This window comes from Parageobacillus caldoxylosilyticus (assembly GCF_019272935.1).
GTDB classification, from domain to species: domain Bacteria; phylum Bacillota; class Bacilli; order Bacillales; family Anoxybacillaceae; genus Saccharococcus; species Saccharococcus caldoxylosilyticus.
The window spans coordinates 1,714,044-1,771,714 of record NZ_CP040553.1; the positions used below are offsets into that span (position 1 = coordinate 1,714,044).

Consider the following 57,671-nt stretch of genomic DNA (forward strand, 5'->3'; position numbering starts at 1 on the left):
GACTTCGCCATCGCCAATACATAGATAGCTTCCATCATATTTGTTTTTCCTTGAGCATTTTCCCCCAAAATAATATTTACATTGTTCATAAATTCCAACGTTTGGCTTTCATAATTACGATAATTTTTTAATGATAAGTGCGTTAAAAACAACGGCTCTTCACCTACTCTGCTTTCGTTACAATAAACGTGCCCAATCCTTCCACTTCGACTTTATCGCCATTTTTTAGCTTTCGGCCGCGCCGGTCTTCCCTTTCTCCGTTGACCAACACTTCATTTGTTTGCAGGAACCATTTCACTGCACCGCCTGTACTGACGGCTTGAATAAGTTTGAGCAATTGTCCAAGTGTAATCGTTTCCGTTGTGATTGCTACTTTCTTCTCCATCTGTTCATCGCTCACTTTCTTAAAACTGCCCATTTTTTTATTTTAACGAAAAAATGACATACTAGCAAAGAAAGCTGCTATTACGGTAGCAGCTTTCTTTATTAATACGTTCTTACCGGCAAGATAAGCTGAAGCATCGAATCGTTATGCAAAGGGCGAAGCAAAAACGGCCGCATTGCGCCAGTAAAGCTGATTTTAATGTCGGTGCCATCGAGCGCTTTAAGCGCATCCATCATATATTTTGCGCTAAAGGAAATTTTTAATTCCTCTCCCTCAACGGATTCACTTTGAATTTCTTCCGTTACTTTCCCGATTTCCGGAGAAACGGAAGAAATTTCGATAATGCCGTCATTGAGTGTGGTTAGTTTTACCACGTTGTTTCTTCCCTCTCTCGCTAATAGAGAGGCGCGGTCGATCGCCTGCAGAAATTCTTTTGCGTTCACGATAATATCGGTTTTGCTATCCGTTGGAATAAGGCGGGCAGTTTCCGGATAATTTCCATCAAGCAGGCGGGAAAAGAATAGCAAATGTTTTGTTTTAAATAAAATTTGATTAGCCGTAACGACAATATCAACCGGATCATTGCTGTCATCTAAAATTTTACTTAATTCGTTTAGACTTTTTCCCGGAATAACAACATTATGCGACTGCGGATTCTCCGTTTCTATTTTTGCCTTTCTTAACGCCAGACGATGGCTGTCTGTCGCCGTGCAAGTAAGTTCTCCGTTTTCAAACTTCCAGTTGACACCTGTCAAGATTGGCCGCGTTTCCGATGTTGAAACGGCAAATACCGTTTGGCGAATGATCGTTTTTAATAGATCCGTTGGGATTTTAAATATATTTTCTTCTTCAATTTGCGGCAATCTTGGATATTCATCGGGATCAAGACCGTTTAAGTTGAATTCCGCTTTGCCGGAACGAATGACCGTTAAAAAGTTTGGTCCTACTTCTATCTCCACTGTCTGTTGCGGCAATTTTTTAACGATCTCGGCAAAAAAGCGCGCTTGCAATACAACGCTGCCAGTCTCTTTTACCTCAACAAGCAGTTTACCTTCTTCTTCCACAGGAATGAACGATTCGATAGAAATATCGGAATCGCTTCCCGTCAATGTTACTCCTTGTGAGGTCGCAGTAATTTTAATTCCTGTCAAAATTGGAATGGTTGTGCGTGGCGATACGGCTTTCATCACATCTTGAACGCTTTTGGCTAGCGATTCTCGATCAATGGCAATTTTCATCTTGCAATGCCTCCTAAAATGATTAGGGAAATAAATTATTTTTTTATAGTAAAAAATAAAAAACAAAATCGTAATACTAGTAATAATGCTTGTTGAAATGTGGATAAGTAAATGAAGTAAAGGAAGCACAGCCTGTCCACATGTGGATAGGCTGTGCATAAATCTGCGCCTATTATTCACAATTGTTTCAATTTCTCTTGAATTTCTTTTATATGCTTTTGCAGCTGTACATCCGATTGCAAAAGTTTTGAAATCTTTTCATGCGCATGGATGACGGTCGTATGGTCACGTCCTCCAAATTCATCTCCGATTTTTGGCAATGAACAGTCTGTGAGCTCGCGGGAAAGATACATGGCAATCTGGCGTGGAAAAGCGACAGATTTCGTTCTTTTTTTCGCTTTAAAGTCTTCTAGTTTGATATTAAAGTGCTGGCCGACGACGCGCTGAATATCTTGGATCGTGATGACCTTCGGCTTTGTGCTTGGGATAATGTCTTTCAAGGCTTCTGCAGCCAAGTCAGCGGTAATTTCCTTATTGATCAGCGACGAATAGGCGACAACGCGTATAAGGGCACCCTCTAGCTCACGGATGTTGGAATCAATTTGATTGGCAATGTACAGCATCACTTCATTCGGAATATCAAATCCTTCCGCTTTTGCTTTCTTTCTGAGGATAGCGATCCTCGTTTCCAAATCTGGAGGAGTGATATCGGTAATAAGCCCCCATTCAAACCGTGAGCGAAGACGGTCTTCTAGCGTTGGAATTTCTTTCGGCGGCCGGTCGCTGGAAATAACGATTTGTTTGCTTTCCTCGTGCAGTGTATTAAACGTATGGAAAAATTCCTCTTGCGTTTGTTCTTTTCCGGCCAAAAATTGAATATCATCAATTAATAGAACATCGACATTTCGATACTTGTTGCGAAAATCGTCAGGACGGTTGTCGCGAATCGCGTTAATAAACTCATTTGTAAATTTTTCCGAAGATAAATAAACAACTTTAGCCGACGGATTGTGTTCGATAACATAGTGACCGATCGCGTGCATTAAGTGAGTCTTCCCTAAGCCGACTCCACCGTAAATAAAAAGCGGATTATACGCTTTTGCCGGGGCTTCCGCCACTGCGAGAGAAGCCGCATGGGCAAAACGATTGCCAGAACCGATGACAAACGTGTCAAACGTATATTTTGGATTCAGCATACTTTGCGGAAAATCTGATGCATCTTCATATGGTTTCCGCTGTTTTTTCGAGGATCGCTGAAACTCAAAATCATCTTCTGATTGATTAGGAGGAATAATAAACTTAATTGACAGTTCTTCACCAGTAATATCGTAGATCGTTTCCGCAATTAAATGAGAGTAGCGGGAATCCAGCCAGTCTCTTGCAAATTCGTTTGGGGCTACGACGACAAGCGTGTCACCTCGTAAAGAGTGGGCTTTTGTTGATTTTAGCCAAGTTTCAAAGCTTGGCTTGCTAATTTTTCTTTCGATTTCCCCGAGCACGCGATTCCATAAATCATGGATATTCTCCAACCGTTGCCCCTCCCTTACTCAGAGGATAATAATCTGTTTAAAAAATAAATTTGTGGAAATAACATATAATAAGGAAAAAAGCGGCTTTTCGACAAAATTCACCACTTGTGGATAACATTATAAACAGGCTGTGAAAAAATATATCCACAACATATCCACAAAATGTGGATATTTTTCTTTATCCACACCATTATCCATAGTGAAAACACAATAATAATAGCAAATAAAATGGCATGTTGCAACGGATTTTTTAAATTATCCACAAAACAAAAGTGTTGTGAAAAACTTAATTATCCACATAGTGAAAAGTGTGAAAAAAATGTCGATAAATAATGTGGATATATCAGATTATGTCTAAAAAATTATCCACAATTTTTATAAAGTGAGAGAAACGTTTCAAGCGGTTGACATTTTATGAGATTGTTCAATATAATGAGAAAGACTGCCCGTAACAGTTATTCCCTAGGGAGGTGTCATAGATGAAACGAACATATCAACCAAATAACCGGAAGCGCAGCAAAGTCCATGGATTCCGCGCACGCATGAGCACAAGAAATGGTAGAAAAGTGCTCGCGCGCCGTCGTCGTAAAGGAAGAAAAGTATTATCTGCATAGGCCACTGAAATTTCAGTGGTCTTTTTTCGCAAGGATAGAGTGAATAGATACTGAAAAAGATGGAGTGTTTCCGGGACATGAAGAAAAAGTACCGCATAAAGAAAAACGAAGAGTTTCAAGAGGTATTTCAGCGCGGCACGTCGATGGCGAATCGGCAGTTTGTCATTTATATACTGGACAGGCCGGAACAACCGTACTTTCGGATCGGGTTATCGGTGAGTAAAAAGCTTGGAAAAGCGGTGGTAAGAAATCGAATCAAGCGCTACATCCGCCAATGTTTCCTGGAAATGAAAGAGGAGATTATGCCCGGCAAAGATTACGTCGTTATTGCTAGGCTGCCGGTTGCGGAAATGGATTTTTTTGAGGTAAAGAAAAGCTTGATTCATGTATTGCGAAAGGCAGGAGTCTTGAAAAAAAGGGAAAAATAAAACGGTTAAATTAGGTTGTTTTTTCCTGGCATGCAAATATTTTCGTAAAAAAGTACACCCATTATGTTTAGAATGATGTTAAAATACATATTTAGGATAGTACGAATTCGTAAATATAGGAGGAAAAAGAAGGTGAAAAGGCGAATTTGGTTCATCGTTGGGTTCGTTGCATTGATTGCAGTCCTATCAGGATGCTCGCAAATCAATGAACCAATCACGCCGGAAAGCAAGGGGTTTTGGAATGAGTATATCGTTTATCCGCTTTCTTGGCTAATTAAATATGTTGCCCACGTTTTAGGCGGAAGTTTTGGAATGTCGATTATTGTCGTAACTATCTTTATTCGTTTATTGATCCTGCCGTTAATGATCCAGCAAACGAGAAATGCGAAAGCGATGCAAGCGCTTCAACCGGAAATACAAAAACTTCGAGAAAAATATAGTTCTAAAGATATGCAAACCCAGCAAAAGCTCCAGCAGGAAATGATGCTGCTGTTTCAAAAACACGGTGTCAACCCGATGGCAGGCTGTTTCCCAATCCTTATCCAAATGCCGATTTTGATCGGATTTTATCATGCCATTATGCGTACAAGAGAAATTGCCGAACACAACTTTTTATGGTTCGATCTTGGTGAAAAAGATCCATATTACATTTTGCCGATTATCGCAGGGGTTACAACGTTTATCCAACAAAAAATAATGATGGCCAACGCCGGACAGCAAAATCCGCAAATGGCCATGATGCTTTGGATGATGCCAATTATGATCGTCATTTTTGCCATTAATTTTCCTGCTGCTTTGTCTCTCTACTGGGTTGTAGGGAATATTTTCTCGATTGTACAAACGTATTTGATTAAGGGGCCAACGATGGACGCCACCCATTCAGGAGGAACGAAAAAGTGAAAGAAGTAACTGTGACCGCCGCGACCGTAGATGAAGCTGTGCAGTCGGCGCTGCAACAGCTTGGTGTTTCGAAAAATCGTGTGGAAATTGTTGTGCTCGATGAAGGGAAAAAAGGGCTGTTTGGCATTTTCGGACACAAGCCGGCAGTGGTGAAAGCGATTTTGAAGAAAGATCCAATCGAAGAAGCGGAGCTGTTTTTAAAAAAAGTGATACAACAAATGGGAGTAAATGCGGCAACGATAGAGAAGCAGCAGCATGGCAAGCAAGTGACATTTATGATCACAGGCGAACAAGTAGGTTTATTGATTGGAAAACATGGACAAACGTTAAGTTCTTTGCAACTGCTTACGCAGCTTGTCGCTAACCGTTATGCAGAGGAGTACGTTTCTATTGTCGTTGATGCGGAAAACTACCGGGAACGAAGAGAAAAAACACTGATACAGCTGGCGCAAAAATTGGCGGAAAAAGCAGTAAAAACGGGAAAAGAAGTCAAACTGGAGCCGCTTCCGGCACATGAGCGGAAAATTATTCATAGCGCATTAGCGAACCATAAAAAAGTCGTTACTTATTCAGTTGGTGTAGAGCCGCATCGCTATATCGTCGTATCTCCTTCTGCACAATAAATTAATATTGGTGAAAAGGGGCTATCTCTAAAGGAAACGGAGACGGCCTCTTTTTTCTCTTTTTTTTTACAGGATTGGCATTGCCTGTTCTTACATTTTTTAGGTTGGGGAATGAGCACTTCATGTTGTTATTCACATGTGGATAAGTTAAAATTGAAATGATTATATAAAATTTGTGGATAGATCGTTATCGGCAACCACAGTTGTCTAATCTATAGATAGATTCGCTTTTTGCCAGCAAAAAGAGGTGAAAAAATGACGGAATTGGATACGATTGCTGCGATCTCTACGCCGATGGGAGAAGGAGCCATCGCGATTGTCCGATTGAGCGGGGATGAGGCGATTGCGATCGCCGACCGCATTTTTAAAAGTCCGAGCGGAAAACGGCTGAAAGATGTGCCATCTCATACAATTCATTACGGTCATATTGTGGATCCGGACAACGGGCAGACGGTCGAGGAAGTCATGGTGTCGGTGATGCGGGCGCCAAAGACGTTTACGAGGGAAGACGTCGTCGAGATTAACTGCCATGGCGGGCTGGTTTCCGTCAATCGCGTGTTGCAGCTTGTGTTAGCAAACGGAGCGCGGCTAGCCGAACCAGGGGAATTCACAAAACGGGCATTTTTAAACGGACGGATTGACTTATCACAGGCGGAAGCGGTGATTGACTTGATTCGGGCGAAAACGGATCGAGCGATGACCGTGGCGCTCCAGCAAATGGAGGGGCGTTTGTCGAAGTTAATTCGCAAATTACGACAGACGATTTTAGAAACGCTTGCCCATGTAGAAGTAAATATTGACTATCCGGAATATGATGACATCGAAGAAATGACGCCGCGGCTGCTGCTTGAAAAAGCGCAATATGTGCGGGAACAAATTGAAAAGCTGCTGCAAACCGCGCAGCAGGGCAAAATTTTGCGCGAAGGGTTGGCCACTGTCATCATCGGCAGACCGAATGTCGGAAAATCGTCTCTATTAAATGCGCTTGTTCACGAAAATAAGGCGATTGTCACGGATATTCCGGGAACGACGCGCGATGTTATTGAAGAGTATGTCAATGTCCGCGGTGTTCCGCTGCGGTTAATCGATACAGCGGGAATCCGTGAAACGGAAGATATTGTCGAGCGAATTGGGGTTGAACGCTCGCGGCAAATGTTAAAACAGGCGGATTTGATTTTGCTTGTGCTTAATTATCATGAGCCGTTGACAGAAGAAGATGAACGGCTGTTTGAAATGATCAAAGGAATGGACTTTATTGTGATTGTTAATAAAACGGATTTACCAAAAAATATCGATATGGATCGAGTCAAACAACTAGCAGATGGCCGCCCGATTATTACTACTTCATTGTTAAAGGAAAAAGGAATTGACGATTTGGAAAAAGCGATTTCGGAAATGTTTTTTAGCGGCTCAGTCGAAGCGGGCGACCTTACGTACGTTTCCAATTCGCGCCATATCGCTTTGCTTCAGCAAGCGAAAAAGGCGGTTGAGGATGCGATCTCTGGCATTGAAGCAGGAATGCCAGTCGATTTGGTACAAATCGATTTAAGAAGAGCGTGGGAACTGCTTGGAGAAATTATTGGCGATACGGTGCATGAAAGCTTGATTGATCAGTTGTTTTCTCAGTTTTGTTTAGGAAAATAATGAAGGAGGTATATATATGGACTATCATGGAGGTTCGTATGACGTCATTGTCGTCGGCGCCGGCCATGCAGGATGTGAAGCAGCGTTGGCGGCAGCGCGCATCGGTGCAAAAACGTTAGTCATTACGCTAAACCTAGATATGATCGCGTTTATGCCATGCAACCCGTCGATCGGCGGTCCGGCGAAAGGGATTGTCGTCCGCGAAATTGACGCGTTGGGCGGGGAAATGGCGAAAAATATTGATAAAACGTACATCCAAATGCGGATGTTAAATACAGGCAAGGGCCCGGCGGTACGTGCATTGCGGGCACAGGCCGATAAAGTGCTGTATCAGCGGGAAATGAAAAAAACGCTTGAAAATCAAGAAAATCTTACATTATTGCAAGGAAAAGTGGAACGCCTAATCGTGGAAGACGGCGTATGCAAAGGGGTTATTACCCAAACGGGAGCGCATTATTATGCAAAAACGGTTGTTATTACGACAGGGACATTTTTACGCGGCGAAATTATTATCGGCGACATTAAATATTCAAGCGGTCCAAACAACCAACAACCGTCCATTAAATTGTCCGAGCATTTAGAAGAACTTGGCTTTGAGCTTGTCCGCTTTAAAACAGGAACACCGCCGCGCGTCAACAGCCGTACGATTGACTATAGCAAAACGGAAATTCAGCCAGGGGACGATGTGCCGCGGGCGTTTTCCTATGAAACGACAGAATATATTACCGATCAATTGCCATGCTGGCTTACGTATACAACGGCAGAGACGCATCGCATTATTGACGAAAACTTGCATTTATCGCCAATGTATTCCGGAATGATCAAAGGGACAGGTCCGCGTTATTGTCCGTCCATTGAAGATAAAATTGTCCGTTTCCACGATAAGCCGCGCCATCAAATCTTTTTAGAGCCAGAAGGACGCGAGACGGAAGAAGTATATGTGCAAGGGTTGTCGACAAGCTTGCCGGAACATATTCAACGCCAGCTGTTAGCGACCATTCCTGGCCTTGAGAAAGCGCAGTTAATGCGGGCAGGCTATGCGATTGAGTATGATGCAATTGTTCCAACGCAACTATGGCCAACGTTGGAAACAAAACTGGTGAAAAACTTATATACGGCCGGACAAATTAACGGAACATCCGGATATGAAGAGGCAGCAGGGCAAGGAATTATGGCGGGGATTAACGCGGCGCACCGGGCGCTTGGAAAAGAAGAAATTATTTTAAGTCGTTCGGATGCGTATATCGGCGTGTTAATCGACGACCTTGTCACCAAAGGAACGAATGAGCCGTACCGATTGTTAACGTCCCGCGCTGAATACCGCTTGCTGCTTCGTCATGACAATGCAGATTTGCGTCTAACAGAACTTGGCTATAAAATCGGCCTCATTTCTGAAGAACGATATCAAAAGTTTTTGGCGAAAAAAGAGGCGATCGAAAGAGAGAAAAAACGGCTGCAAACATTTATTATCAAACCAACTCCGGAAGTGCAGAAAGTTATCCGCGAAGCCGGCAGCAGCGAGCTGAAAGACGGCATCCGTGCGGCGGACTTGCTGCGGCGTCCGGAAATGACCTATGAACATATTCAAAAACTCGCTCCGGCGGAAGAAGAAATTTCACCGGAAGTAGCGGAACAAGTTGAAATTCAAATCAAATATGAAGGATATATCCAAAAATCGCTGCAAGAAGTGGAACGCCTTAAAAAAATGGAAAACAAAAAGATTCCGGAAGATATCGATTACGACGCGATCCATGGTTTAGCAACAGAAGCGCGGCAAAAATTGAAACAGGTGCGGCCGCTGTCGATTGCGCAAGCTTCGCGCATTTCCGGTGTAAATCCTGCCGATATTTCGATATTATTAGTGTATTTAGAACAAGGAAGAATCGCACGCGTGTCGAATGAATAAAAATTAGGGAAAGGATTGGCGTATGGATACAGCACAGTTTCAGGCTATGCTTGAGGAGAAAGGAATTTTCCTTCCTCCTCAGGCGCTAGAAAAATTTGAGCGGTATTATGAACTGTTAATCGAATGGAATGAAAGGATGAATTTAACTGCCATTACGGACAAGCCCAGCGTGTATCTCAAACATTTTTTTGATTCTCTTTCTCCAGCTTTTTATTATGATTTTTCCCGATCTTTATCGCTTTGCGATGTAGGGGCGGGGGCGGGATTCCCGAGCGTTCCGTTAAAAATTTGTTTTCCCCATTTGAAATTGGCGATTGTCGATTCATTGCAAAAGCGCATTACTTTTCTACAGCATTTAGCAGATGAATTAGCTCTGACGGATGTCGCCTTTTATCACGACCGTGCTGAAACGTTTGGCAGAAAAAAAGAATTTCGCGAATCGTTTGATGTTGTGATGGCCAGGGCGGTGGCGCGAATGCCGGTGCTTAGCGAGCTATGCCTTCCACTCGTGAAAGTCAACGGCACGTTTATCGCGATGAAAGCCGCTTCGGCACAGGAGGAATTAAAAGAAGGGAAAAAAGCAATCGCTCTGCTTGGCGGTGAAATTTCCGCGGTCGAACAGTTTACGCTGCCGATGGAAGAAAGCGAACGGACCATTATTTTGATTAAAAAAGTAAAAAGTACGCCAAGCAAATATCCTCGCAAACCGGGATTGCCAAACAAACAACCGATTCAATAATCTAGGGGAGAGTTTTTAAAGGTGGTGTAGGGGAATGAAGCATCCTTTTTCTCGCTTTTTCAGCTTTGGAGAAAAGGAACAGGAAGAATTAAGCGAAAGACAGGAAAAAGAAGAGGTAAGAAAAATTCCAGTTGCAAAAATTATTCCAAACCGTTTCCAACCGCGGACCATTTTTGACGAAGAAAAAATTGAAGAACTAGCATTAACGATTCGTACGCACGGCATTATTCAGCCAATTGTCGTCCGCGAGTGCGAGGATGGAAAGTTTGAAATTATCGCTGGTGAACGAAGATGGCGGGCCGTCCAAAAACTCGGATGGGCGGAAATTCCGGCGATCGTGAAAAATTTAAACGACAAAGAAACCGCTTCAGTTGCATTAATTGAAAATTTGCAGCGGGAAGAGCTGACGCCGATTGAAGAAGCAATGGCGTATGCGAAGCTGCTCGAGTTGCACCATTTAACGCAGGAAGCGCTGGCGCAGCGGCTTGGAAAGGGTCAATCGACGATTGCCAACAAACTGCGTCTATTAAAACTGCCGCAAGAGGTGCAGGAAGCCCTGTTGCATCGCACCATTACCGAACGCCATGCCCGTGCTTTAATCGTCCTAAAAGATAAAGAAAAGCAATTAAAATTGCTGCAAGAAATTATTGATAAACAATTAAATGTCAAACAAACAGAAGATCGGGTGCTGAAAATGTTAGAATCGGCCAACCGCAAGCCGAAGCCGAAGCGAAAAGCATTCAGCAGGGACATGCGAATTGCTGTCAACACCATCCGACAATCGCTCACGATGGTAGCTAACAGCGGTGTGGCGGTTGATTCAGAGGAAGAAGAGTTTGACGATTATTATCAAATTACGATTCGCATCCCGAAAAAGTAATAGACACAAGGATGTCTTGCCTCATCAAGCTGCTTTTGATGGGGTTTTTTCTTTCGAGGGCAAACAGAAAACAAGTTCATTTTACTTGTTTCATGATAAAATAGACAATATGAGTACGAATTAGAGGTAGGTGGCATCGTGGGCAAAGTAATTGCAATTGCAAACCAGAAAGGCGGAGTCGGAAAAACGACAACAGCGGTTAATTTGGCCGCTTGTTTAGCGCATATTGGAAAAAAAGTATTATTAGTAGATGTAGACCCGCAGGGCAATGCAACAAGTGGGATCGGAATTGAAAAAGGGGATGTCGATGAATGCATTTATAATGTCATTATCGGCGATTTAAAAGCGAAAGATGTCATAAGACCAACCAATATTGAAAATTTACATATCATTCCGGCGACCATTCAACTGGCAGGAGCAGAAATTGAGCTTGTATCGGTCATTTCCCGAGAAATCCGCTTAAAAAATGCACTTGAACCTTTACGGGAAATATACGACTTTATTATTATCGATTGCCCTCCTTCGTTGGGATTATTAACGCTAAATGCGTTAACAGCGGCGAATTCCGTTCTTATTCCTGTACAATGCGAATATTATGCGCTTGAGGGGCTGAGCCAGCTATTGAATACCATCCGGCTTGTCCAAAAACATTTAAATCATGATTTGCGTCTTGAAGGCGTTTTGTTAACGATGCTGGACGCCCGTACGAATTTAGGCATTCAAGTCATTCAGGAGGTAAAAAAATACTTCCGCGAAAAAGTATATAACACGATTATTCCGAGAAATGTCCGGCTAAGCGAAGCGCCAAGCCATGGAAAACCAATTATTTTGTACGACGTAAAGTCGCGGGGAGCACAAGTGTATTTAGAATTGGCGAAGGAGGTGCTAGAGCGTGGCTAAAGGTCTTGGCAAAGGCATTGATGCGCTATTTTCTCATTTGGCTTTAGCAGGAAAAGAGGAAATCATTCAAGAAGTGAGCATTCACGATCTATATCCGAATCCTTACCAGCCAAGAAAAACATTCCAGCCGGAAGCGATTGAAGAATTAAAACAGTCGATTTTGCAGCACGGAATACTGCAGCCGCTGATCGTCCGCAAGACGATAAAAGGGTTTGAAATCGTTGTAGGGGAACGGCGGTATCGCGCTGCCAAAGAAGCAAATTTACAAACTGTTCCGGTGGTCGTGCGCGAACTGACCGACCAGCAAATGATGGAATTTGCTTTGTTGGAAAATTTGCAGCGGGAAGATTTAAATCCGATTGAAGAGGCAACAGCCTATAAAATGCTGATGGAAAAGCTGCAGCTTACCCAAGAAGAGATTGCCAGCCGCTTGGGAAAAAGCAGACCTCATATCGCTAACCATCTGCGCTTATTGTCATTGCCGAAGGATATACAAAAGCTGATTATGAATGGAACGCTGTCGATGGGGCACGGACGGGCTCTGTTAGGATTAAAGCAGAAAAATAAGATGAAATCGGTTGTTGAGTGCGTGATTCGTGAACAGCTGAATGTCCGTCAATTGGAGAAACTCATTCAGCAAATCAATCAAAATGTTCCACGTGAAACATTAAAACGGAAACCAGTGGAAAAAAGCGTTTTTTTGAAGGAAAGCGAGTCATTATTACGGGAAAAGTTAGGGACGAATGTAACGATTAAGCAAACGAGAAAAAAGGGGAAGATCGAAATCGAGTTTTTTTCCTCGGAAGATTTAGAAAGAATACTAGAGTTATTGGATGTGCGATTGGATGAATAGAGCGGCCATCATATGACGATGGTTTATTTTTTTATTATTTAGGAGGAAACTCGCCATGGTACTGTTAGGGACCATTGTTAACGGAATATGCATCGCAATAGGGTCATTGTTAGGAAAACTATTCCACCGTATTCCTGAGCAAGTAAAGGCAACAGTGATGGGAGGAATCGGCCTGGCGGTGGCGCTGCTGGGAATTCAAATGGGGATGAAAAGTGAACAATTTCTTATTGTTATTTTCAGCCTTGTCCTTGGCGGCGTGCTAGGCGAAATATGGGATTGGGATAAAAAGCTGAATCAGCTTGGTAAATGGGTGGAGAAAAAGGTAGGAGGAAATCAACAAGGAAATATCGCAAAGGGATTTGTCAGCGCCACTTTGTTATTTGTCATCGGCGCCATGGCGATTGTCGGGGCGCTTGACAGCGGATTGCGCGGAGACCATCGCGTCCTGTATACGAAATCAATTTTGGATGGCTTTGCAAGCATTATTTTAACGACAACGCTTGGAATTGGCGTTATTTTTTCCGCGATTCCTGTCATGATCTATGAAGGGGGCATCGCGCTGCTCGCTACCCAAATTGAACGATGGGTGCCAAAAGAAATTGTCGATTCGTTCATTGCTGAATCGACGGCAACAGGAGGAATTTTAATTATTGCAATTGGCTTGAATATGCTCGGCATTACCAACATACGAGTCGCCAACCTGCTCCCTAGCATTATCGTTACTGCTTTTGCGGTTTCCATTATTTACTTTTTTTAAAAAAAACACCCCTTCTTGTGTATCGCAACAAAGAGGGGATTGGTTATAAACGGTTACAATGGATGACGATGATCTTTAGCGAATGTTGTATTTGTCAAAAACTTTTTCCGGCTTAACTGTTGGTCGGCTTCGTAAATGCCGTTGGCAATCGTTTTCGCCATGTTCATCACGAGATGGAGGCGGGTGTTTTGCAAAACGAAAAATTCCATAAAGCCGCTGACATTGACTACTCCTGTAATATGGATATCGCCGACAGGAGGAAGCTGCTTATTGACCCCGGCTCCAGGCCGTACCGGGCCTTTCGCGATCGTGATTGCGCCGACGCTTTTCAGCCGTCCTAAGCAGGCATCGATGGCAATCATAAATGCATCATGATGAATGGAGCGAATAGCGTTGATTTTTTCTTCCAGATTAACGGCATGGATTGGCTCTTCCAACGTTCCATATACGTGAAAGTGGGAAAGAGTTTTTTCTTGCAGCATGGTGCCAACAAGCGGCCCAAGCGAATCTCCTGTCGAACGGTCTGTTCCGATGCAAACAATGGCGGCAGGCTGCGATAACCGATCAGGAAGCAATGAAATAAGCCGCAGCGCGATTAGTGTGGAAGCCCCTTGCTCATCATGAAAAATACGTTCCCTCTCATCTTTCGAAGAGAAAAAAATAGATGGTATGCTCATTTGATTCACTCCCGGTTTCCCATTCAAAGTATTAACAGTATACGGAAAAAACGAACATGATATACATATAGGTGTCTTGTTTTATACGTTTATTAGTACAAATTGATTGATAATCTTGTTAAAATAAATAATGATATAAAGCGAAAAATGATGCAGAGGTGTAGACAACATTGGATATAGTAAAAAAGGATCGGTTGTTTGGATTTGTCACAAATGAGGAGTTTTGGGTCAATTTAGGGGCAGGAACATTAAAAATCATTTTGATTTTATTGTTATGCGTCGTTGCCAAAAAAGTGTTGAGAGTAGCTGTCCATAATATTTTCAAAGTGCGGCAAAAGGCGCCGATCCGCATTTCCGAGCGGCGGGAAGCAACATTGTTAAGGCTCCTCGATAATGTGATTAAGTATGTATTATATTTTATTGCGTTGATTATGATTTTAGATACGTTGGGAGCGAAAGTACAAGCGATTTTGGCGGGCGCCGGAATTGTCGGACTTGCTGTCGGTTTTGGCGCGCAAAGTTTAGTAAAGGATATCATTACCGGATTTTTTATTATTTTTGAAGATCAGTTTGCGGTAGGAGACTATGTGCGCATCGGCAATTTTGAAGGATATGTAGAGGCAATCGGTTTGCGGGTAACGAAAATTAAAAGCTGGACGGGAGAAATTCACATTTTGCCAAACGGAAGCATTACGCAAGTGACAAACTACTCCCTCAACAATAGCGTTGCTGTAGTCGATGTCAGCATTGCGTATGAAGAGGATATTGAAAAAGTAGAAGAAGCGATTCGCGAACTGCTGCCGCAATTGCCGGCAAAATACGAAGACATGGTTGCTCCGCCTGAATTGTTGGGCGTGCAAAATTTAGCTAGTTCTGAAGTAGTGCTGCGCATCGTCTGCGAAACGAAACCGATGCGTCATGTTTCTGTGGCAAGAGCGATTCGAAAAGAGGTAAAAATGCATTTAGATGAAAAGGGAATCGAAATTCCATATCCACGCCTCGTTCTTCATAATCGCAATGAGCAAGAAAAACAATCTGTTCAGCAAGTCAAAGAAAACGCCTAAACAAAAGACGGGGGTGAGCCAATGGAAAATAAAGAATTTGGATTATATGATATCGTAGAAATGAAAAAGCCGCATCCGTGCGGCACGAACCGCTGGAAAGTCATCCGTTTAGGCGCGGATATCCGCATCAAATGCGAAGGCTGTGCCCATAGCGTGCTTCTTCCGCGCAAAGAGTTTGTAAGAAAGCTGAAAAAAGTGCTGGTGAAGCATGAGGAGTAGTTCCCTCATGCTCTTTCTATAAAGGGAGGTATAAGTAGTTTGTTAAACATCTATAAAAATGTATGAAATCATGTAAATATCTCCTGTTATTGGACGTAAAGAGACGGATGTTCTCCATCTTTTCCATCGTCTCTTGTCTGATGATAAAAAATCATCTCCTCCTTCCTCATGTAAAAAGGAAATGAAGAAGAGTTGGCGAATATATGTTCTAAAGGATCCAAACATAGGGGGAAGGCAAGGGGATGAAAACGGTTCGAGTGATGAAAATCGTTTCTCATGACGAATCGCAACTTCGTTCATTGGATGAATTAATGCGCGTCTTTTGTTCCGCGAAGCGATACGCATTCAACCGTTTGCTGGAGGGAAGGAACGCAAAAGACATCATCAAGCACCTTCCGCACCAATTTCGGCTCAACAAACGGTATGCAGAAGACGCGGTCCTGCTTGCTCAATCGCTGATTTCTTCCCAACGTGAGTTGCTTCCCATGCGCTTGGAGGATGTGAAGGCGAAAATCGAAAAAACCGAAAAGAAAATCGATGAATACCAACATGGAAGAAAAACACCAAAGAATGTCGATCTTCCAACATGTTTAGATGGATTACAGCGACGATTAGAAAAATGGAAATCCAAAGAAGCTGAGCTAAAGCACCATCTCGACCAAGGGACGATTCCACGTGTGATTTTTGGTGGAAAAGAGAACTTTTATAAGCGCTTGAAAGGAAAAATCACGAACGAAGAATGGAAAGATTTGCGCTCGAATCAGTTGTACGCCAGAGGCGATAAAAGCAAAAAAGGAAATTTGAATATTCGCCTCACCTATGACGACAAGACGTACCAATGTTATGTAGAAATCGCCAATCCACTTGGACAACGAGAAGGGAAACACGCTCCCCGCTTACGATTCCCTGTGTCTGTTCCTGAAAAATATGAAGAGGAAATCATGGATCTCGTCATGGGAGAACAAGTCGGAGTGAATGCAAAAGGCAAGCCGATCATCGAATATCAACCATACACCGTCGAAATCAAACGCAAAAACGGGGAATATTATGTTCATCTCATCTATGAAGAAGAGGTATATGGCAGGGAACTTGCCTATGATGAACCAATTCAAGCGGAACGAATCGCTGGGATGGATATCAACATTGACCGCATCGCCGTAAGCATCGTTTCGAAACAGGGAAACTTTCTTCAATCAAAGGTATTTTACTGCCATGAACTGGAATACGTAAGAGCGAATAAGAGAAATAACCTCATTGGTGAAACGGTGCGCGATGTATATGACTGGCTGATGCAAGAAAATGTCGGGGCAGTGGTCATCGAAAACATTCAACTAAGACAGCAGCACGATACGGACAAACGATTCAATCGCTTGACACATCATTTCAAAAAGAAAAAACTGACTGATACCATCATTCGCCGGGGGATGCGGCTTGGGTTTCGCGTCAAAAAAGTGAATCCGGCGTATACCAGTGTCATCGGACGTTTCAAGTATATGAAGAAATACGGTTTATCCGTCCATGAAAGCGCCGCTTTGGTGATTGGCAGACGGGGATTAGGGTATCAGGAACGATTGCCAAAAGAACTCATGGACACCATAAAAACGAAAGTGAAACGCCATTTGATTGCCGTGTTAGGGTCGATGGAAGAATCCTACAAGCAATCAAAAAGCGGAACGAAACAACGACAATATCTAGGGATGATATTAAAAAAGATAGAGAACTTTAAAGAGGAACATGAATGGTCATTATGGAATGTGTTGCATAAATTTTGTTGGCTGAACCAGTACCAAATTCAACTGAGGGAGGTGTAGGACCTGGTTACTAAAATCGTTGTCGTGTACTGACCGATGGAAGGAATGGTACACGGCAGGCGCCGTCGCTGACAGCGATCCACGGGGTGTCTTTCACAGCAGGTGAATGACAAGGGGATTCCCTTCCTGATGGAACTCAGGGGTTTCCTGAGCGGTAAGCGATGTTTCCTGGTTCCATCGCGATAAGTTGATTTTTATAGATTTTAGTAACCAGGAGAGTCATGGAAGAAACGCGCGTCACATCGTGCCCGTTAAATTGCTGGGATGTGTGCGGATTAAAAGTGACCATTCAGAATGGAAAAGTGGAAAAAGTGGACGGGGATGAAACACATCCGATTACGCAAGGAAAAATTTGCTCCCGCGGCCGTATGCTCAAAGAGCGGACGAATTCAAGCGAGCGCCTTTTGTATCCGTTAAAAAAGGTTAATGGCCAGTTTATCCGTATTTCATGGGAGCAAGCGCTCGATGAAGTGGCGGAAAAAATGCGGGAAATCAAGGAATGTTACGGGACGACCGCGGTCCTCCATAGCCATGATTACGCTAATAATGGATTGTTGAAAAATTTGGATCAGCGCTTTTTTAACTGCTACGGCGGCGTAACCGAACTGACGGGCAGCTTATGCTGGGGCTCCGGCATTGAAGCGCAAACGTGGGATTTCGGCAATTCGTATAGCCACGCTCCGGAAGATATTCAAAACAGCCGCCACGTTGTTATTTGGGGGCGGAATGTGGCGCGGACAAATATGCATTTATTTCAGCATCTTCTCGCCGCAAAAAAACGAGGGACAAAAATCATCGTCATTGATCCGCTGTTCCAGCAAACGGCGCAAATCGCCGATATGTATATATCGGTCAAACCGGGGATGGACGCATTTTTAGCGATGGGAATTATTAAGGAAATGCTGCGCCTAGGTTTGGAAGACCGCACATTTATTGAACAGCATACCGTTGGGTTTGCCGATGTCGAAGCGGTGCTGGAAAGCATAACGATGGAAAAAATTGAGCGGCTTACTGAAGTAGATCGCGGCGTGATGACGCAATTAGCCGTTATTTACGGAAATCGTCCAACTGCGACCTATTTAGGGCTTGGCATGCAGCGATATGCCAATGGCGGCAACACGATTCGTTGGATTGACGCGCTGGTAGCGATAAGCGGCAATATCGGCATTCCGGGGGGCGGGGCGAACTTTGGCAATCTGCAAGTCGGTCAATGTTTTGACATTGCCGCGCTCGCGCTTCCAGAACGAAAAACAGTTTCCCGCACGTTTACGATGATGAAGCAGGCGGAAGGAATTTTACAGGCGACAAACCCGGATATTAAGATGATTATTGTGACATGCGGCAATCCGCTTACACAAGTGCCGAACACGAACTTAGTGAAAAAGGCGTTCCAGTCCGTGGACACGGTCGTTGTATTCGAACAATTCATGACCGATACGGCAGAGCTGGCCGATTATGTATTTCCGGTAACAACGGTATTTGAAGAAGAAGATATTTATTATTCGTCCATGTACCACGCTTATGTCAACTATGGGCCAAAGCTCGTCGAACCGCCGGGTGAGGCAAAATCCGATCTTTGGATTTGGACGGAGCTGGCGAAACGGCTTGGTTTTGGCGCTGATTTTGCTTACACAAGGGAAGAGTTTTTAAAAATGGGGTTAAAGTCGTTGGAACGATACGGAATCACGCTCGAACGGCTGAAAGCGGAAAAGCATCTGCTTCTCCCAGTTCAGCCTGTCCCATGGAGCGATTACCGTTTCCAAACGCCAAGCGGCAAATATGAGTTTACTTCCGCATTAGCGAAGCAAAAGGGAATGAATGGCAAGCTGCAAATCATGTATCCAGCCGAATCGGAAATAGCGAATCCGTTATTAGCGAAAAAATATCCGTACCGTTTGTTGACCATTCACCCGCTTCGTTCCAATCACTCGCAGCATTATCATCTTGTCGGGGCGATTCAAACGGTGAAAATTGAAGTGGCAAAAGATGTTGCGGAAGAAAAAGGACTGTCAGAAGGGGACAAGGCAAGGGTGTTCAACGACCGCGGCGAATTAATAGGAACGGTAAAAATCCTTGCCAAAGCGCATCCAAAAACGATCAATATTGATGAAGGACAATGGGCGAAGTTTGGCGGTGCGGTCAATGTGTTAACATCGGACCGCGAATCGGACAACGGACGCGGCAGCACGTTATACGACTGTTTAGTCGATATTGAAAAGGTGGAAAATGACTAGCGCACGAAGGCGCTTGTCATTTTCTTTTGGACTCACTATAATGAGGAAAGATGTGAACGGAAAAGAGGAGTGGAAATTATGGGGTTAACAGCAGGAATTGTTGGGTTGCCAAACGTCGGGAAATCGACGCTGTTTAATGCGATTACAAAGGCAGGAGCAGAGTCTGCCAATTATCCTTTCTGTACAATCGAGCCAAACGTCGGCATTGTCGAAGTGCCGGATGAACGGCTAAAAGTGTTGACGGAAATGTTCAAGCCGAAGCGTACGGTACCGACAGTGTTCGAATTTACTGATATTGCTGGCATCGTGAAAGGGGCAAGCAAAGGAGAAGGGCTTGGCAATAAATTTTTATCGCACATTCGCCAAGTTGATGCGATCTGCCAAGTTGTCCGCTGTTTTACGGATGAAAATATCACCCATGTAGCGGGAAAAGTCGATCCGCTTGCGGATATTGAAACGATCAATTTAGAGCTAATTTTCGCCGACTTGGAAACGGTGGATAAACGGATCGACCGCGTCGGCAAAATCGCCAAACAAAAAGATAAGGATGCCGCTTTTGAATATGATATTTTATTGCGCTTAAAAGAAACGTTTGAGGCTGGAAAACCGGCGCGTACGCTTTCCTTTACAGAAGAAGAAATGAAAGTGGTAAAGCAGCTTCATTTATTAACGATTAAACCAATGTTATATGTAGCTAACGTCGGTGAAGAAGACGTGGCGGATCCAAACAGCAATCCGTTTGTGCAGCAAGTCCGCGAATTTGCGAAAAGCGACAATGCGGAAGTCATTGTCGTATGTGCAAAAATTGAAGAGGAAATCGCGCAATTGGACGATGAGGAAAAAGAGCTGTTTTTACAAGAGCTTGGCATTGAACAATCAGGACTCGACCAATTAATTCGCGCATCGTACAGCTTACTTGGCCTGGCGACATTTTTCACCGCAGGGGAACAAGAAGTGCGGGCCTGGACGTTCCGGAAAGGCATGAAAGCACCGGAGTGCGCAGGAATTATTCACTCCGATTTTGAACGCGGGTTTATTCGCGCCGAAACGGTTTCCTATGAAGATTTAGTGGCGGCGGGATCGATGGCAGCGGCACGCGAAGCCGGAAAAATCCGCCTCGAAGGAAAAGATTACGAAGTGCAGGATGGCGATATTATTTATTTCCGCTTTAATGTTTAATATTGCTTATCCTTCCACGCCATGATATAATCAAAAAACGTGAGTAATGTTTTATTGCTCCTTGCCCTTTATCGAAAGGGCCGTTTAGACCAAAAGGAGGTGACGAACGTGAGAAAATACGAAATCATGTACATCATCCGCCCAAATATGGACGAAGAAGCAAGACAAGCTCTAGTAGAACGTTTCAATACTATTTTAAAAGAAAATGGTGCGGAAATTACAAATGTGACGGATTGGGGCAAACGCCGCTTAGCATATGAAATTAAAAAATACCGTGACGGCCATTACATGATTATTAATGTCGTGTCTGAGCCAAAAGCGGTGCAAGAGTTTGACCGTTTAGCGCGCATCAACGAAGATATTATCCGTCATATCGTCGTGAAAGAAGAAGAATAATTTTTTTCCATGTTAAAGAGGTGGTTCTGATGATTAACCGCGTAATTCTCGTTGGGAGATTAACGAGAGATCCGGAATTACGCTATACTCCAAGTGGGGTGGCTGTTGCTACGTTTACGCTTGCTGTCAATCGCCCGTTTACCAATCAGCAAGGCGAACGGGAAGCAGATTTTATTAACTGTGTCGTTTGGCGACGTCAAGCGGAGAATGTTGCGAATTTCTTAAAAAAAGGAAGTTTAGCCGGAGTCGATGGCCGTTTACAGACCCGTAGCTATGAAGGTCAAGACGGAAGACGTGTATATGTAACGGAAGTGGTTGCTGATAGCGTCCAATTTCTTGAACCGAAAAGTAGCACTGAACAGCGTGGGACGGCAACAGGCGGCTACTTTGGGGAGCCATTCCCATTTGGACCAGATCAGAACCATCGCAATCCGAATGAAAGAGATTTTAGTCGCATAGATGAAGATCCTTTTGCCAACGACGGTCAACCGATCGATATTTCGGATGATGATTTGCCGTTTTAGTTGCAAGCAAAAGGTGTTTTGATCGGATAAAGGAGAAAAGGAAAGGAGGATATGAAATGGCAGGACGCAAAGGCGGACGTGCAAAACGTCGGAAAGTATGCTATTTCACGGCGAACGGAATTACGCATATTGACTATAAAGATGTCGATTTGCTGAAAAAATTCATTTCCGAACGCGGCAAAATTTTACCTCGCCGTGTGACAGGAACAAGCGCAAAATATCAACGCAAATTGACTGTTGCGATTAAACGCGCTCGGCAAATGGCGTTATTACCATATGTAGCAGACGAATAAGAAAAAAAGCAGTAAGGGGGATTGTCCTTACTGCTTTTTCTATGTTTATAGTTGTATTACAGAAAGGGGGAATGATTGGTGCGCAAGACATATATGATCACGGAGGCGGCCATTCAGTTAGCCTTGTTTGCAGTGTTATTTTTGATTGCTTTATACGTGCCGCTTATCGGGGTAATTGCGACATTGTTTTTGGCGCTGCCGTTTATTATTTTTACGATAAGGCATGGTTATGCTTATGCGCTGTTGTTGCTTGCTGCTTCGCTGATTATTTCTATGTTGATTGGCTCGCTGTTTTCCTTGCCGGTGGCGTTAATGTTTGGAACAGCAGGGATTGCGATTGGGGGAATGCTTGCCAAAAATAAAAGCCGTCATATGATTTTACTGATCAGCGCGCTTATATTTCTTATTAACATAGTCGTTGATTATGCCATCTCCGTAAAATTTTTGCAGATGGATATCATTCAGGAAACGATCTCCACATTTCGCCAATCATTTGACACTGCGATGAAAATGATGAAAGGGATGGGGCAGGAGCCGTCGCCGCAGTTGCAGGAACAATTTAAACAAGGATTGGAACTGGTAAAATATATCGTTCCTACATTGTTTGTCCTTGCCTCTTTTTTGTTTGCTTACATAACGATCATCGTTTCTGTTCCAGTTTTAAAACGATTGAAACTGCCGGTCGGCACATGGCCGCCGTTTCGGGATGTAACGCTGCCAAAAGGCTTGTTATGGATTTATGTATTGGTGTTAGCCCTATCTTTTATTCCATTCGAAAAAGGAACGTTTGCCTATATCGCTATTTTAAACGTATATTATGTATTGCAGCTGCTTTTGATGGTGCAAGGATTTTCCTTTTTGTATCATGTGGCGAATAAAAAGAATATTCCAAAAGGGATGGTCATTGGTGGAACGGTCTTCTGCTTATTCCTGCCTTTTCTACTTTATCTTATCGCAATATTAGGTATAATTGATTTAGGATTTGATTTGCGAAAACGCATATAATTATTAGATAAGGTAGATTATTTTTTTGGTGTAGGAGCTGACTTGAATGTCTCATTTTTATGAAAGGAAGGCGTATCGCTATCCCTTATATATCTTTATTTTGTTATCGGCTGCATTTGCCATCTGCTTGCTTTATTTTCAATGGATTTTAGGGATAGTCAGCTTGTTGCTCCTTGGATTTGTACTTTATTATGTGATTCATTCACAGCGATCATTATATGCGGAGTTGGAACAATATATTTCTAATTTGTCGTATCGAATTAAAAAAGTCGGCGAAGAAGCGTTAATGGAAATGCCGATTGGCATTATGCTGATTAATGATGACTATAAGGTAGAATGGGCGAATCAATTTTTAGCCTCCTGTTTTAAAGAGCAGACATTAGTCGGTTATTCATTATATGATCTTGCGGATTCATTGGTCGCTTTTGTGAAACAGGGGCAGGCCAATGAAGAAATTATCAATATCCATGGAAAACAATTTAAAGTCGTCATTCGTCGGGAAGAGAAGCTTCTTTACTTCTTCGATGTCACAGAGCAAGTGGAGTTGCAAAAACGATATGAAGCGGAACGATTAGTATTGGCAATTATTTTCCTTGACAATTACGACGAAATTACACAAGGAATGGACGATCAAGCAAAAAGCCAGATGAACAGCCATGTGACATCGATATTGAACCAATGGGCCAATGATTATGGCATATTTTTGAAACGCACCTCTTCGGACCGGTTTATCGCCGTCCTTAATGAGCATATTCTCGAGCAATTGGAAAAAAGCAAGTTTTCGATTTTGGATGAAGTTCGCGAACAGACGATGAAATATAACGTCCAGTTGACGTTAAGTATTGGAGTTGGTACCGGTGTATCGTCGCTCCCAGAATTAGGAGCGTTAGCCCAATCCAGTTTAGATTTAGCATTGGGCCGCGGCGGCGACCAAGTGGCCATTAAACAAGGGAACGGAAAAGTAAAATTTTACGGCGGCAAGACGAATCCAATGGAAAAACGTACAAGGGTCCGCGCCCGCGTCATTTCCCATGCGCTTAGAGAGTTAATTGCGGGAAGCGACAAAGTGCTGATTATGGGGCATAAATATCCGGATATGGATGCGCTTGGCGCCGCGATCGGAATTTTAAAAGTCGTCCAGTCTAATCAAAAAGAAGGATATATCGTGATTGATACAGCGAAAACGGATGCTGGAGCCCAACGCTTAATAGAAGAATTAAAAACACATTCGGAGCTATGGTCAAGATGTATTAAGCCGGAGCAAGGGCTGGAGTTAGTGACGGAAGATACGCTGCTAATTGTTGTCGATACGCACCGTCCTTCGTTAGTGGTCGAAGAGAGATTATTGTATCGCACCGACCATATCGTCGTCATTGACCATCATCGCCGGGGTGAAGAGTTTATTGATGCGCCGATTCTCGTCTATATGGAACCGTATGCGTCTTCTACTTCTGAGCTGGTGACAGAGTTATTGGAATATCAGCCAAAACGGTTGAAATTGACAATGCTCGAGGCGACAGCGCTTCTAGCGGGAATTGTCGTCGATACAAAAAGCTTTACGTTTCGCACCGGTTCGCGGACGTTTGACGCCGCTTCTTATTTACGCGCGCAAGGCGCGGATACCGTGTTAGTGCAAAAATTGTTAAAAGAAAGCATCACCAATTACGTTAAACGGGCGAAAATGATTGAAAATGCATCCATTGATTCAAGGGGCATCGCTATCGCCAAAGGAGATCCAAACGAAACATATGATCAGGTGTTGATTGCGCAGACGGCCGATACGCTGCTTACTTTAAGCGGAGTTATCGCTTCGTTTGTGATCTCGAAGCGGGCGGATCAGACGATTGGCATTAGCGCCCGTTCGTTAGGAGACATCAATGTGCAATTGATTATGGAACGCTTAGGAGGCGGTGGGCATTTAACGAATGCTGCTGCCCAGCTTTCCGATATCACCATCGAAGAGGCGGAACAGCAATTGCGCGCCGCGATTGATGACTATTTAGAAGGAGGTAAACCGTCATGAAAGTGATTTTTCTAAAAGATGTCAAAGGAAAAGGGAAAAAAGGAGAAATTAAAAACGTTGCGGACGGATATGCAAACAATTTCCTTTTTAAACAAGGGCTTGCCATTGAGGCAACGCCGGCAAACATCAAGGCTCTAGAAGCGCAAAAACGGAAAGAACAGCGCCAGGCGGAAGAGGAGTTGGCAAAGGCAAAGCAGTTGAAAGAACAGCTAGAACAAATTACGGTGCAATTAGCGGCGAAAGCCGGAGAAGGCGGCCGTTTATTCGGATCGATTACAAGCAAGCAGATTGCCGAAGCGCTGCAATCTCAGCACAATATCAAAATCGATAAGCGCAAAATCGAACTCGAGGATGCCATTCGTTCCCTGGGGTATACGAATGTGCCTGTCAAACTGCACCCGGAAGTTACAGCGACATTAAAGGTGCATGTGACAGAACAGAAATAACGGTGTAGTCGTTGACCAATTCTGTTTCGTTTTCAGCGGAAAAGGAAGCAGTATATTAGGATACATGAGAATAAATGTGATTTTATGGGGAGTTTTTCCTCATATAATCACATTTTTCTTATGACAGGAAAAACGGGGGAAAAGGTGGTGAAAGGCATGAGCGAACTATTTTCGGAACGGATTCCTCCGCAAAGCATTGAAGCGGAACAAGCTGTGCTCGGAGCCGTATTTCTTGATCCTTCCGCTTTAACGCTGGCCTCGGAAATTTTAATTCCGGAAGATTTTTATCGCGCTGCCCATCAAAAAATTTTCCATGCGATGCTTCGTGTCGCCGATAAAGGAGAACCAGTCGATTTAGTTACAGTGACGGCCGAGCTCGCTGATACACAGCAATTGGAAGAAGTCGGCGGCGTCTCGTATTTAAGTGAGCTTGCTGATTCGGTGCCGACGGCAGCCAACGTTGAATATTATGCGCGCATCGTGGAAGAAAAATCGGTGCTGCGCCGCTTGATTCGCACCGCTTCATCGATTGCGCAAGACGGCTACACAAGAGAAGATGAAGTGGACGTTTTGCTTGATGAAGCAGAGCGGAAAATCATGGAGATTTCGCAGCGGAAACATTCGGGAACATTTAAAAATATTAAGGATGTTCTTGTGCAGACGTATGATAATATTGAAATGCTTCATAACCGAAAAGGCGAAGTAACGGGGATCCCGACCGGATTTACCGAGCTCGACCGCATGACGTCGGGATTTCAGCGCAGCGATTTTATTATTGTCGCGGCTCGCCCTTCCGTAGGAAAAACGGCATTTGCCTTAAATATTGCGCAAAACGTAGCGACAAAAACGAATGAAAACGTCGCGATTTTTAGTTTGGAAATGAGCGCCCAGCAATTAGTGATGCGGATGTTATGCGCAGAAGGAAATATTAACGCGCAAAATTTGCGGACAGGAAAACTGACCCCGGAAGACTGGGGAAAGCTTACGATGGCAATGGGCAGTTTATCGAACGCCGGCATTTATATTGATGATACGCCAAGCATCCGCGTCAGCGATATTCGCGCCAAATGCCGCCGCCTAAAGCAAGAAAGCGGACTCGGCATGATAGTGATCGACTACTTGCAGCTTATTCAAGGAAGCGGCAGAAACAGGGAAAACCGTCAGCAGGAAGTTTCCGAAATCTCCCGCTCTTTAAAGGCGTTAGCCCGTGAATTAGAAGTGCCGGTTATCGCGTTATCACAGCTGTCGCGAAGTGTCGAGCAGCGCCAAGATAAGCGGCCGATGATGTCCGATATCCGCGAATCGGGAAGCATTGAGCAAGATGCAGACATTGTCGCCTTTTTATACCGCGACGACTATTACAATAAAGATTCGGAGAACAAGAATATTATTGAAATTATCATTGCTAAACAGCGCAATGGTCCGGTCGGGACAGTGCAGCTTGCCTTTATTAAGGAATACAATAAGTTCGTAAACCTAGAACGCCGTTTTGATGATGCGCAAATTCCGCCAGGGGCGTAACGAAAAGAAGGTGTCATTTTTCACTGACACCTTCTTCATTATTTTATCGGACAATGCTTTTAAAATACGAATAAATTAAATGTTAGAAAACAAAAATGTTCGTGTTTTATTGACTTTTCTAGCAAAAACTGCTACACTTACAATGTTTATATCGAGTTAAGTGGAGGTGCTCGCCATGTCGTCAGTCGTCGTTGTCGGGACACAATGGGGCGATGAAGGGAAAGGAAAAATTACCGACTTTTTATCAGAAAATGCGGAAGTCATTGCAAGATATCAAGGTGGAAACAATGCCGGACATACGATTGTCTTTAACGGAGAGAAGTATAAATTGCATTTGATTCCGTCTGGGATTTTCTATAAAGATAAAATTTGCGTGATCGGCAACGGAATGGTCGTTGACCCAAAAGCGTTAGTGGCGGAGTTGAAATATTTGCACGATCATGGCATTTCAACCGATAATTTACGCATTAGCAATCGTGCGCACGTTATTTTGCCTTATCATTTAAAATTAGATGAATTAGAAGAAGAGCGTAAAGGGGCTAACAAAATCGGCACAACGAAAAAAGGAATCGGGCCAGCCTATATGGATAAGGCGGCGCGCATCGGCATCCGCGTTGTTGATTTGTTAGATCGCGAAGTATTTGAAGAAAAATTGACGCGCAATTTGCAAGAGAAAAATGTCCTTTTTGAAAAAGTGTACGGCGTGGAAGGATTCAAATTAGAAGATATTTTCGAAGAGTATTATGAGTATGGGCAGCAAATTGCCAAATATGTTTGCGATACGTCTGTAGTGTTAAATAATGCGCTCGATGAAGGACGCCGCGTTCTTTTTGAAGGGGCGCAAGGTGTCATGCTTGATATTGACCAGGGAACGTACCCGTTTGTCACTTCCTCGAATCCGGTTGCTGGCGGTGTAACGATCGGCGCCGGAGTTGGTCCAACGAAAATCAAACATGTCGTCGGTGTGGCGAAAGCATATACGACTCGTGTCGGCGACGGTCCATTCCCGACCGAATTGCATGACGAAATCGGCGACCGCATCCGCGAGGTCGGACGCGAATATGGAACAACGACGGGCCGCCCGCGCCGCGTCGGCTGGTTTGACAGCGTGGTTGTCCGCCATGCGCGTCGCGTCAGCGGTATTACTGATTTATCGCTCAATTCGATTGACGTATTGACAGGTATTGAAACACTGAAAATATGCGTTGCCTACCGTTATAAGGGAAAAGTATTGGAAGAGTTCCCAGCCAGCTTAAAGGTATTAGCGGAATGCGAGCCGATTTATGAAGAGCTGCCAGGCTGGTCTGAAGATATTACCGGGGTAAAAAGTTTGAACGAGCTTCCGGCGAACGCCCGCCATTATGTCGAACGCATTTCGCAGTTGACAGGGATTCCGCTGTCGATTTTCTCCGTCGGTCCGGACCGTTCGCAAACAAACGTGGTTCGTAGCGTATATGCGTAAAATATGTATAATAATTATAGAAAAAGCGTAGATGCAGCGATGTATCTATGCTTTTCTTTTTGTTTCTCCTTTAAATGGTAAACGGTTATGAGTGATTTCATTTTGATAACATGATAAATTAATAATGATAAATCTAATTTCTGATTCCATCGCTAAAGAAAGGATGTGAAGAAGATGGAAAAGCGGATTTTGGTTGTTGACGATGAGAAGCCGATTGCGGATATTTTGCAATTTAACTTACAAAAAGAAGGATATGAAGTGATTTGCGCATACGATGGCGAAGAAGCGTTGCAAAAAGTCGAGGAAGTCATGCCCGACCTTATTTTGCTAGATATTATGCTTCCGCAAAGAGATGGAATGGAAGTATGCCGGGAAGTGCGAAAAAAATACGATATGCCGATTATTATGTTAACCGCGAAAGATTCCGAGATTGATAAAGTGCTTGGTTTGGAATTAGGAGCAGATGACTATGTCACGAAGCCGTTCAGTACAAGAGAATTGCTAGCGCGGGTCAAGGCGAATTTACGCCGTCATTCACAAACAGCGGCGCAGGAGGAAGAGAGTGATACGAACGAGATCATTATTGGCTCGCTCGTCATTCGTCCCGATGCCTATATCGTGTTAAAACGAGGAGAAACGATTGAATTAACGCATCGGGAGTTTGAATTGCTTCATTATTTGGCTAAACATATTGGACAAGTGATGACAAGGGAGCACCTGTTGCAAACGGTATGGGGATATGATTATTACGGCGACGTTCGTACGGTCGATGTCACGGTGCGCCGTCTTCGTGAAAAAATTGAAGATAATCCATCACATCCGTCATGGATTGTGACGCGTCGGGGAGTCGGCTATTATTTACGCAACCCAGAACAGGAGTAGCGAAAGCAGATGAAAAAAGTAGGTCCATTTCGTTCGATCCACTTTAAATTTGTTGTTATATATGTTTTATTGATTCTGATCGCGATGCAAATCATCGGTGTGTATTTTGTCAGAAAGCTAGAAACAGAGCTAGTGCAAAACTTTAAAAACTCTTTGAACGAACGGGTTACGCTGCTGGCATATAATGTGGAGCAGGCGATCAATAGAGAAAGAGACGCGAAAAGTCCGACGTTGGAAGAAGATATTCGCTCCCTTCTTCACGATTTTGTTTCCCAGGATATTTCAGAAGTGCGTGTCATTGATGACAAAGGCAAAGTATTGGCAACATCCAACCCTTATATGCAAAATATTGTAGGAAAGCGAACGACAGAAATTTATGTAAAGCGCTCGCTTGTAACGGGAGAAATAGTTGACCGCATGCTTCTTGACCCGAAGACGGGGCACCGCATGTATATTTCTTCTACACCGATTAAGTCGGGCGGTGAAGTAAAGGGAGTTATTTACATCATCGCTTCGATGGAAAACGTATTTTCGCAAATGAAGCAAATTAATACAATTTTAGCAACGGGAACCGGCATTGCTCTCGTCATCACTGCTGTGCTCGGTATTTTTTTGTCGCGCACGATTACCCGCCCGATTTCCGACATGCGCAGGCAGGCGCTGGCAATGACAAAAGGCGATTTCTCGCGCAAAGTAAAAATTTACGGGTACGATGAAATCGGGCAATTGGCGATGACATTCAACAACTTAACGAAAAAGCTGCAGGAAGCGCAGGCAACAACGGAAGGGGAGCGTCGCAAGCTGGAGTCGGTATTGACGCATATGACCGACGGGGTGATTGCGACGGATCGCCGCGGAAAGGTGATCCTCATTAATGACGCCGCCTTGAACATTTTGAATGTTTCACGTGAAACAGTGCTGTCGAGCTCCATTATTGACGTGCTTGGAATCGGTGATCAATACACGTTTGAAACGTTGCTTGAGGAGCACGACTCGCTCATTTTAGACTTCAGCACCGATGAGGAATTATATATTTTGCGAGCTTCATTATCGGTTATTCAAAAAGGGACTGGGTTTGTGAACGGGTTGATTGTCGTTTTGCATGATATTACTGAACAGGAAAAAATCGACCGGGAACGGAGGCAATTTGTTGCGAATGTTTCCCATGAGCTCCGCACGCCGCTAACCACGATGAAAAGCTATTTGGAGGCATTGGCGGAAGGGGCTTGGCAGGATAAGGAGATCGCTCCGCGATTTATTCAAGTGGTGCAAAACGAAACGGAACGGATGATCCGTTTAGTCAACGATTTATTGCAGCTTTCTAAACTCGACAGCAAAGATTATAAGCTGAATAAATCATGGATCAATTTTTCCGCGTACTTTCATAAAGTGATTGATCGCTTTGAATTAACGAAAAGCGAAAATATTAAATTTGTGCGCAAAATTCCACAGGAAGCCATTTTTATTGAAGTAGATGAAGATAAAATTACACAAGTGTTAGACAATATTATTTCCAATGCGATCAAATATTCTCCACAGGGCGGAACAATTACGTTTCGTGTCAGAGAGCTTGCCGATGAAATTATTGTCAGCGTCAGCGATGAAGGGGTCGGCATTCCGAAGGCGGACTTGGCGAAAGTGTTTGAACGGTTTTACCGTGTCGATAAAGCAAGATCCCGCAAACTTGGCGGTACTGGACTCGGGCTGGCGATTGCGAAAGAAGTCGTCGTTGCCCATGGGGGAACGATTTGGGCGGAAAGTAAAGAGCATAAAGGAACAACCATTTTCTTTACTTTACCGCTAGAACGTGATCAAAAGGATGACTGGTACGATGTATGAAACGGTGAAGACGATTGTGTTAACTTCTTTAGTGCTCGTAAGCATTATTTTAACGTTCGGATTATGGACATACCATCCAAAATACGATGTGTTGCAAAATGACGAATACATTCAGCATGTTTCCGTCAGCAACACTCAAGTAGATACAGCGATGATCGTCCAGCCTTCGCAAATATTGATTCATAAAGATAACGCCTATTATGGAATCGACAAGGATGAGGAAAGAAATGAGATTTTAAAAGAAATAAAAAAATGGACGATCGATGATTTTGAAGACATTTCTTCGACGATTCCAACCGGAAAATTTTTATCGTTTTTATACGACAAACAGAGACTGGAGCTCGTTTATCCCGATAGCATTCCCATCGATGTGTACCGGTCCATTTTGCAAATTAAAGATAAAGGGATAAAAGATGTCTATTTTGACCGCATTGTGATTCCATTAGCGAATAAAAATAAGCTCCATGTTTATTTTATTTCTACGGAAAAACGGAAAGTGTACAAGGCGCTGGCAAGCGACGTTGTATTATCGGAAGTAAACAAACTAACCGCGGAAACCGATCGCCATCCGCGCTACTTTCCTTATGTCGTTAGTGAAACGAAGCAAATTTATTTGCCGGAAAAAGAAGTGGTAATGGATCGTCTGCAGTATTATACGGACGAACTTGACCCTGATAAATTTAAAGAGGCGTTGTTTAGTGATCCAAGTTTTGTAAAAAAAGATTTAATTACATTTGGCGAAGAATATACAGATGGGTCGCGGCTAATGGACGTCGATTTTCTGCAGCGAATGCTGCTGTACGTCAATCCGGCGGCTCGGGTGGAGAACAAGGACGGGAATGAGCAAAATGAGAATTTAATCCAAAAAAGCATTGATTTTGTCAACGAGCATGGCGGCTGGACCGATATGTACCATTTTGCAAAATGGAATGAGGAGGAACGGAAAGTTATATTCCGCCTTACGGTTAACGGCCGCCCCGTGTTTAATGAATACGGCATGTCCGAAATTGTACAAACATGGGGAGATAGTGACCTTGTGAAATATCAACGGCCTCTGTTTCGTTTAGAAATTGCCGATCGCGTCAATGTGTCAAGAACGTTGTTATCCGGCCATGAAGTGATCGAAAAGCTGGAAAAGATAAAAGGATTCAGAAAGGGGCTAGCCAAAGATATTACAGTCGGCTATGAGCTTGTGAAAGATCCGGAACGTGAAAAAGTGATTATTTTAGAGCCAGCATGGTTTTACTTGTATGGCCAGACGTGGAAAAAGGTACCTTTAGATAATCAGGATCGTGAAAAAAGAGGAGGGAACGTAAATGGATTGGAGTAAAACAAAGACGATTTTCATTATTACGTTCCTTATCCTCGATTGTTTTTTAGGTTATCAGTTTATGGAAAAGCGAAATAGCAGCCAGTTGGACGTTATTTTGGAAACCACCATTGAAGATCAATTGGCGGCAAACGGCATTACTTATGTCGAACTGCCGAAAGAAATCACAAAAGAGGCTTATGTGAGCGGCAAAAGCAAAAAGTTTTCAGAAGAAGAAGTGAAAAAATTGTCTGGTCAAAAGATAATCATACAGGGCGATACGGTACTAAAAGGAACATTTGAACATCCGATATCGTTTAATTTTAAGGATCCGTACCGGTTGAAGGAGTTTTTGCAGCGGCATATTATTGACGGCCAAAAATATACGTTTTGGACGTTTGATGAAAAATCGAATACGGTTACTTGCTATCAGACGTATGGCGGAAAGGTCATTTACAACAACGAAAATAGCAAACTGTTGATACATGTCAATAAACATAACGAAGCAGTCTCCTATGAGCAAACGATGTTAGACGATTTACAAAAATATGAAAGAAAGCAAGACATTGTTCCCGCCATTAAGGCAATTGAAACATTATATAAACGAGGATATTTGCAGCCGGGAGACCGCGTTACCTCAGTGGAGCTGGGGTACTACGGCCTTGTGCAGTTTACCGCCTCACAAGTATTAACGCCAACGTGGCACATTGTCGTAGACGGGAAAGAAGATTATTTTGTTAACGCCTTTGAAGGACAAATCATTAACGATGAAGAGAATGTGTTGGAGTGAGAAGTATGGCGATGCAGTTTAGTGTCTTGGCAAGCGGCAGCACCGGAAATGCATTTTATATAGAAACAGAGCGACAGCGGCTTCTGGTTGACGCAGGTTTAAGCGGCAAACAATTAGAGCAATTATTTGCGCAAATCGACCGCCAGCTGCAGGATATCACCGCCGTGTTAGTCACCCATGAACATAGCGATCATATTAAAGGATTGGGCGTGATTGCTCGCAAGTACCGCCTGCCTATTTATGCGAACGAAAAAACGTGGAAAGCAATGGAGGGAATGATTGGCGAAATCCCCACCGAGCAAAAGTTTATTTTTCCATTAGGAAAAGTGCAGTCGTTTGACGACTTGGACGTAGAATCGTTTGGTGTATCGCATGATGCGGCTGAACCGATGTTTTACGTATTCCATCATGAAGGAAAAAAGCTGGCGCTAATAACAGATACGGGGTATGTCAGTGACCGGATGAAAGGAACGATTGAAAATGCCGATGTCTTTATTTTTGAAAGCAACCACGATGTCGAAATGCTGCGGATGGGAAAATATCCGTGGAATGTCAAACGCCGTATTTTAAGCGATGTCGGCCATATTTCGAACGAAGAGGCAGGGCTGGCGTTAGCCGATGTCATCGGCGACCGTACAAAGCGAATTTACTTGGCCCATCTAAGTCAGGATAATAATATAAAAGAATTGGCGCGGATGACAGTAGCGCAAGTGTTGGCAAATAAAGGGCTAGAGGCCGGCGGCCAGTTTGATTTATGCGATACCGATCCGAAAAAAGCAACAGCGTTAGTGTATGTCTGACTATCACTTTGTCGAAAATAGATAAACGTATTTATAATGGATTTTTTTGCTTATCCATGATTATAATGAGGAATGGATAGCCTATCGGAAAGAACGTTCGTTGCGGAAAGGATTGGTGCGCATGGGATACTATGATGACCATTATGAGCAGTACCGGCAAATTCAAAAAAGGAAACGCAGCGGCTGGTTTGTTTCTACGTTAGTAGGCGCTGTGTTAGGAGCGTTTTTAGTAGTGATCTCGATTCCGGCTCTTTCGCGGTGGGACGTGCTTCCTTATGATATTGTTCCAAAAGAAAATGGACAGGCGCCAAATAAGGAGACAGCCAAGACGCCTTCTGTGCAGCAAAACGTTTCCGTTGATGTGACAAGCCAAGTAACGGCGGCAATTGATAAAGTGTCAGATGCTGTCGTTGGCATTGTCAATATTCAAGAAGCGAGCTTTTGGTCGCAAGAGGGCGAAGCTGGTGTCGGCTCGGGCGTTATTTATAAAAAAGAAAATGGCAAGGCGTTTATCGTCACCAACCATCACGTCGTAGAGAATGCTAGCCAATTGGAAGTAAGCTTAAAGGACGGAAAGAGGGTGCCGGCGAAATTGCTCGGCAGTGACATGTTAATGGATTTAGCGGTGCTGGAAATCGATGCGAAGCATGTGAAAAAAGTGGCGGAGTTCGGCAATTCTGATACCGTGAAACCAGGAGAACCGGTCATTGCGATTGGCAACCCGCTCGGCTTGCAATTTGCCGGTTCAGTGACCCAAGGAATTATTTCCGGAACAAATCGAACGGTGGAAGTCGATTTCGATCAAGACGGCGCGCCTGATTGGAACGCCGAAGTATTGCAGACGGATGCGGCGATTAACCCGGGCAACAGCGGCGGCGCTTTAGTCAATATTGAAGGACAGGTGATTGGCATCAACTCAATGAAGATTGCCCAAGAGGAAGTTGAAGGAATCGGCTTTGCCATTCCAATCAATACAGCGATTCCGATCATTTCCGATTTGGAAAAGTACGGGCAGGTGCGCCGTCCATACATGGGGGTAGAGCTTCGTTCCTTAAGCGACATTTCTTCGTATCATTTACAGGCAACGCTGCACTTGCCGAAAAATGTAACGGAAGGAGCGGCGATCATTGAAGTTGTGCCGATGTCGCCGGCGGCACAAGCGGGATTAAAGCAGTTTGATGTCATCGTTGCCCTAGATGATCATAAAATTCGTAATGTATTAGACCTGCGTAAATATTTGTATACGAAAAAATCGATTGGCGATGAAATGAAAGTGACGTTCTATCGTGACGGGGAAAAACGTACGGTGACGATGAAGCTGGCAAGAGAATCTTTTTAGTCAAGAATGAAATGGGGAAAGGAGCGGATTCACGCTCCTTCTTCTTTTTCCACAACTGAATAAAAGGAGTGGGAGCGATGTTTATTTGCTGTGAAGAACATGTGGATATGGCTATTGATATGTATGTGGATGAAACGGAACAAGCCCCTAATATTTCATTGATTTCTGTGGATAACTCCGGTCAATCGTGTGATTTTTGCGAAAATAAGGCTGTATATATAGTAGGGAACTAATGTTTTTACACAACATGTGGATATGTGTTGTGTATATGTGGATAAATGTTGTGGATATTTTGTTTGTAAAGTGGGGATGAACTGTGAATATTACCGTGATTTCTGTTGGTAAGCTAAAAGAAAAATATTTGAAACAAGGAATCGAGGAATACGTAAAACGGCTGTCAGGCTACGCCAAAATCGAAATCATTGAAGTGCCGGACGAAAAAGCGCCAGAGAATTTAAGCAAGCTGGAAGAAGAGCAAATCAAGCAGAAAGAAGGAGAACGGATTTTAGCGAAAATTCCTGGCGACGCCTATGTCATTGCCCTGGCGATAGAGGGGAAAATGAAATCCTCGGAACAGTTTGCCGCCGATTTAGACAAGCTGGCCACTTACGGAAAAAGCAAAGTGGCGTTTGTGATCGGCGGCTCGCTCGGTTTAAGCAAACAAGTCATGAAGCGCGCCGACGAAGCGTTATCGTTTTCCAAAATGACGTTCCCGCACCAACTAATGCGTCTCATTCTCCTTGAACAAATCTACCGAGCGTTCCGGATTAATAGAGGTGAACCGTATCATAAGTAAATGAGGTTTTTAACTTGTCAACAACGGTAACCAATATATGGTTAAAATTAGAATGATGATGTTGTTCTTCGTTAGATATTAAGAATTAATTTGATATTACGTTTTTAGGAGGAATATAAATGTAACATGGCCAATTAGTATGTTGGTTGTATAAAGTTGAGGTACCGTCAAGAATTTTGTGTAATATAATGGGGGTAGGGTTTCTCTGAAATGGATTTGGAATGAATAGGGAACTAGTTTCCTCCACACAGGAGACTGAATATTCAGTCTCCTGTGTGGAAAGGGAGAATCCCCCTATTTTGTTTATTTACAGTATTTGGTTAATGATAACGTTCTTCAAACATTCGCTCGAGGGCTTCCTGTGCTTCGGCAAATCCTCGTAACTTTCGTCCTGCCCATTTCTCATTAAAATCTTGAATGGTCAAATATACGACTTTTTCAGCGGCTTCTAAACTATTCAAACTGTTCATCGGCTTTAGACGTTTCCGAATCTCCTTGATCGTTCGTTCGATGGCATTGGTCGTATAAATCACACTTCGAATACTGCTTGGATAATCCATAAATGTAAGGAGGACATCCAACTCATTGGCCCAAGATTGGACTTCTCTCGGATACTTGCTTGACCATTTCGACTCAAACTGTTGAAACATCTGTAACGCCATCTCCTTATTCGGCGCGCGATAAATCAGCTTGAGATCCTCGGCCACTTCAAATTGGTCTTTTTTCCGAACACGATGGAGCGTGTTACGGACTTTGTGAACGACACAACGCTGCACATCGGCTTTCGGATAAACCGCCTTAAAGGCTTCCTCCAACCCTGGTAGTCCATCGAATACGCCCAGAAGCACTTCCTTGGCGCCTCTTTGGTAGAGGTGTTGAAGAATTTCCTGCCATACATAGGCGCTTTCTTGTCCTCCCACAAAAAAATCAAGAATTTCGCGATATCCTTCTTCGTTCACCCCTAACACCACATAAATGACTTCTTTCTCCACGGTTTCGCGACGAAGTTTTACGTATAAACCATCCAAATATAAGACGGAATAACGCTTGTGCAGTGGACGAGTGTGCCATTTCTCGATGTCTTCCTTCACTACATCGGTAATACGGCTGATCGTTGCAGGAGAATAGGCATTGCCTAAAATTCGTTCAATAAACTTGCCAATTTCACGCGTACTCATGCCACTTTGATACATCCTGATGATGGCTTCCTCCAGCCAGCCGGTGTGGCGTTGGTAAGGAGCGAACAATTGGGTTTGAAATTCTCCGTTTCGGTCTCTAGGGACCAAAAGACCTTCAATCCGGCCATATTGCGTATCTAGATTTCGTTGATAGTAGCCGTTTCTCATATTTGATGTTCCGGCCTGTTCTATTTCGAGGAAATTCTTGATTTCTTCCCGCATGATCAGTTCTAATTTTTCCTTTACAAACTGACGAATGACACTTTCCAGTTGATTTGCCCAGTCGACATTCGGTATACTTTTAGACATAGGTAGGGTTCTCCTTTCTCTGGAATGTTTGGGTTCAATCAGAGAATACCCTACCTTTTTTATTTTGATCTAGTAAAATGCTTTACACAAAATTTTATACATCATCAAAGTTGATATAGTATATAATAATGATATACTATAATTAAATAATGATATACTAATTTAAGATATAATTGCTGTAGAAAAGGTGTGTGGCGAGGACCCTGGATAGCTTTGACTTAGGCAGGTGCGCCTGCATCCTTTCTGCAAATATTGGGGGATAAGGATGGGAAAAATGAGTAACAGACAAACTAGAACAGACGTTATCTTAATTGGTGCCGGAATCATGAGTGCGACTTTAGGGACACTGTTGAAAGAATTAGCACCGGAATGGGAAATTAAAGTGTTTGAGAAGCTCGACAAACCAGGAGAAGAAAGCTCTAACGAATGGAATAATGCGGGAACGGGGCATTCTGCACTATGCGAGCTTAACTACACACCCGAGAAACCGGATGGATCTATTGATATTAACAAAGCTATAAGAATTAATGAACAGTTCCAAGTTTCCAGACAGTTTTGGTCTTACCTTGTAAAAAACAATCTGTTACAAAATCCGCAGGAATTCATCAGACCGTTGCCCCACATAAGTTTAGTCCAAGGGGAAAATAATGTGAGATTTTTAAAGAAACGTTTTGAAGCGCTATCGAATAATCCATTATTCCAAGGAATGGAATTTTCTGATGACCCAGAAAAACTGAAAGAATGGATTCCGCTTATAATGGAAGGCCGTACATTGAATGAACCGATCGCGGCAACCAAAATCGACTCAGGTACAGATGTTAACTTTGGCGCTTTAACGCGCATGTTGTTTGACCACTTAAAGAGGAAAGATGTCGAAATAAACTACAAGCATAGTGTTAAGGATATTAAACGTACCAGCGACGGCCTGTGGGAATTGAAAGTAAAGGATCTCAATAGCGGTTCTGTTGAAATCCATAAGGCTAAATTCGTATTTATTGGAGCCGGCGGGGGAAGTCTGCACTTGCTGCAAAAATCTGGTATTCCAGAAGGCAAACATATTGGTGGATTCCCTGTAAGCGGATTATTTATGGTATGTAATAATCCAAAAGTTGTAGAGCAACATCATGCAAAAGTTTACGGTAAAGCTAAAATTGGTGCGCCTCCAATGTCTGTTCCGCACCTTGATACACGGTATATCGACAACAAAAAAATGTTGCTCTTTGGACCGTTTGCAGGCTTCTCGCCTAAATTCTTAAAAAATGGTTCAAATATGGATTTGTTTGCTTCCGTAAAACTGCACAATCTCGTAACTTTGTTGGCGGCAGCTTTTAAAAACTTTTCTTTGGAAAAATACTTGGTTCAGCAGCTTATGTTAACGAAAGAAAAGCGCATGAAAGAGTTGCGCGAGTTTATCCCGACGGCTAAATCAGAGGATTGGGATATAGTCGTCGCGGGCCAACGTGTGCAAATTATCAAAGATACTGAAGCAGGCGGTAAAGGAACGATTCAATTTGGTACGGAAGTTGTTAGTGCTGCAGATGGCTCGATTGCTGCGTTGCTCGGCGCTTCTCCTGGTGCGTCTACTGCCGTACACGTAATGCTTGAGGTGATTAAAAAATGCTTCCCTCAACATATGCATGAATGGGAACCGAAAATTAAAGAAATGATTCCTTCTTATGGCGTGTCACTAGTGGAAAACCCAGATCTTTTCCAAGAACTTCATACTTCAACAGCAGAGACGCTCGGTCTAAGCGGAAAAGAACCGGTCTCTGGTGTAAACGAAAAAGAACCGGTTTATAGTTAATTCTTTGGCTGCGGAAACAAAGGTATTGAATGAAAAAGTTTAAGCAACACTTTTCATCAATGGACAATTGTTTCTATGATAAAGAGATTGATAAGTCAATGATTATAAAGCAGAGATATATATAAAAATTACAGAATAATAGAATATGATTGAAAATAAAACATAGAACCTTTGATCTACCTTTGGATTAAAGGTTCTTTTTTTAAATTCGCAGTTAGAGAGGCTGCGGTGAACCGTATCATAAGTGATGGAGGTTTTTAAAAATTTTCGTTAATGGAGGTGTTAAAAGCGCTGGATTATATGTGTTTTAAACATACTCGTATAATCCAGCTTTCCTTTAGTTTTGATTTCCAAAAGGTAATTGCATTGGTAACTAGATTTGCGGTAACAATTTCAAACCCTTCTAATTCTTAAGAAAGGCTTCATAAATTCGATGACATTTTCCTCGTCATCCACAAGGAGCAATTTATGTAACATTCTATCAACCCTCCCTTTAAGTATTTTCCATTTATTATACAGATTTTTATGTATTTAAGAAAATTCATCAAAACCGTAATACTTTGTCATAAGTTCACAACATTTTGTTAGTAATATGTAATTAGTCATTGTTTCCATGAAATATTGATGAAAGGAATAACAAATGACAAATCATATTAACAAATATTGGCTTGGCATGGGTGCTTGTGGCTTGCATCATTTTACAGACTTTTTTGCGGGAGCCGCTTTCTTTTCCAATGCATCATTTTGGAAAATCCATACAACATTTGTTAGTATATTTAAATTTGTTCCGATTTGAATGTTGGTTTTTGCATTTACCGGTAAAGTATCAGAGTCATTGCGCTGGCAAAGCCTTTGGTTTATTCTTGTTGATTTACTTTCAATACTTCACAGCAAATCTTCGGGCTATAAAAGAACTCCACCCTGTAATGGATTTTATATGGGTTTTCCGTTTCTGTAGCGAAACGAGCAAACGGTTGCCTCTCTCGTTCAACAACAGTTCAAATATAAATTTTTTGGATGTTAGGAAAGGATTAATTAAAGTAAAAGGGGAGATAAAAATGAAGAAAATAGGTCCTAAAGGTTTAAAATGGTTAAAAATTTTACACCTCTTTTTTGTCATTCTGTTTTTTGGAGGAATTTTGAGTTCAACAGCCTTAAACCTTCAAATTGATTTAACCAATTATGATGAGACAAATCTAATGTATAAAAACATTATCATCATTAGTGATAATGTTGTAAGATATGGTGCTGTTGGCACTTTATTAATTGGTTTCATTTATGGTTTTTTTACAAATTGGGGCTTTTTTAAGCATCGATGGGTAGGAGTGAAGTTTGTTCTTTATATAATCCAAACGATCGTTGGGATTTTTGTTGTGGACAAGCTGATGGTGGCAAATATGGAATTACTCGAAACGCAAAAAAAATTGGCTTTAAGTAATCCGGTTTTTATTCATAACCATGAAATAAGACAATATGCCGTAATGTTTCAAGTTGCAGCCACCATTTTTATTTTAATTATTTCAGTTTTAAAACCTTGGAGAAAGAAAAATGTTAAAGTAAAAAATAGTTAAGTGGAAATTTTATTGTATTTAATCAGTTTTCCATTAAATGCCTTATTAGGAAATGAAATAAAGATAATTTTTCTATGTATTAAAGAAGCAGATCTGGCAAACAGAGTAGAACCAAGTCATAAAATGATTGACAGGACAAACTAAAAAGTGTTAGCATGAAGTCCAAATAACCAATAGCGATTTTAATTTTTAGATATATAAAAATTGCACGCTTGGTTAAGAAGGATATGGTTCTTCGTTGAGCTAAGCGCTTTGATGAACGCGATGATCAATGAGGGAGGGTTTCTTCATCGCTGCTTATCAAACGGGGAATTATTTGAAAGGAGCTATGGAATGAAAGAACTTCATACGTTCGGTTGGTATGCGGCAAAAATTTCCCCGTATTTGCCGAAAAAGGCGTTTCAACCTGTTAAGTCCCGTCTTTTTGGGGGGATGGTTTATTTATTGTTGACCATCGGCGGCATCCTCGCTGTTTCTCTTTTGAATCTTCATCCGATATGGAATCTCCTCATTTCTGTTATGCTGGGCTTCAATTTCGCGTCATTAGGATTTTTAGGACATGAAATTTTGCATGGCACGGTCGTGCGAAAGCCATGGTTGCGCGATGCTCTAGGCGCGATGGCGTTTTGGCCGCTATGCACCGGACCAAAGCTATGGCGAAAATGGCACAATGTGACTCATCATGTACACACACAAGATGAAGAAATGGATCCTGACGCATGGCCAAGTTTAGAGAGATTGACCAAAAGCCGCTTATTACGCTGGGTATATAAAATTCCGTTTCCGATTCGCGCGTTTTTCGCTTTTAGTTCCTTGTCAGTGATGTTTACGCTTCATTCTATCAGGATGTTAGTGTATTTCTTCAAAGATTTTCGGTCGAAAAATCGAAGCGTCATATTGCTTCAGTTTTGCCTGCCATGGGCTACGTGGATTGGGCTATTGTTGATCATTGGTTGGGAACGTTGGTTTTTCGCCTTTTTATTGCCATTGTTCATCGCTAATTTTATCGTGATGAGCTATATTTCTACCAATCATCGTTTAAATCCGTTAGTTCCGGTGAATGATCCATTAGCGAACAGTCTTTCGGTGACCGTGCCAAAGTGGGTCGATGTGCTTCACTTTCACTTTTCATATCATACGGAACATCATCTCTTTCCAGCGATGAGCTCGAAATATTATCCATTAGTGAAGGAGCATATTAAACGAATGTGGCCGGAGAGGTATCATGAAATGCCGATGAGTAAAGCATTGGCCACGCTTTGGAAAACGCCGAGAGTCTATTATCAGCAAAATGAGCTGATTGAGCCGCGGCAAGGTCATGTTTACGGCGTGCTAGGAAATGGATTGGATCCTGATCATATTACGTATCGAAACGTTGAGGTAGTGCCGTTTTCCAGCTTGGAAAAGAAACCGATGACCATGAAAAAAGCGGCAGAGAAAGGCGAAAATAACAAAAAGGATTCTTCATCATGAGAGTGATGAAGAATCCTTTTTGTTTGCTGTTATTTTCGACGCATCGCTTGAACGATGACATCATGAATATGCGTATTTTCATACACACCTGTTAGTTTGTCAGCTCCTGGTCCCATCGCGGTTAGCGGAACGTCGACACCTGTATGACCGGTTGTCGTCCAATCGATGGTAAACGTTTGTTCAGAATGAGCAACAGGGAGCGGCCCATCTTCGGAGGAAAGTGTTTTTCCATCTCCTGACTCATCTGTATCATTGGCGGTTTCAATTGCTAATCCACCGCATTCATGGTCCGCAAGAACGATTACGAGTGTATCAGGATGTTTCTTTGCATATTCTTTTCCGATGGCGACAGCTTTATCAAATTGTTGACCAGCTTTGAGCATGAGAGAAGCATTATTTTCATGACTCATTTCATCGATGGCTTCTTCTTCAACGAGGAGGAAAAATCCTTTTTTATTTTTGGAGAGAATGTCAATCGCTTTTTTCGTCATCTCAGGTAGCGATGCGACAGGATTGTACACATCTCCCTCTCCTTCAGGACGTTGCTGGAACATTTCTTCGTTGGCAAAAAGACCAAGGAGCTTGTTCGAGTGAGCTTGTCTTAATTCGTCAGCGTTGCTTACGTATGTATAACCTAGTTGTTTTGCCTTCTCGACAAGGTTTCCTTGCGTCCCTTTGCTTGCCTCGCTTGGATCCTCACTAGGGTGGTCAGGGTGTTCCCCTGGATTTTCGGACGGATACCAGTAATCTTCACCGCCACCTAAAATGACATCTACTTTGCTGTTTTCGAGATATTGTTTGGCAATATCGCTTTGGGATGAACGATTGGCTACATGGGCGGCGAATGCTGCCGGAGTAGCGTCCGTCACTTGGCTTGTTGTAACAAGCCCTGTCGATTTCCCTGCTTCTTTCGCTTGTTCGAGAATAGTTTGGACCGGTTTTCCATTCACGTCGACCCCAATGGCGCCATTATACGATTTTACCCCTGTCGCAATCGCGGTCGCGGCAGCTGCGGAGTCAGTTATAAATGATTTTTTGTCGGCGGAATTCGTATGGACGATTCCGGAATAAGGCATATCATCCATTTCCAGCTCCCCGTTCACTCCTTTTGTTGCCAAGCGGATTGCATCACGATGGGCAGCCCCCATTCCATCCCCGACAAATACGATAACATTTTTTGCTTTTCCTTGAGTAGAAGATGATTGTGGAGAATGTTCGTTATTGAAAAAAGCGGATGCGGTGATAGCTCCGTACGTTGTTATTGTTAATGCTGCACCTAAGGCGAGTCCTGTCAGCCATCGTTTGGTTTGGACCATATTTGACACTCCCTTTTCTTATTTTTACAATCATTATGATAAAAAAGAAAATTGAATAGATTATTAATAAAATGTAATTATTGTGAAAATGTTGGAGAAGGAGGGAGAAGCGTTGCATCCATTTACGAAGGAGTTATCGGTGAACGGACGATGAAGATTTTAGGGAGAAATACGAATGTGATGGACGAGAAGGTGACATTATTGGCTCTGGCGATAAAGTGAGAATCAGTCATGTTCATGAGGGGGCATGGCTCGTGTGAAAGGAGGAGCTGTTATGGATATTCAAGTAAGCGCATTAGGAGCAATCGTAGCATTAATCATTGCCATTGTATTGATTTTACGAAAAGTTTCCCCCGCCTACGGAATGATTGCCGGAGCTTTCATTGGTGGGATTGTTGGCGGAGTTAATGTGACGGATACGGTCACGGTGATGATGGAAGGAGCAAAAGGAATGGTTCCCGCCGTCTTGCGCATTTTGGCCGCGGGGGTGCTGGCGGGAGTGTTAATGGAATCAGGGGCGGCGGCATCGATCGCCAAAACGATTGTCGGCAAACTTGGCGAAACGCAAGCTTTGCTTGCGCTTGCGACGGCGACAATGCTGCTGACGGCGGTTGGCGTGTTTGTCGATGTTGCAGTCATTACTGTTGCGCCGATTGCCTTGGCGATTGCCAGACGGGCGAATATCTCGAAAACGGCGATTTTATTCGCAATGATTGGCGGTGGAAAGGCGGGAAACATTATGTCGCCAAACCCGAATGCCATCGCCGCAGCCGATGCGTTTCATGTTCCCTTAACGTCGTTGATGGCGACAGGGATGATTCCCGCGGCGTTTGGCCTTACTGTTACGTACATAATAGCAAAAAAGCTTGTCGGGAAAGGAACGCCTGTCGATGAAGAGTGGGAAGGGAAAAACGATGGATCGGTGCCGCCGTTTTTCACGGCCATTATCGCTCCGCTCACTGCCATTTTATTGCTTGCGTTGCGGCCGCTGTTTCATATTGCGATTGACCCGATGATCGCCCTTCCCATCGGCGGCATTGTTGGTGCGCTGGTGATGAAAAAAGGGGCCCATTTAAATACATTCATGATGTCGGGATTAGCGAAAATGTCCGGCGTTGCCATTATGTTGGTCGGAACGGGGGCATTGGCGGGGATTGTTGCCAATTCTTCGCTAAAAGATGTGATTGTCGATGGATTGGATCATTTCGGCCTGCCTGCCTACGTGCTGGCGCCGGTTTCCGGAATTTTCATGTCCGGGGCGACTGCTTCGACGACTGCTGGAACCGCCGTCGCAAGCAGCGTCTTCGGTCCGACAATTATGAGTCTAGGCATTTCTGCATTAGCTGGAGCCGCCATGATTCATGCCGGAGCGACGGTGCTCGATCATTTGCCGCATGGCAGCTTCTTTCATGCGACGGCAGGCAGCGTCCATATGGAGATAAAGGAACGGCTGAAATTAATTCCGTATGAGTCGCTGATCGGTTTGACGCTCACCGTCATCTCGACGCTTATTTTTGGTGTCTTTCGCTTGTTTTCATGATCACAATGGGGGGAAAGAAGATGAAAATCGTTATTGCGCCAGATTCGTTTAAAGAAAGTCTGTCCGCACTCGAAGTAGCGAATGCAGTGGAAAAAGGTTTCCGCGAAGTATTTCCGGAGGCGGAATACGTGAAAGTGCCGATGGCAGACGGCGGAGAAGGCACCGTCCAGTCGCTCGTTGACGCGACAGGCGGACGCATTGTCAAAACGGAAGTGACCGGACCGCTCGGGGAGCGCGTGTCGGCCTTTTTCGGCATGCTTGGCGACGGAAAAACGGCTGCGATTGAAATGGCGGCCGCTTCCGGTTTGCACCTTGTCCCACGGGACAAGCGCAACCCGCTGGCGACAACAACAAGAGGAACGGGAGAATTAATCCGCGCCGCTCTCGATGAAGGCGCTGAGCATATTATTATCGGCATCGGCGGGAGCGCGACCAATGACGGAGGAGCCGGAATGGTGCAGGCGCTTGGCGGCCGCCTTTTAGACCGCCGCGGCCAGGAAATCGGCCCGGGAGGCGGCAGCTTGTCTGAATTGGCCGACATTGATCTTTCCGGGATGGACGCGCGGCTGAAACATGTCAAAATTGAGGTGGCCTGCGATGTCGACAATCCGCTGACGGGCCCAAACGGGGCGTCGGCGATTTTCGGTCCGCAAAAAGGGGCGTCGCCGGAAATGGTCGCGGTGCTCGATCAAAATTTGCAGCACTACGCCGCTGTCATTGAACGAACGTTAGGGAAACAAGTGAAAGACATCCCTGGCGCCGGGGCGGCGGGCGGTTTAGGCGCGGGGCTGCTTGCCTTTCTGAACGCAGAGCTAAAGCGCGGAGTGGACATTGTACTGGAAACAGTGAAATTTTCCGAGCGAATTCAAGGCGCTGCGCTTGTGATCACCGGAGAGGGGCGCATCGATGGGCAGACGGTTTTCGGAAAAACGCCCGTCGGTGTCGCAAAAGCGGCCAAGCGGTACCATATACCAGTTATTGCCCTTGCCGGTTCTGTTTCCGATGACAGCGACGTTGTACTAAACCACGGCATTGACGCGCTTTACAGCATTGTCCCGGGAATTATTTCACTGGAAAAAGCCATTGAAAACGCAGAATATTATATTACAAAGGCAGCACGAAACATTGCTGCGGCATGCAAAATTGGAAAAAGTATGGAGTAAAAAGTCCCTTCGATTTAAGGGACTTTTTTAATTTAATATTAAATGAAAATTAAAAATATTTTATAATATATTTTATAATATAAATGTTATTAGACGAGTAGATATAGGGGGATTGAAATGGAGAAATTTGTAGAGTGGTTAAACGGGATTATTTGGAGTCCGGCGTTAGTCGTTCTTTGTATTGTAACAGGTCTTTTTTACTCACTGCTTACTCGCTTTTTACAAGTGAGGCACATGAAAGAAATGATCAAGCAAATGTTCCAGGGCAAAAGCTCAGAGGCGGGAATTTCCTCTTTCCAAGCGCTGTCGCTTGCATTGTCCGGACGGGTCGGGACAGGGAATATTGCCGGTGTCGCGACGGCGATTGCATTTGGGGGGCCTGGCGCCGTCTTTTGGATGTGGCTCATTGCATTTATAGGGGCAGGCTCCGCGTTTGTCGAAGCGGCGCTTGCGCAAGTGTATAAAACGAAGCAAGATGGCCAGTTTCGCGGTGGTCCAGCCTATTATATTGAAAAAGGCTTGAATATGAAATGGTATGCGGTCTTATTTGCAGTTGTGACGGTGTTGGCGACCGGTGTGCTGCTTCCAGGCGTGCAGGCCAACAGCATTGCCGAAGGGATTAAAAATGCTTTTGGGATCAGCCCGACGGTTACGGGAATTGGCATTGTTATTCTTTTAGGTGTTATCATTTTTGGAGGCGTCAAACGGATTGCACGTGCAGCCGAATGGATTGTCCCGTTTATGGCGCTAGGGTATATCTTAATGGCCTTATTTATCGTTTTTGCCAATATTTCCGAACTGCCGCACGTACTCGGTTTAATTTTCCGCAGCGCCTTTGGCATGGACGCAGCGTTTGGCGGCATTCTTGGCGCGGCGATTTCCTGGGGTGTGAAACGCGGCATTTATTCCAATGAAGCGGGACAAGGGACGGCGCCGCATGCAGCCGCAGCGGCGGAAGTGTCGCATCCGGCGAAACAAGGCTTAGTTCAAGCATTTTCCGTCTACGTCGATACATGGTTTGTATGTTCGGCGACGGCATTCATGATTTTAATCACTGGCATGTATAATGTCACACCGGAAGGAAAAGCGCCGATTGTGCAAAAACTTGGAGATGTGGAGCCGGGGCCTATTTTTACGCAAAAAGCGGTGGAAACGGTATTTCCGGGCTTTGGGGCGCCGTTTGTCGCAATTGCTTTATTCTTCTTTGCGTTTACGACGATTATGGCCTACTACTATATGGCAGAAACGAACATCGCATATATGGCCCGCCTATTAAAGCTAAATAAGGCAAACTGGCTTCAATATGCATTAAAAGTGGCTATGTTGGCAGTCGTATTTTACGGATGCATAAAAACGGCGAAACTGGCATGGACGCTGGGCGATATTGGTGTCGGAAGCATGGCTTGGCTCAACTTGATTGCGATTCTTTTATTGACGAAACCAGCGTTAAAGGTTCTTAAGGACTATGAACAACAGAAAAAAGCCGGAAAAGATCCGGTCTTTGATCCAGTAAAACTAGGTATTACCGGTGCTGACTTTTGGGAAAAAGAATATCCAACCTCTCACGCAAAAGCAGTAAACGAAGATTAATACAAAGGGAGCTGTCTACACGCAGACAGCTCCCTTTGGTATTATGCGCGCGGCCATGAGGCGATCGCTTCCAGTGTTCCTTTAATGGCAAAGCGGCCAAATTGATGCGGCAAAATAAAATGATCTCCTTTTTTCAGTATGTAAGAACGTTCTCCGGATACGAGTTCCCCTTGTCCGGCAAGGATGCTGACGATCAAAAAATGCCGCGTTTGCTCGAATTCGGCAGTCCCGTCCACTTCCCACTTTTGCACGCCAAAATAGTCGCTTTCGATAAAGGTGGTAACGACAGCGCCGTCCATTTGTGTGACGCGCGGGTGAACGGCAGCATCACGATGCGGGACGGTAATGACGTCAAACGCTTTGTCTAAATGGAGTTCGCGTTTTTTCCCGTTGCTGTCGACGCGGTCATAGTCGTAGACGCGATAGGTCGTGTCTGAGCTTTGCTGTGTCTCGAGGACGAGCGTCCCTTCGCAAAGGGCGTGCATCGTGCCGCTCGGGACATAGAAAAAGTCGCCGGGCTTGATTGGGACTTTGCGAAGCAGTTTGTCCCACTGTCCTTGTTCCATCATTTCCTTCAGTTCTTCTTTCGTTTTCGCATGATGCCCATAAACAAGCTCTGCGCCTTGTTTACAGTCGATAATATACCAGCATTCTGTTTTTCCGAGTTCGCCATTTTCATGTTTTTGCGCGTACGCGTCATCAGGATGCACTTGTACTGATAGATCGGCGTTGGCATCTAAAATTTTCGTCAACAATGGAAAGCGATCTGATGGAAAGTGGCCAAATAAGTCGCGGCGCTCTTCCCAAAGTTGTCCCAGCGTCATTCCTTGAAACGGTCCGTTTTTAATCACGGTTTGACCATTTGGATGGGCCGATACCGCCCAGCATTCGCCTGTATGCGGCGACGGAATCGAATAGCCGAATCGTTCCGCTAGCTTTGTACCACCCCAGATGCGCTCTTGAAAAATAGGAGTGAGAAAAATTGGCTCGATTTGCATGGGAATCACCCCTTTTATAGAGTTATACATGAATGCTATATCTTCATTATACATTATACTTGTTTGAATAATTGCATGATTTCTTCTTTTGTTTTTGCTTGTAAAAGATGTTCGCGAAATTCATCATCCATAAGTTTTCGAGATAAGAATTGAAGAATTTTTAAATGTTCGTTACTCGCTTGTTCTTCTGGCACAGCGATCATAAAAATGAGCTGAGCTTTTTCGCCATCTAAGCTGTCCCAGTCTACACCGCTGCGTTTTACCCCGAAGGCAACACACAAAAGCCCACCGATCACGACGAATGGGATCATATAGGAAACGCCATTCATCAAGTTACGGTAAATAGGACTTTGTTTTTGTTTTCTTTCTGTTTTTACTTCTTCAATCGTTTTGAGTGTATCAGACTGTGGCTTTCCGTATACTGGAACTTCGTTACGTTCAAATTTAGCAATGAGCTCTTCAGGTTTACGGATACCGTCTGTGACGGATGCCTCGAGCACTCGTTTTCCATAGAAGCGACTTTTATCTACTTGTTTATCGGCAGCGATGATAACTCCGTCTGCAGATTGAATGTCCTCTGGAGTTAACTCATTTTCCACTCCAATGGAACCTTGTGTTTCTACTTTAATTTCATGTCCCATTTTTTCAGCTGCTTTTGCTAGTTTTTCGGCGGCCATATATGTGTGTGCAATACCGTTAGGGCATGAAGTAATGGCAAGCAGTTTCAACGTTGTTCCCCCCTTTTTATTGTAAGCCCTTTCACAATTTAATATTAACGTAATTCGACATCGGAAATAGAATAAATAGATACCGTAAGTTCCGGTAAAAAGTTGTGGAATAGAGAAAGAGCCGCCTTATTTGGGCAGCTCTTGATTATGATGGATAGTCCTCTATTTTGTTTAAAGGCCGTTGCGCCGGTCCTTCGACGACATCGCCGTGAATAGAGAAGCGCGAGCCGTGGCACGGACAGTCCCAAGTGCGGTCGCCGCTGTTCCACTCCAGCTCACATCCCATATGGGTGCATGTCGTATCAACGATGAACAATGTCCCGCTTTCATCCTTATACGCGCCAGCGCGCTTTCCGTTTACGGTCACGACCGCGCCCTCACCGTTGGCCAAGTCTTCCGGCTTGCGGACGGCCACTTCGATTTTCCCTTCGACAAGATGTTTTGCGACATCGATATTTTGCGTAAGAAAATGTTTGACGCTTGGGTCGGCATAAAACCGCGACGGTGTATATAAGTCACGGTAGCGGTTGTCGCGTCCTAGGATCAGGTCGCTGATTAATAGCCCCGCCACTGTTCCGTTTGTCATGCCCCACTTGCGGTACCCTGTCGCGACATAAATGTTCGGCGTGTCCGCGGTCATGTTCCCGATGTACGGCACTTTATCGAGCGTTGTTAAATCTTGCGCCGACCAGCGGTAAGGGATGTCGGTCACCGTAAATAACTCCGAGGCAAACGACTGCAATGACTCGTAATGCTGCATTGTTGGAACGCCCTGTCCTGTCTTGTGGTTTTCCCCGCCGATTAAAATTAAGTTTTCTCCATTCATGGTGGTGTAGCGGACGGAACGCTTTGGGGTGTCCGCGCTTAAATACATGCCGCCGGGATAGGTTTCAGCGATTTTCACGCCTAATACGTAAGAGCGTTCCGCATACATGCGCGAGAAATAGAAACCGCCGTCATAAAACGGAAAATGGGAACAAATGACGACATGTTCGCACGTCACCCGCTTTTTGTCGCGGGTGACAACGGTCAGCGCCTGTCCTTGTTCGATATCCGCGGCAGGCGTGTATTCGTAGATTTTTCCGCCCGCTTGGACAACCGTGTCGACTAGTTTCATTAAGTATTTCAGCGGGTGAAATTGGGCTTGATTTTTCATGACGACCGCGGCTTTCGCTGGAATCGGAAGCGGGATCGTTTCTACAAACGCTCCTTCGATGCCGAGCTTTTCATATGCTTTCCATTCATTGATTAATTTGGTTAGTGAGTCAGAAGAAGTAGTGTATATATATGCATCCTGTTCCATAAAATCGCAATCGATGTCGTGCTGCTCGACCGTATTGCGGATAAAACGCAATGCGTCCATGCATGCTTCATAGTACAACTTTGCCTTTTCCTGTCCAAGGTGTTGAATAAACTCATCATAAATGATGTCGTGCTGTGCCGTAATTTTTGCAGTCGTATGACCGGTTGTTCCGTTGAGAAGGCGATCGGCCTCTAATAAAGCGACACGAACTCCCTTTTTAGCAAGCAAATAAGCAGTGGTAATTCCAGAGATTCCTCCGCCGATAATGGCAACATCGGTACGAATATCTTCTTCTAGTTTTGGAAATGAAGGCAGCTCGACAGATGTCCGCCAATATGGTTCCAGTGATGATGGAAGAGATGGCATAGATTACGCAGGCCTCCTTTAATAGTATTTTTATTAGTTTGGCTTTATGAGGAAAAAACTATCCGCCAGTATTAGAAAATATGTGTACGGAAAGGCAGGTGTAAAAAACGGCATCGGCTTTTTCTTTTTGGTAATTGCACGCAAGAAAAACGAAAGATGATACAATAGGAATAAAGAATGATACGTATATTTTATAAAAATAATAGTTAAAGGAAGATCGGGAGTGAATAAATATTCAAGTTTTCATGAAGAAAATGCAGCTGTTTTGCACGATAGCTCGATTTTGGAGCATTACGGTTTAAATGAACTAAATTTTGAATCGGTAAAAAGTTATCGCGAAAAATTTGCTGCGGTAAAACCTAATCATCCGTGGAATGGGTTGGAGACAAAAGAATTTTTATACAAAATTGGTGCATGGGGAAAACTGCGGGACAGCAGCAAAGAAGGGGTTACATTAGCAGGATTGTTAATGTTTAGCGAGGAACGCATCATCACGGAAGTTTTACCACAATACTTTCTGGAATATCGGGAAAGTTTGAACGGTATAGTAACCGACGACTGGACGACGCGGTTTACCTCGCAGGATGGTACATGGTCAGGTAACTTATATGATTTTTATCATAAAGTCATCTCACAGCTTCAGCACCATGAGATGGATTCTGCGCTGCAAACAGCGGTGTACGAAGCGCTAATTAATGCGATTGTGCATGCTGATTATTTAGGAGAAGGCGGCATTATCATCGAAAAAGAAAATGGCATATTTCGTTTTGCCAATCCGGGGTTGTTCCGCATCCCGGTCGATTCTGCGCTTTCGGGACATATGAGCAATCTTCGCAATCCGAATTTATTTAAAATGTTTATTTTAATCGGCCTTTGCAAGCGGGCCGGATTTGGTTTAAAACATATTGCGGCTACCTGGAATGATCGGAGCTGGAAGCAGCCAGAATTTATTCAACATTCGAATCCGGAACGGACGATCGTTATACTATATCCATTTCATTTTCCAGCGGAAACAGCGGCTGCCTATGAAACAGATATACCTCAAAATATGAAACAGCATGATGAGGAAGAAATCGATATTTCATTTATGGGCGAAGAAACGAACTCCGTAAATAACGATCTCAACTTCTTAAATAAGGAGATTAACTCCATAAATAACGAAATATACTCCGTAAATAAAGATGAAAAGTCCGTAAATAACAGACCAAACTCCGTAAATAACCTGTCCGACTCTGTAAATAACGGTGTTAACTCCATAAATAACGAATCTAACTCCGTAAATAAATTGTCTAACTCCGTAAATAAAGAGTTACCTTCTGATGAAATCGACGAGAAATTATGGAATATTGCGGAGCTAGCGAGAAAGAAAAAACGATTGCCACCAAGTGTGATGGAAAATATCATTTTACAGCTTTGTGCGCAAAGGCCGCTAATGTTAAAGGAATTAGCGGCTCTGTTGGAAAGAACGCCAGATGGATTAAGAAACAACTATTTAGGCAAGCTATTGGAGGAAGGAAAAATTCGTCTGAAATATCCAGATCAGCCGAATCATCCGAAACAAGCGTATATGAAAGCAACGGAATTGGAAGGCGCCCATTAGGCGGCCTTCTTTTTTTATGTTGTATCGAAGTCTTTTGCAATGTTTGGGAAATGGTGCGCATTAAAACCATAACGGATGTTGATCAGAAAATTACGCCTTAGGCCTTAGAGAAAAATAACGCCTTGGCTCATTATCGAAATAAGGAACGGTTGGTAGGATGGAAGACAGAAAGGAGGGAAAAAGGTGAAAAAGATTGGATTGTTTGTCCTCGGTGCGATTGCGGCGGTTACGCTCTTCGCAAACATTGGTTCTCTCGCTGTTTTGGCAGTGAGCCTTGTCATTTTGTATTACGCATGGAAACGATGGATGAAAGCGGAAACAACGATGAAAAAACTGTTTTGGATCACGATCGGAATCGTCGCTTTCGTTGCTTCCGCTTCGAATGCGCCTGCGCTCATTGCAGTTGCCGCTGCATATGTATTGTATGTAGTTTATAAAAAATGGAATGAAACAAAACAGATGAAACCGAAAGAAATGGATGACCCGTTTGCTCACTTTGAAAAGCAGTGGGCAGAGTTAGAAAGAAACTTTTAAAAAGGAGGAAAACAGTGATGGCCGATTTATTAACGAGAATCAAAAATATCATCATGGCTGATTTACATGAGATGATCGATCAAAAAGAAAAGCAAAACCCAATTGCTTTATTAAATGAATATTTACGGCAATGCGAAAAGGAGGCCGAAAAGGTTCACCATCTGCTGGAGCGGCAGCACCTGTTGAAGACAGAACTCACGCGCGAATACAACCAGGCGAAAGAACTTGCGGATAAGCGAAAGTATCAAGCGCAAATTGCTTCCCAGGCGGGAGAAAATGAACTATATGAATTTGCCGTTTTGGAACAGGCAAAATATGAAGAAAGAGCATCGCGAATACAAGAGTTGCTCCAGCAAACAACAAACGAGCTGGAACAGTTAGAAAGAAAATATGAAGAAATGAAACATAAATTAAAAGATATGCACATTCGCCGCATGCAGCTCATGGGGCGGGAAAATGTCGCACGCGCGCATTATCGAATGGATAAAGTGCTGCAGGCAGGATGGGATGATACCACTTATTCTCGTTTTCACGAAATGGAACAGTACCTAGAACGCCTGGAACAAAACGTCAAAGCTGATTACTATGCAAGCACGATTGACGCACGCATCGCGCAATTGGAGAAAAAGCTGGAAACAGAAAAGACAAATTCAATTTCATAACGAAAACGTGGTATTCTAAAAGGGCGTATACGTAATTAGCGCCCTTTTTTCACTAGCTATTTTATATATAATGGAGATGCAGCAATCGTCATAAAGGAGGGAGGAAATGAGATGCTTCGTCAGCAAAAAACAGATCTTGCCGCTAGGCTTGTCATGATCGCCATCATTCTCTTTTTGGCAGAACTGCTATTGTTTCAACATGGGGATGTTTTCTTTCTGCTCTTTACGATTGGCTGTATGTATATAGGGCGAAAGCGGATGCCGAAGCTATCAGGCGTTATTCTGTTTTGGTTTGGACTCATTAGTTTCGTCATTTCGTTAGCTAGCATGGTGACATTTCGCATTTCCTTGTTTTTTATTTTGGTGTATATCATTTGGCAGTACATGCAATCGAAAAAAGCTCCTGTGCAGATACAGCCAATCATGGTCGAGCGAAAGCATGACACATCCTCCCTCCTTGAACGAAAACCGCGCTGGAAAAACAGCTTCTTTAGCAGCCAAAAAACACCTGAACGTGTTTATGAATGGGAAGATATTAACATTCAAGGCGGGATTTCCGATGTGGTGATTGATTTAAGCTATACGGTGCTTCCGCGAGGAGAAGCGGTCATTGTCATCCGTCATTTGATCGGGAACGTACAAATCCTTGTGCCGTATGAGGTGGAAGTGCGTCTGCACCATTCGGTGATCTATGGTTCCGCTATTGTTTTTGAGCGAAAGGAAGCGAATTTGTGGAACGAAACCGTTTGTTTTCAAACAAAAGGATATGAGGAAGCGGAGCAAAAGGTCAAAATACTCACCTCGATGATCATTGGAACAATCGAGGTGAAGCATGTATGAATACGGTGCAGCGTTACATTGTCACGGGAATTGCCTTTTCGCTGTTCGTTTCCATCATTGCGGCGGTGCTAATATTTCTCAAGTATCCATTACCGAACTGGTCTTTATTATGGGAAAAAGAAATCATGGGTGTTCCGTTCCTTTTATTTATGGCGGGGGTTAGTGTTGCCGCTGGAATAGCGTTTGGGATTATGTTCGGATTTTTTTCGCAAAAACAGTGGCGGACGGTGATGGATTCACTGCGCCAGCTTGAACATGGCCAGCCTGTTTCCCCTCTGGAGCCTTCAAAGCTGAAAGAAGCGGCGGCGGTGGTAGCGCGCGTTCAAAAAATTCAAAAGCAGATGACGGAACAAGTAAAATTGTCGCAGCGGCTCGCCAATGAAAAGGCGGAAGAGCAAGAAAAGCGGATTCAAGATATCATTTCCCAGGAACGGCATCGGCTTGCGCGCGAGCTTCATGATTCCGTCAGCCAGCAGCTGTTTGCCGCCTCGATGCTTATTTCCGCCATCAATGAAACAAAAACGTTTTCTGATGAGCGCGAAGAAAAACAGTTTCGTTTAATTGAAGAAATGATTCACCAATCGCAATTGGAAATGCGGGCGTTATTGCTTCACCTTCGCCCGGTAGCACTGAAAGGCAAATCGCTAAAAGAAGGGATTCAAGAGTTGTTGATGGAGCTAAAGCAAAAAGTGCCGATGCATATCGAGTGGAAAGTGGAAGACATTCCGCTTGATAAAGGGGTAGAAGACCATTTATTTCGCATTTTGCAAGAGTCGATTTCCAATACGCTTCGTCATGCCAAGGCGACAAAATTGGAAGTATTGTTAGTGAAACGAGACCAACTTGTCATTTTGCGTGTATCAGATGATGGCGTCGGCTTCAACGTCGACCAAGTGAAAGCAGGGTCGTACGGTTTGCAAAATATGCATGAGCGTGCGCTGGAGATCGGCGGAACGCTGCAAATCGTCAGTGTGCCGAATCAGGGAACGCGGTTAGAGGTGAAAGTGCCAATCATAGAGGAGGGAACATCGTGATCCGTGTCTTATTGGCCGATGATCATGAAATGGTGAGAATCGGGGTTTCTGCGTTTTTGGCGTCGCAGCCGGATATGGAAGTGGTGGGAGAAGCCGATAACGGAAAACAGGCGATAGATCTGGCACTAGAGCTGCGTCCGGATATTATTTTAATGGATTTAGTGATGCCGGAGATGGACGGAATTGAAGCCACAAAGCACATTATTGCCCAATGGCCGGAAGCGAAAATTATCGTTGTCACAAGCTTTTTAGATGATGAGAAAGTGTATCCGGCTTTGGAAGCGGGAGCAACGAGCTATATGCTAAAGACGTCGAAAGCGAACGAAATTGCCAACGCGATCCGTGCGACGTTTTACGGTCAATCGGTGTTGGAACCGGAAGTGACGAATAAAGTAATGACAAAAATGAAACAAAAGAAAGAACTCCTCCCTCACGAAGAATTGACAAACCGGGAGATGGAAGTGCTTTTGTTAATGGCGCAAGGAAAAACGAATCAAGAAATCGCTGATGAGTTGTTTATTGCGGTGAAAACGGTGAAAGTCCACGTCAGCAACATATTAAGCAAATTAGGAGTACAAGATCGCACACAAGCGGTCATTTATGCATTTAAACATTCGTTAGTCAAATAGCTTCCATATATAAATTAGGCTTCAGGCATTCATCGAAACCCAATTTGTCATAGTCTGCGCAGGTTGCCCTAAGGCAGCCTTCTTTTTATATATTGATTTTGCATCAAACTTAAGACGTGTAATGTGGAATGATGCCTCAAGTTTTAGAAGAAAATAACGCCTAAGCTCATTATCGAAAAATACAACTACTGGCAGGATGGAAGATAGATAAGGAAGGAAAGATACGAAACAGTTTTTGACGAACAGTGAATTTTTGAACATTTTATGAACAAATTGCTCAATGTTTCACAAATTAGACAAACTAAAAATTCCGTTGCCTAGTTATAATGGGGTTGTAATAGATGGGAATATTTCCTGGAAATATTTCCATCTTATATTTTTTAGTTTTTATTGTGAAATATTTCACAAGGAAAGGAGACCATGTATGGCTGTTGGGGAAAGAGTGATCGATAAAAAAATCGAAGCGGTAAAAATGATTGATAAGCTTGTCGCTAATGCACAGAAAGCATTAGAACAATTTCGAGATTATGATCAAGAAACGATCAATCATATCGTCAAAGAAATGGCGTTAGCTGGGCTCAATCAGCATATGGCATTAGCAAAGCTGGCAGTGGAAGAAACAAAACGTGGCGTAGCATCGCGCAACTGTCTTTCGGATTTTGATAACACGTATTGTTTCGCCCGCTCATACTTTTTCCATTGCCGGGATCCTTTTTGACATTTCGATTGACGCCGCTGGATCTCCGCCAGTTTTTTATTCCGCAGCCGGTGAAGCGAGCGCACCTTTCGCCCCGTGATGATCAAGGATTGGCCATTTTCGCAAAACGCCCCGATTGTATGGATTTCGCCAAGGTCGACGCCAACCGCATGCCCCGGCTGGTACGCTTTCGCTTCCTGGCCGTTGTCATAGGTGATGGCGAGATACCAGCCATGATCATAACAACATTCGATTTCTTTGATCGTTCCCTGCGGCAGCTGTGAGACGTAGACAATAATTGGTTTTTCGCGTTTTCCGCCATGGATGCCCA

General features: G+C 43.7%; 56 protein-coding genes and 1 pseudogene (2 of these 57 cut by a window edge). 45 read left to right on the forward strand and 12 right to left on the reverse strand.

The genetic code is table 11. The features are described 5' to 3' along the window. The 4 genes from recF to dnaA all read right to left on the reverse strand — a co-directional run. Window positions 1-152, reverse strand: the 5' end (the start) of a protein-coding gene (gene recF / locus BV455_RS08790) for a DNA replication/repair protein RecF (protein ID WP_042407006.1). 973 nt of this gene lie to the left of the window's left edge; 152 of the gene's 1,125 nt are visible here — the first part of the coding sequence; it begins with the start codon at window positions 150-152; the stop codon falls past the left edge of the window. Window positions 153-163: 11 nt separating this feature from the next. Next, window positions 164-385, reverse strand: coding sequence for a S4 domain-containing protein YaaA (yaaA, locus tag BV455_RS08795; protein WP_017435761.1), 222 nt, complete (start codon window positions 383-385; stop codon window positions 164-166). Window positions 386-486: 101 nt separating this feature from the next. Continuing rightward, window positions 487-1,623 (reverse strand): DNA polymerase III subunit beta, encoded by a 1,137-nt coding sequence (dnaN, locus tag BV455_RS08800; RefSeq protein WP_017435762.1) that lies wholly within the window; start codon window positions 1,621-1,623, stop codon window positions 487-489. A 176-nt stretch (window positions 1,624-1,799) separates the two neighbouring features. After that, window positions 1,800-3,152 carry a chromosomal replication initiator protein DnaA gene (gene dnaA / locus BV455_RS08805; protein ID WP_017435763.1) on the reverse strand — a complete coding sequence of 451 codons (1,353 nt, stop codon included), beginning with the start codon at window positions 3,150-3,152 and terminating at the stop codon, window positions 1,800-1,802. 479 nt (window positions 3,153-3,631) lie between these two features. On the opposite strand from dnaA, the gene rpmH reads away from it, so the two are divergent. The 11 genes from rpmH to BV455_RS08860 all read left to right on the forward strand — a co-directional run bounded on the left by rpmH (window position 3,632) and on the right by BV455_RS08860 (window position 13,396). After that, window positions 3,632-3,766, forward strand: a complete 135-nt coding sequence (gene rpmH, locus BV455_RS08810) for a 50S ribosomal protein L34 (protein ID WP_017435764.1) — start codon at window positions 3,632-3,634, stop codon at window positions 3,764-3,766. A 77-nt stretch (window positions 3,767-3,843) separates the two neighbouring features. Then, entirely contained in the window at window positions 3,844-4,194 is a 351-nt protein-coding gene (gene rnpA, locus BV455_RS08815; RefSeq protein WP_017435765.1) for a ribonuclease P protein component, read from the forward strand. 132 nt (window positions 4,195-4,326) lie between these two features. Then, window positions 4,327-5,094 (forward strand): YidC family membrane integrase SpoIIIJ, encoded by a 768-nt coding sequence (gene spoIIIJ / locus BV455_RS08820; RefSeq protein WP_061579061.1) that lies wholly within the window; start codon window positions 4,327-4,329, stop codon window positions 5,092-5,094. Next, complete coding sequence (gene jag, locus BV455_RS08825; protein WP_017435767.1) at window positions 5,091-5,717, forward strand: RNA-binding cell elongation regulator Jag/EloR; 627 nt, start codon at window positions 5,091-5,093, stop codon at window positions 5,715-5,717. The genes spoIIIJ and jag overlap by 4 nt, the downstream gene beginning before the upstream one ends. 255 nt (window positions 5,718-5,972) lie before the next feature. Beyond that, entirely contained in the window at window positions 5,973-7,361 is a 1,389-nt protein-coding gene (gene mnmE / locus BV455_RS08830; protein WP_017435768.1) for a tRNA uridine-5-carboxymethylaminomethyl(34) synthesis GTPase MnmE, read from the forward strand. Between the two features lie 16 nt (window positions 7,362-7,377). Continuing rightward, complete coding sequence (mnmG, locus tag BV455_RS08835; protein ID WP_017435769.1) at window positions 7,378-9,267, forward strand: tRNA uridine-5-carboxymethylaminomethyl(34) synthesis enzyme MnmG; 1,890 nt, start codon at window positions 7,378-7,380, stop codon at window positions 9,265-9,267. A 22-nt stretch (window positions 9,268-9,289) separates the two neighbouring features. Beyond that, the gene (rsmG, locus tag BV455_RS08840; protein WP_042406999.1) at window positions 9,290-10,006 is read left to right on the forward strand and encodes a 16S rRNA (guanine(527)-N(7))-methyltransferase RsmG; all 717 of its coding nucleotides are present in this window, start codon (window positions 9,290-9,292) and stop codon (window positions 10,004-10,006) included. Window positions 10,007-10,040: 34 nt separating this feature from the next. Continuing rightward, entirely contained in the window at window positions 10,041-10,886 is an 846-nt protein-coding gene (gene noc, locus BV455_RS08845; RefSeq protein WP_042406997.1) for a nucleoid occlusion protein, read from the forward strand. Between the two features lie 138 nt (window positions 10,887-11,024). Beyond that, complete coding sequence (locus BV455_RS08850; protein ID WP_042406994.1) at window positions 11,025-11,786, forward strand: ParA family protein; 762 nt, start codon at window positions 11,025-11,027, stop codon at window positions 11,784-11,786. Next, window positions 11,779-12,639 carry a ParB/RepB/Spo0J family partition protein gene (locus tag BV455_RS08855; protein WP_218687921.1) on the forward strand — a complete coding sequence of 287 codons (861 nt, stop codon included), beginning with the start codon at window positions 11,779-11,781 and terminating at the stop codon, window positions 12,637-12,639. Before BV455_RS08850 ends, BV455_RS08855 begins: the two co-directional genes overlap by 8 nt. A gap of 55 nt (window positions 12,640-12,694) precedes the next feature. After that, complete coding sequence (locus BV455_RS08860) at window positions 12,695-13,396, forward strand: DUF554 domain-containing protein (protein WP_017435774.1); 702 nt, start codon at window positions 12,695-12,697, stop codon at window positions 13,394-13,396. A 53-nt stretch (window positions 13,397-13,449) separates the two neighbouring features. On the opposite strand, the gene yyaC is transcribed toward BV455_RS08860, so the two are convergent. Then, window positions 13,450-14,073, reverse strand: a complete 624-nt coding sequence (gene yyaC, locus BV455_RS08865; protein WP_017435775.1) for a spore protease YyaC — start codon at window positions 14,071-14,073, stop codon at window positions 13,450-13,452. A 170-nt stretch (window positions 14,074-14,243) separates the two neighbouring features. On the opposite strand from yyaC, the gene BV455_RS08870 reads away from it, so the two are divergent. The 21 genes from BV455_RS08870 to rlmH all read left to right on the forward strand — a co-directional run bounded on the left by BV455_RS08870 (window position 14,244) and on the right by rlmH (window position 36,005). After that, window positions 14,244-15,137 carry a mechanosensitive ion channel family protein gene (locus tag BV455_RS08870; protein ID WP_061579064.1) on the forward strand — a complete coding sequence of 298 codons (894 nt, stop codon included), beginning with the start codon at window positions 14,244-14,246 and terminating at the stop codon, window positions 15,135-15,137. Window positions 15,138-15,158: 21 nt separating this feature from the next. Further along, window positions 15,159-15,356 (forward strand): DUF951 domain-containing protein, encoded by a 198-nt coding sequence (locus BV455_RS08875; protein WP_017435777.1) that lies wholly within the window; start codon window positions 15,159-15,161, stop codon window positions 15,354-15,356. Window positions 15,357-15,598: 242 nt separating this feature from the next. Beyond that, on the forward strand, window positions 15,599-17,167 hold the full coding sequence (locus BV455_RS08880) for an IS200/IS605 family accessory protein TnpB-related protein (protein WP_218687922.1): 1,569 nt from the start codon (window positions 15,599-15,601) through the stop codon (window positions 17,165-17,167). A 221-nt stretch (window positions 17,168-17,388) separates the two neighbouring features. Beyond that, window positions 17,389-19,401 carry a molybdopterin-dependent oxidoreductase gene (locus BV455_RS08885; protein ID WP_218687923.1) on the forward strand — a complete coding sequence of 671 codons (2,013 nt, stop codon included), beginning with the start codon at window positions 17,389-17,391 and terminating at the stop codon, window positions 19,399-19,401. Window positions 19,402-19,479: 78 nt separating this feature from the next. Continuing rightward, window positions 19,480-20,580 carry a redox-regulated ATPase YchF gene (gene ychF / locus BV455_RS08890; protein WP_017435779.1) on the forward strand — a complete coding sequence of 367 codons (1,101 nt, stop codon included), beginning with the start codon at window positions 19,480-19,482 and terminating at the stop codon, window positions 20,578-20,580. A gap of 108 nt (window positions 20,581-20,688) precedes the next feature. Beyond that, window positions 20,689-20,976, forward strand: a complete 288-nt coding sequence (gene rpsF, locus BV455_RS08895; RefSeq protein WP_017435780.1) for a 30S ribosomal protein S6 — start codon at window positions 20,689-20,691, stop codon at window positions 20,974-20,976. A 29-nt stretch (window positions 20,977-21,005) separates the two neighbouring features. After that, on the forward strand, window positions 21,006-21,500 hold the full coding sequence (gene ssb / locus BV455_RS08900) for a single-stranded DNA-binding protein (RefSeq protein WP_017435781.1): 495 nt from the start codon (window positions 21,006-21,008) through the stop codon (window positions 21,498-21,500). A 56-nt stretch (window positions 21,501-21,556) separates the two neighbouring features. Next, entirely contained in the window at window positions 21,557-21,793 is a 237-nt protein-coding gene (rpsR, locus tag BV455_RS08905; protein ID WP_013401907.1) for a 30S ribosomal protein S18, read from the forward strand. Between the two features lie 78 nt (window positions 21,794-21,871). Further along, entirely contained in the window at window positions 21,872-22,798 is a 927-nt protein-coding gene (locus BV455_RS08910) for a YybS family protein (protein WP_017435782.1), read from the forward strand. Window positions 22,799-22,844: 46 nt separating this feature from the next. Further along, window positions 22,845-24,821 carry a DHH family phosphoesterase gene (locus BV455_RS08915; RefSeq protein WP_017435783.1) on the forward strand — a complete coding sequence of 659 codons (1,977 nt, stop codon included), beginning with the start codon at window positions 22,845-22,847 and terminating at the stop codon, window positions 24,819-24,821. Next, complete coding sequence (gene rplI / locus BV455_RS08920; RefSeq protein WP_017435784.1) at window positions 24,818-25,267, forward strand: 50S ribosomal protein L9; 450 nt, start codon at window positions 24,818-24,820, stop codon at window positions 25,265-25,267. The genes BV455_RS08915 and rplI overlap by 4 nt, the downstream gene beginning before the upstream one ends. A gap of 156 nt (window positions 25,268-25,423) precedes the next feature. Then, complete coding sequence (dnaB, locus tag BV455_RS08925; RefSeq protein ID WP_026078505.1) at window positions 25,424-26,788, forward strand: replicative DNA helicase; 1,365 nt, start codon at window positions 25,424-25,426, stop codon at window positions 26,786-26,788. 175 nt (window positions 26,789-26,963) lie between these two features. Further along, window positions 26,964-28,250: an adenylosuccinate synthase gene (locus tag BV455_RS08930; protein ID WP_218687924.1), complete on the forward strand. Its 1,287-nt coding sequence runs from the start codon at window positions 26,964-26,966 to the stop codon at window positions 28,248-28,250. A gap of 174 nt (window positions 28,251-28,424) precedes the next feature. Then, the gene (gene yycF / locus BV455_RS08935; protein WP_017435787.1) at window positions 28,425-29,132 is read left to right on the forward strand and encodes a response regulator YycF; all 708 of its coding nucleotides are present in this window, start codon (window positions 28,425-28,427) and stop codon (window positions 29,130-29,132) included. Window positions 29,133-29,141: 9 nt separating this feature from the next. After that, on the forward strand, window positions 29,142-30,971 hold the full coding sequence (walK, locus tag BV455_RS08940) for a cell wall metabolism sensor histidine kinase WalK (protein ID WP_017435788.1): 1,830 nt from the start codon (window positions 29,142-29,144) through the stop codon (window positions 30,969-30,971). Further along, the gene (locus BV455_RS08945; RefSeq protein WP_081161470.1) at window positions 30,964-32,301 is read left to right on the forward strand and encodes a YycH family regulatory protein; all 1,338 of its coding nucleotides are present in this window, start codon (window positions 30,964-30,966) and stop codon (window positions 32,299-32,301) included. The genes walK and BV455_RS08945 overlap by 8 nt, the downstream gene beginning before the upstream one ends. Further along, window positions 32,288-33,070 (forward strand): two-component system regulatory protein YycI, encoded by a 783-nt coding sequence (locus BV455_RS08950; RefSeq protein ID WP_017435790.1) that lies wholly within the window; start codon window positions 32,288-32,290, stop codon window positions 33,068-33,070. The genes BV455_RS08945 and BV455_RS08950 overlap by 14 nt, the downstream gene beginning before the upstream one ends. Window positions 33,071-33,075: 5 nt before the next feature. Continuing rightward, the gene (locus BV455_RS08955; protein WP_017435791.1) at window positions 33,076-33,870 is read left to right on the forward strand and encodes an MBL fold metallo-hydrolase; all 795 of its coding nucleotides are present in this window, start codon (window positions 33,076-33,078) and stop codon (window positions 33,868-33,870) included. 121 nt (window positions 33,871-33,991) lie between these two features. Further along, window positions 33,992-35,209, forward strand: coding sequence for a S1C family serine protease (locus BV455_RS08960; protein WP_081161475.1), 1,218 nt, complete (start codon window positions 33,992-33,994; stop codon window positions 35,207-35,209). Window positions 35,210-35,286: 77 nt separating this feature from the next. Beyond that, window positions 35,287-35,442 carry a CxxH/CxxC protein gene (locus tag BV455_RS08965; RefSeq protein ID WP_017435793.1) on the forward strand — a complete coding sequence of 52 codons (156 nt, stop codon included), beginning with the start codon at window positions 35,287-35,289 and terminating at the stop codon, window positions 35,440-35,442. An 83-nt stretch (window positions 35,443-35,525) separates the two neighbouring features. Then, a complete protein-coding gene (gene rlmH / locus BV455_RS08970) occupies window positions 35,526-36,005 on the forward strand; it encodes a 23S rRNA (pseudouridine(1915)-N(3))-methyltransferase RlmH (RefSeq protein ID WP_017435794.1) in 480 nt (159 codons plus the stop codon). 320 nt (window positions 36,006-36,325) lie between these two features. Here rlmH and BV455_RS08975 read toward each other — a convergent pair whose 3' ends face one another. Further along, the gene (locus BV455_RS08975; protein ID WP_218687363.1) at window positions 36,326-37,492 is read right to left on the reverse strand and encodes an IS256 family transposase; all 1,167 of its coding nucleotides are present in this window, start codon (window positions 37,490-37,492) and stop codon (window positions 36,326-36,328) included. Window positions 37,493-37,766: 274 nt separating this feature from the next. On the opposite strand from BV455_RS08975, the gene BV455_RS08980 reads away from it, so the two are divergent. The 4 genes from BV455_RS08980 to desB all read left to right on the forward strand — a co-directional run bounded on the left by BV455_RS08980 (window position 37,767) and on the right by desB (window position 42,340). Continuing rightward, window positions 37,767-39,296, forward strand: a complete 1,530-nt coding sequence (locus BV455_RS08980) for a malate:quinone oxidoreductase (RefSeq protein ID WP_026078506.1) — start codon at window positions 37,767-37,769, stop codon at window positions 39,294-39,296. Window positions 39,297-39,969: 673 nt separating this feature from the next. Continuing rightward, window positions 39,970-40,092 carry a DUF6220 domain-containing protein gene (locus BV455_RS20920; protein WP_409993897.1) on the forward strand — a complete coding sequence of 41 codons (123 nt, stop codon included), beginning with the start codon at window positions 39,970-39,972 and terminating at the stop codon, window positions 40,090-40,092. A gap of 262 nt (window positions 40,093-40,354) precedes the next feature. Beyond that, on the forward strand, window positions 40,355-40,867 hold the full coding sequence (locus tag BV455_RS20925) for a DUF2269 family protein (RefSeq protein ID WP_218688027.1): 513 nt from the start codon (window positions 40,355-40,357) through the stop codon (window positions 40,865-40,867). Between the two features lie 333 nt (window positions 40,868-41,200). Beyond that, a complete protein-coding gene (gene desB, locus BV455_RS08990) occupies window positions 41,201-42,340 on the forward strand; it encodes a Delta(10) desaturase DesB (protein WP_042407030.1) in 1,140 nt (379 codons plus the stop codon). Between the two features lie 29 nt (window positions 42,341-42,369). Here desB and BV455_RS08995 read toward each other — a convergent pair whose 3' ends face one another. After that, window positions 42,370-43,656 carry an alkaline phosphatase gene (locus BV455_RS08995; RefSeq protein WP_061578849.1) on the reverse strand — a complete coding sequence of 429 codons (1,287 nt, stop codon included), beginning with the start codon at window positions 43,654-43,656 and terminating at the stop codon, window positions 42,370-42,372. A gap of 274 nt (window positions 43,657-43,930) precedes the next feature. Here BV455_RS08995 and BV455_RS09000 point away from each other — a divergent pair, with 274 nt between their 5' ends. The 3 genes from BV455_RS09000 to BV455_RS09010 all read left to right on the forward strand — a co-directional run bounded on the left by BV455_RS09000 (window position 43,931) and on the right by BV455_RS09010 (window position 47,949). Beyond that, entirely contained in the window at window positions 43,931-45,196 is a 1,266-nt protein-coding gene (locus BV455_RS09000; protein WP_042406967.1) for a GntP family permease, read from the forward strand. A 20-nt stretch (window positions 45,197-45,216) separates the two neighbouring features. Next, window positions 45,217-46,359 carry a glycerate kinase gene (locus tag BV455_RS09005; protein ID WP_218687925.1) on the forward strand — a complete coding sequence of 381 codons (1,143 nt, stop codon included), beginning with the start codon at window positions 45,217-45,219 and terminating at the stop codon, window positions 46,357-46,359. 117 nt (window positions 46,360-46,476) lie between these two features. After that, window positions 46,477-47,949, forward strand: coding sequence for an alanine/glycine:cation symporter family protein (locus BV455_RS09010; protein WP_017436989.1), 1,473 nt, complete (start codon window positions 46,477-46,479; stop codon window positions 47,947-47,949). A gap of 41 nt (window positions 47,950-47,990) precedes the next feature. Here BV455_RS09010 and manA read toward each other — a convergent pair whose 3' ends face one another. The 4 genes and pseudogenes from manA to BV455_RS09025 form a co-directional block, all read right to left on the reverse strand. Continuing rightward, entirely contained in the window at window positions 47,991-48,947 is a 957-nt protein-coding gene (manA, locus tag BV455_RS09015; RefSeq protein ID WP_017436988.1) for a mannose-6-phosphate isomerase, class I, read from the reverse strand. 53 nt (window positions 48,948-49,000) lie between these two features. Continuing rightward, complete coding sequence (locus tag BV455_RS20300; protein ID WP_244380909.1) at window positions 49,001-49,243, reverse strand: PTS sugar transporter subunit IIA; 243 nt, start codon at window positions 49,241-49,243, stop codon at window positions 49,001-49,003. Then, window positions 49,226-49,675: pseudogene (locus tag BV455_RS09020) on the reverse strand (fructose PTS transporter subunit IIB); the annotation flags it as partial. The pseudogene BV455_RS09020 and the gene BV455_RS20300, both read right to left, overlap by 18 nt. Window positions 49,676-49,820: 145 nt before the next feature. Further along, on the reverse strand, window positions 49,821-51,344 hold the full coding sequence (locus BV455_RS09025) for an FAD-dependent oxidoreductase (RefSeq protein ID WP_218687927.1): 1,524 nt from the start codon (window positions 51,342-51,344) through the stop codon (window positions 49,821-49,823). A 223-nt stretch (window positions 51,345-51,567) separates the two neighbouring features. On the opposite strand from BV455_RS09025, the gene BV455_RS09030 reads away from it, so the two are divergent. The 6 genes from BV455_RS09030 to BV455_RS09055 all read left to right on the forward strand — a co-directional run bounded on the left by BV455_RS09030 (window position 51,568) and on the right by BV455_RS09055 (window position 56,643). Next, the gene (locus BV455_RS09030) at window positions 51,568-52,944 is read left to right on the forward strand and encodes an ATP-binding protein (protein ID WP_218687928.1); all 1,377 of its coding nucleotides are present in this window, start codon (window positions 51,568-51,570) and stop codon (window positions 52,942-52,944) included. 183 nt (window positions 52,945-53,127) lie between these two features. Continuing rightward, on the forward strand, window positions 53,128-53,478 hold the full coding sequence (locus BV455_RS09035; RefSeq protein WP_061578855.1) for a lmo0954 family membrane protein: 351 nt from the start codon (window positions 53,128-53,130) through the stop codon (window positions 53,476-53,478). 17 nt (window positions 53,479-53,495) lie between these two features. Further along, a complete protein-coding gene (locus BV455_RS09040; RefSeq protein WP_218687929.1) occupies window positions 53,496-54,140 on the forward strand; it encodes a PspA/IM30 family protein in 645 nt (214 codons plus the stop codon). A gap of 111 nt (window positions 54,141-54,251) precedes the next feature. After that, window positions 54,252-54,980 carry a cell wall-active antibiotics response protein LiaF gene (gene liaF / locus BV455_RS09045; RefSeq protein WP_218687930.1) on the forward strand — a complete coding sequence of 243 codons (729 nt, stop codon included), beginning with the start codon at window positions 54,252-54,254 and terminating at the stop codon, window positions 54,978-54,980. Beyond that, a complete protein-coding gene (locus tag BV455_RS09050) occupies window positions 54,977-56,014 on the forward strand; it encodes a sensor histidine kinase (RefSeq protein ID WP_081160695.1) in 1,038 nt (345 codons plus the stop codon). The genes liaF and BV455_RS09050 overlap by 4 nt, the downstream gene beginning before the upstream one ends. Further along, on the forward strand, window positions 56,011-56,643 hold the full coding sequence (locus BV455_RS09055; RefSeq protein ID WP_042406945.1) for a response regulator transcription factor: 633 nt from the start codon (window positions 56,011-56,013) through the stop codon (window positions 56,641-56,643). Before BV455_RS09050 ends, BV455_RS09055 begins: the two co-directional genes overlap by 4 nt. Window positions 56,644-57,225: 582 nt before the next feature. Here BV455_RS09055 and BV455_RS20795 read toward each other — a convergent pair. Further along, a protein-coding gene (locus BV455_RS20795; protein ID WP_375781785.1) for a transposase crosses the window boundary here: on the reverse strand, window positions 57,226-57,671 show its 3' portion. The gene runs 370 nt beyond the window's last position; 446 of the gene's 816 nt are visible here — the last part of the coding sequence; its start codon lies beyond the right edge, outside the window — the gene reads right to left on this strand; the stop codon is at window positions 57,226-57,228.

Coding starts and splice junctions, on each gene's coding strand:
- yaaA (WP_017435761.1), bottom strand. CDS start 385: ATGGAGAAGAAAGTAGCAATCACAACGGAAACGATTACACTTGGACAA.
- dnaN (WP_017435762.1), bottom strand. CDS start 1,623: ATGAAAATTGCCATTGATCGAGAATCGCTAGCCAAAAGCGTTCAAGAT.
- rpmH (WP_017435764.1), top strand. CDS start 3,632: ATGAAACGAACATATCAACCAAATAACCGGAAGCGCAGCAAAGTCCAT.
- rnpA (WP_017435765.1), top strand. CDS start 3,844: ATGAAGAAAAAGTACCGCATAAAGAAAAACGAAGAGTTTCAAGAGGTA.
- mnmE (WP_017435768.1), top strand. CDS start 5,973: ATGACGGAATTGGATACGATTGCTGCGATCTCTACGCCGATGGGAGAA.
- mnmG (WP_017435769.1), top strand. CDS start 7,378: ATGGACTATCATGGAGGTTCGTATGACGTCATTGTCGTCGGCGCCGGC.
- rsmG (WP_042406999.1), top strand. CDS start 9,290: ATGGATACAGCACAGTTTCAGGCTATGCTTGAGGAGAAAGGAATTTTC.
- noc (WP_042406997.1), top strand. CDS start 10,041: ATGAAGCATCCTTTTTCTCGCTTTTTCAGCTTTGGAGAAAAGGAACAG.
- BV455_RS08860 (WP_017435774.1), top strand. CDS start 12,695: ATGGTACTGTTAGGGACCATTGTTAACGGAATATGCATCGCAATAGGG.
- yyaC (WP_017435775.1), bottom strand. CDS start 14,073: ATGAGCATACCATCTATTTTTTTCTCTTCGAAAGATGAGAGGGAACGT.
- BV455_RS08875 (WP_017435777.1), top strand. CDS start 15,159: ATGGAAAATAAAGAATTTGGATTATATGATATCGTAGAAATGAAAAAG.
- BV455_RS08880 (WP_218687922.1), top strand. CDS start 15,599: ATGAAAACGGTTCGAGTGATGAAAATCGTTTCTCATGACGAATCGCAA.
- BV455_RS08885 (WP_218687923.1), top strand. CDS start 17,389: ATGGAAGAAACGCGCGTCACATCGTGCCCGTTAAATTGCTGGGATGTG.
- ychF (WP_017435779.1), top strand. CDS start 19,480: ATGGGGTTAACAGCAGGAATTGTTGGGTTGCCAAACGTCGGGAAATCG.
- ssb (WP_017435781.1), top strand. CDS start 21,006: ATGATTAACCGCGTAATTCTCGTTGGGAGATTAACGAGAGATCCGGAA.
- rpsR (WP_013401907.1), top strand. CDS start 21,557: ATGGCAGGACGCAAAGGCGGACGTGCAAAACGTCGGAAAGTATGCTAT.
- BV455_RS08915 (WP_017435783.1), top strand. CDS start 22,845: ATGTCTCATTTTTATGAAAGGAAGGCGTATCGCTATCCCTTATATATC.
- rplI (WP_017435784.1), top strand. CDS start 24,818: ATGAAAGTGATTTTTCTAAAAGATGTCAAAGGAAAAGGGAAAAAAGGA.
- dnaB (WP_026078505.1), top strand. CDS start 25,424: ATGAGCGAACTATTTTCGGAACGGATTCCTCCGCAAAGCATTGAAGCG.
- BV455_RS08930 (WP_218687924.1), top strand. CDS start 26,964: ATGTCGTCAGTCGTCGTTGTCGGGACACAATGGGGCGATGAAGGGAAA.
- yycF (WP_017435787.1), top strand. CDS start 28,425: ATGGAAAAGCGGATTTTGGTTGTTGACGATGAGAAGCCGATTGCGGAT.
- walK (WP_017435788.1), top strand. CDS start 29,142: ATGAAAAAAGTAGGTCCATTTCGTTCGATCCACTTTAAATTTGTTGTT.
- BV455_RS08945 (WP_081161470.1), top strand. CDS start 30,964: ATGTATGAAACGGTGAAGACGATTGTGTTAACTTCTTTAGTGCTCGTA.
- BV455_RS08950 (WP_017435790.1), top strand. CDS start 32,288: ATGGATTGGAGTAAAACAAAGACGATTTTCATTATTACGTTCCTTATC.
- BV455_RS08955 (WP_017435791.1), top strand. CDS start 33,076: ATGGCGATGCAGTTTAGTGTCTTGGCAAGCGGCAGCACCGGAAATGCA.
- BV455_RS08960 (WP_081161475.1), top strand. CDS start 33,992: ATGGGATACTATGATGACCATTATGAGCAGTACCGGCAAATTCAAAAA.
- BV455_RS08965 (WP_017435793.1), top strand. CDS start 35,287: ATGTTTATTTGCTGTGAAGAACATGTGGATATGGCTATTGATATGTAT.
- BV455_RS08975 (WP_218687363.1), bottom strand. CDS start 37,492: ATGTCTAAAAGTATACCGAATGTCGACTGGGCAAATCAACTGGAAAGT.
- BV455_RS08980 (WP_026078506.1), top strand. CDS start 37,767: ATGAGTAACAGACAAACTAGAACAGACGTTATCTTAATTGGTGCCGGA.
- BV455_RS20920 (WP_409993897.1), top strand. CDS start 39,970: ATGGGTGCTTGTGGCTTGCATCATTTTACAGACTTTTTTGCGGGAGCC.
- BV455_RS20925 (WP_218688027.1), top strand. CDS start 40,355: ATGAAGAAAATAGGTCCTAAAGGTTTAAAATGGTTAAAAATTTTACAC.
- desB (WP_042407030.1), top strand. CDS start 41,201: ATGAAAGAACTTCATACGTTCGGTTGGTATGCGGCAAAAATTTCCCCG.
- BV455_RS08995 (WP_061578849.1), bottom strand. CDS start 43,656: ATGGTCCAAACCAAACGATGGCTGACAGGACTCGCCTTAGGTGCAGCA.
- BV455_RS09000 (WP_042406967.1), top strand. CDS start 43,931: ATGGATATTCAAGTAAGCGCATTAGGAGCAATCGTAGCATTAATCATT.
- BV455_RS09005 (WP_218687925.1), top strand. CDS start 45,217: ATGAAAATCGTTATTGCGCCAGATTCGTTTAAAGAAAGTCTGTCCGCA.
- BV455_RS09010 (WP_017436989.1), top strand. CDS start 46,477: ATGGAGAAATTTGTAGAGTGGTTAAACGGGATTATTTGGAGTCCGGCG.
- manA (WP_017436988.1), bottom strand. CDS start 48,947: ATGCAAATCGAGCCAATTTTTCTCACTCCTATTTTTCAAGAGCGCATC.
- BV455_RS09025 (WP_218687927.1), bottom strand. CDS start 51,344: ATGCCATCTCTTCCATCATCACTGGAACCATATTGGCGGACATCTGTC.
- BV455_RS09040 (WP_218687929.1), top strand. CDS start 53,496: ATGGCCGATTTATTAACGAGAATCAAAAATATCATCATGGCTGATTTA.
- liaF (WP_218687930.1), top strand. CDS start 54,252: ATGCTTCGTCAGCAAAAAACAGATCTTGCCGCTAGGCTTGTCATGATC.
- BV455_RS09050 (WP_081160695.1), top strand. CDS start 54,977: ATGAATACGGTGCAGCGTTACATTGTCACGGGAATTGCCTTTTCGCTG.